Below are 53,492 nucleotides of genomic sequence, written 5' to 3'. Positions count from 1 at the left end.
CGGTGCTGGGCGCCGGACTGGCCACCGTGTCGGGACCGGTGGCGGGGGCCGCGTCCGGATCGGAGTCCGGATCCGTGTCCGGGGCCGGTGCCGGGGGAGGGCTGCGGGTGACGGACCCGGGGTCGTACATCTCGTTCACGGGCGGGGCGTTCTCCCTGGTCGGCGCGCCGGTGGTGGTCAGCCAGGACGATCACCCCGGAGTCGTACGGGTGGCGGGGGACCTGCGGGACGACCTCGCGCGGGTGACCGGCGTGCGTCCGGGTACGACGATCGGCCGCTTCCCGGTGCTGGTCGGCACGATCGGCCGCAGCCCGCTGATCGACGGCCTGATCCGGTCCGGCAAGCTCGACGTGACCGGCGTGCGCGGCCGGTGGGAGACCTCGCTCCAGACGGTCGTGGACCACCCGATGCCCGGGGTGGAGCGGGCGTTCGTCATCGCGGGCAGCGATCCGCGGGGCACGATCTTCGGCGCGTACGACGTCTCGTACGGCATCGGCGTCTCGCCCTGGCACTGGTGGGACGACGTGCCTCCGACGCGGCGCGAGGCGGTCTGGGTGAAGCCCGGCCGCTTCACCCAGGGGACCCCGGCGGTGAAGTACCGGGGCGTCTTCGTCAACGACGAGAACCCGGCGCTCGGCACCTGGGCCCCGGCCTACTTCGGCCCCGGAAAGGCACCGGGCTTCCCCAACGGCTTCACGGCCGACTTCTACGCGAAGGTCTTCGAGGTCCTGCTGCGCCTGAAGGGCAACTACCTCTGGCCGGCGGTGTGGGGCCGGGCCTTCGCCGAGGACGACCCGGAGAACCACCGCAGGGCCGCCCAGTACGGGATCGTCATGGGCACCTCCCACGAGGCGCCGATGATGCGCGGCATCGAGGAGTGGAACCGGCACGCGGGCTCGGGGTCCGACCCCTACGGGGGCACGGGCGAGTGGTCGTACCGCCGCAACCCGGAGGCCATCCGCGCGTACTGGCGGGCCGGCATCCAGCGGATGGTCGACGAGGGCTTCGAGGGCGTCGTGACCCTCGGCATGCGCGGCAACGGCGACACCAGCCTGCCCGACGGCGACGGCATCGAGCTGATGCAGGAGATCATCGCCGACCAGCGCCGCATCATCGAGGAGGTGACCGGGCGGCCGGCGGCCGAGACCCCCCAGGTGTGGACCCTCTACAAGGAGGTGCAGCGCTACTGGGACCGGGGCCTGCGCGCCCCCGACGACGTCACCGTGGTCCTCACGGACGACAACTGGGGCAACATCCGCAAGCACCCGGACGGCCCCCGCGCCGGCGGCTACGGGCTGTACTACCACTTCGACTACGTCGGCGCGGGCCGCAACTACAAGTGGGTCGACACCGCGAACCTCCGCAACGTCTGGGAGCAGCTCCACCAGGCGCACGCCTACGGCAACCACGGCCTGTGGGTGGTCAACGTCGGCGACCTGAAGGGCAACGAACTTCCGACGGAGTTCTTCCTGAACTACGCCTGGGACCCGGACCGCCTGCCCCTGGAGCGCCTCGGCGAGTGGGAGGAGCGCTACGCGGCGCAGAACTTCGGCGAGGCGCAGGCGGCGGAGATCGCGTCGCTGCTGGCGGAGTACGGCCGGCTCCAGGCCCGCCGGAAACCGGAGCTGCTGAACCGCCGGATCACCCTGTCCGGGGACCGGACCGTCTACGACGACCAGCAGACCCCGTACTACTTCGCGCACCGGGAGCTGGAGCGGGTCACCGAGGAGTGGCGGGAGCTGGGCCGCCGCGCCGAACGCGTCGAGCGCAGGCTGCCGGAGCGGCTGCGGGACGCGTGGTTCGAACTGGCCGGTTACGAGGTGACGGCGACCGCGAACCTGTACGAGCTGCGGCAGGCGGAGTTCACCAACCTGCTGTACGCGGCGCAGGGCCGGGCCGCGGCGAACGACCGCGCGGCGCAGGCGGAGGCGGGCCTCGACCGCGACTTCGCCCTCGCCGACCGCTTCAACTCGCGCGTCGCGAACGGGAAGTGGCGGGGCTTCCAGACCCAGCCGCACATCGACTACGGCGACGTCGACCGCTACGGCCCGAACGCGCCGTGGCAGCAGCCGGAGAAGGACAACGTGGCCATACCCGACGTGCTCTTCCCGGCGGTGCGGCGCATCGAGGTGCCCGAGGCGGCGGAACTGGGCGTGTCGGTGGACGGGGCGGAGGACAAGGGCGAGTGGTGGCCCGGCGGCGCGTCGGGGGAGGCCGTCCTGCCGCCGTTCAGCCCGTACCAGACCCGGCCCCGCCAGTACGTGGAGATCTTCAACCGGGGCCGTACGCCGTTCCCCTACGAGGTGTCGGTCTCGGCCCCGTGGCTGCGGGTGGACCGCCCGCGCGGCCGGGTGGAGAAGCAGGTCCGCCTGGAGGTGGAGGTGGACTGGTCCCGGGCACCCAAGGGGCGCGCGGAGGCGACCCTGACGGTGCGCGGCGCGGGCGCCTCGGTCGCGGTCCGCTGCGTGGCGGAGCGACCGTCGGGCGTGCGGGCGCGGGGCTTCGTGGAGGCGGGCGGTTACGTCGCGATCGACGCCGAGCACTATGACCGTGCGGTCGGCCGGTGGCGCCGCATCGACGGCATCGGCCGCACGGGCGCGGGCATGACCCCCTGGCCGGTGACGGCTCCCCGCCGGACCCCCGGGGGCTCCACCCCCCACCTGGAGTACGAGGTGACGCTGCTGTCCGCCCCCGGCGAGGTGACGGTCTGGGCCCACCTGTCGCCCCGCAACCCGGCCCTCCCCGGTGTCCAGGGCCTGCGCTACGGCATCTCCCTGGACGACGGCCCGATCCGGACGGTGGACATCACCGAGGGCGCGGACGACGGCGCGCTGAACACGGTGTGGGCCCGCCACACGTCGGACAACATCAACGCCACGGCGACACGCCACTCCGTGACGAAGCCAGGCGTCCACCGTCTCAGGTTCTGGATGGTCGACCCGACGGTGGTGGTCCAGCGACTGCTGATCGACACGGGCGGGCTTCCGGAGCTGTACCTGGGGCCGCTGGAGAGCCGGCGGCTGTAAACGGGCTGGACGGGATCAACTCGTGGCCGTGGGGGCCTGGCTGCTCATGTCGTCTGTCCGTAGAGCGGCAGGCCCTGGGTCGGGATCGTCCAGTCGGCGATCGTCACGTCCTCGCCGTAGACGAAGTCCTTCCGGGTGGCGTAGCGCGGGCCGGAAGGGGTGGGGTGGATGTCCGTGAAGACGGCGCCGGTGCCGGTGCGCGGGTCGAAGACCGCGTAGACGGGGATGCCCATCAGGGCGTAGTCGCGGACCTTCCCCACCCAGTCGTTGTCCGGGTTCGAGCGGGAGACGATCTCGATGGCGGCGAGGACGGTACGGGGGTCGATGGAGCCTTCGGCATCGAGGTCTTCCCAGGCGATCACCACGACGTCGGGGTGTCGCAGAATCGCCTCGGGCTCGTCCTCCACGTCCGGTGTGCCGGTATGGGCCAGCAGCTCGTCCGGCATCGCCTTCTCCAAGCGACGGCTGACGTGCGCGGCCGTGACCTCGTGCGGTCCACCCGGCGACAGCATGTCGTGAACGATCCCTTCCTTGGTGATCTCGAATTTCCCCGGGAGGGCGTCATCCATCGACTGAACGGCATCCCGCATGGCCCGGTACAGGTGGGAAGCGCGCTGCCGGGGGCCGTCCGGTGCGATGGTCATGGCGCCCGCTCCTCGTCTGTGCCCGGGGTCAAGGATCGTCGCTTTCATGCTAGGCGGCCTCCGGGAGAACGGTTCGGCAGTCGCGGCAGTGGCCGGGGTCCGGGGAGCGGAAGGCTCGGTCGCAGGTCTCGCATGTCTGGAGGGGGTGGCAGACCGGTGGGGGTGGCTCGGGGGTGCGGTAAGGGGGAAGTGGGGGGAGGCCCGTCGCCAGGCGGTGGGCCAGGAGGGCGGCCGGGCGGGTCAGGGGTTCCGGTGGCAGGCCGGTGGTCAGGGCGTCGCGTACGGCCGTGGGGGTGAGGTCCCGTTCCAGCCAGGCCGCGACCCCGGGTGCCAGGTGTTCGGCCTCGGTGGCGGAGAGGAGCAGGCGGGGGTCCCTGCGGCGCAGGCCGGCGAGGACGTCCGTGGCCGTCCGGAGGAGAGCGGGGGAGAGGCACGCGGGCTTCGGTACCGCTGGGAGGGCCGTACGGCGGGGCTGCTGCTGTCGCCGACGGGGCGCGGGTGGTTCCTCGGCCCGGCTGCCCGGCTGGTTGCAGGAGATCGTGCGGGTGACGATCCGGCCGCCGGGGACGCGGGTGCGTTCGCGGCGCAGGTAGCCGTGGGCCTCCAGCTCCCGCAGGGCCGCCGCGATGCGGATCGCGCCCTCCGGGAAGCGGGCGGCCAAGGTCTTGATGTCGACGCGGGCGCCGGGCGGCAGCGACTGGATGTGGCAGGCCAGGCCGATCGCGAGGAGCGACAACTCCGCGTGCTGGGCCAGGTGGTTGCCGATCACCGTGAAGCGGGTGGTGTGGCGGGTGTGGTCGTGAATGAGGCCGCCGGTGTGCCCCCGGTTCGGGTGCATGTTGGCGGTAACGCGGGACTCGGCGGGTGCGTGCGCGCTAGGGTCTTCAACATCCATCAGGAAGTTCATGCCTTCCTCGGTGGTCAGGCCCTCGCACTGGGATCGCTACTCCCGGCGAGGGCCGACTCATGTCGGCGGTGCTGTCGCGCTGAGCGTAGGACAGGCAACCTGCCCCAAATCCAGCCAAGTTGGCGATGTTCACCCAGGCGAGTGAGTTTGCGCCGTGGGCGGGAGGGGTGGGGCTTGGCGGGGTTCTTTCACCCCGGTGTTCCTTGGGTCATGACCGCCCGCGTCACCGGAGCACGGCCCGCCGGGTCCCGGTGCGCGAGGGTCACCTCGGCCCAGACCGTCTTGCGGGGGCGTCGCCCCACGGCCACGCCCCACCGGTCGGCCAGGGCCTCCACGAGGAGCAGTCCGCGCCCCGATTCCCCGTCCTCGCTCGGGGGCGCCAACCGGGGGAAACGGTCGTCGCGGGTGTCGGTGACCTCGATACGGAGCGTGTGGCCCACGACGTAGAGCAGCAGTTGGAAGTCCCGGCCGGGCACGCGACCGTGCGTGACGGCGTTGGCCGCCAGCTCGGCGACGATCTGTGTCACCTGCTCGACCGGCAGCCCCCACGACCGCAGATGCTGTTCGGCGAGCAGCCGGGCGAGCCGGGCACCGCGGGGTGTGGGGGACAGCCGGATGTCGAAGGTGGGGATGTGGCCGGTGGGGTGGTTTTCAGGGGCACCCATTTCTTGGTTCACATCACTGAGCGTGGCGAAGGCTGCTTCCGTAAGGGAGTGACATCGCCTGCACGTACAGTGACTGTCTCCCGTTTTGTCTCGGCTGTCTCGGCTGTCTCAGGCGTTGTACGAGTGCCAGTGCGCGCCGAAGGAGGAGTCATGGGCGAGGGTGTCGACGACGCGGGATGGGACGTCGAGCCGGGTGACGAGATCGAGCCGGTCGTCCAGGCGGTGGGCCGACTGCTCAAGGTCTGCCGGGAGTCGGCCGGCGTGAGCGTACCCGAGCTGGCGGAGGCCCTGGGCTACGGCGAGGACATGATCCGCAAGATCGAACGGGGGGTGCGTATCCCCAGGCCGGAGTTGCTGGACAGGGCGGACACCTACCTGAAGGCACAGGGGCATCTGCGGGCGTTCATGGAGGACATGAGGAAGGCGCGGTATCCGAAGAAGGTGCGTGCGCTGGCGGAGCTGGAGGGGAGGGCGGCGGAGATGCTCCTCTACAGCAACCACAACATCCATGGGCTGTTGCAGACGGAAGAGTACGCGCGAGCGCTGCTTCGCACTTGGCGCCCGGCTTACTCGACCGGTGAGTTGGAGCGCATGGTGGCTGCCCGTATGGCCCGCAAGTCCGTCTTCGACCGCTCGCCAGCACCCGAGCTGAGTTTCGTCCAGGAAGAGGTGACGCTGCGGCGCCCGGTCGGGGACAGAATGGTGCTGCGTCGACAGCTCGAACACATGCTGGAAGTGGCCCGGTTGCCGTTCGTGGAGCTTCAGGTGATGCCGACCAGCCGCGCGAACCACCCCGGTACGGCTGGGCTCATCGAAGTGCTGAAATTCGTGGACGGAACGGGAGTCGGCCGCACGGACGGTGACTTCTCGGGCCGCCCGGTCTCGAACCCGAGGCAGCTCCGCGTCCTCGACCTGCGCTATGGCATCATCCGGGCTCAGGCGCTCACACCAGAGGAGTCTCTGGACGTCATCGAGGAAGCGCTGGGAGAACTATGAGCATCCCGGAACTCAGCTGGTTCAAGAGCAGCTACAGCGACAGCAGCAATGGCCACGACTGCATCGAGGTGGCTCTCGCCTGGTTCAAGAGCAGCTATAGCAGCAGCAGTAACGGCAACGACTGCCTCGAAGTCGCCCCCACCCCCTCCACCATCCACATCCGCGACTCGAAGAACACCGACGGCCCCTGCCTCACCGTCGCCCCGTCCGCCTGGGCCGACTTCGTGACCTACGCTTCGCGCGGCTGAGCCGGCCAGGCGCGCACAGCGCCGCCCTATGACGTCACCGAAGACGAGCTGAAGGTGTCCACACCTGCCTCCCACCGCCGGCGAGCGCCCCAGGGGACGGACCTCGGGACCCGATACTGATCGGCATGACCCTTCGCGACCTGTTCACCGGGACCAGGCATCCCGACCCCGGCGTCCCGCCCCGGCCCGCCCACGAGGTCCGGGCCGCCCTGCTCGCCGTCGGCGGGCCGGACGTGCCGTACGTCGTGCGCGAAGGTGCGGGCGGCGGGGCCGACCTGGTGGCCGAGTGGCGCGTCCGGGAGCCCGCCTGGCACGGCTTCTTCGCGCGGGCCCGGGTGAACCGGTCCCTGGAGACACGGATGCGGCTGGTCCCGGAGAGGCACGAGGTGCGCGCGCTCGACCGGGAGTGGGAGGTCACCTGGGTCGGTGAGAGGCCCCGGCTGGTCCTGGCGGCGAAGCGGTCCCGCGGGCAGGTCGCGAGCGTGTCCCGGAGCTGGACGGTCGAGCGGGGGCCCGACGGGAGGATCCGGGCCACGGAGGACCACCGCTTCGACACCGCCGAGATGAAGGAGCCCTTGCGGGAGGCGGTCCTCGGCGCCGGGTGGAGCTGGCGCGGGGCACTGTTCAGGCTCTGAGCCGGTCGCGGTCCCGGGTCCGCAGGACCGCCAGGGCGTAGGCGACGCGGACGTCCAGGTGGCGGGGGGAGTGGCGGTAGGACCTGGTCAGGCCCCGGTAGTCCAGGACCGTGCCGGCGCCGGGGGAGCGCCAGCGGGTGCGCGCCGGGCTGCCGAAGGCGAAGTCGTCGGGGCTGCCGTCGAAGAAGGAGTACACCGTCGCGCACAGCACCCACAGAAGCCAGGCGGGCGCCGTGACCACGTACAGCAGCCAGGCGTACCAGGTGCCCGCCCTGCCCGTGACCTCGGCCTGCCGGGACGGGTCGGCGAGCCGCGCGGTCCAGCGGACCCGGCGGGGCCAGGGGAGGAGGCGGCCGGGGCGGCGGGTGACGCGGGCCAGGGGCGTGCCGTCGGCCGCGCGGACGTCGTGGGCGTCCGGGCCGGCGGGCGTGACGGAACAGAGGGGGCGGTCGTCCGCGGCGGTGTGGATCCAGAGCGGGCGTCCGGCCGTACGGGAGGCGTAGACCCGGGCCAGCGGTGCGTTCCCGGAGCGGTGGGAGACCGTCGAGACCAGCTCCATATCGGAAGCAGGCAGCGGCACCGGGTTGTTCGCCGAGATCAGGAAGGAGTACGGGGTGTCGTCCACGGTGACATCCTCGGCGCCGGTGATCGGGGCGCACGAACCGGCGACGCGCGGCATCCGCACCCCGGTTTGACCTACGTCACTCCCGGGGTAATCTCTTCGGCTCGATTGGCACAGCGGCCGTCACGTATGGCAGACTGTCCGAGTTGCTCGGTCGAGTGTTGATGCTGCGCGCCTCCCGCCGGGAGGACCGGAAGCGAGTCCCACAGTACTCGTCGTCCTAACTGCCCTCGGGCAGCACTGGGGCGGACGTACGGGAATCTTCCGGGAAGCGTGGGCGCGACACCGGCCAGGCGCCCGGTGGGCCCGAGGTCCCCGGCCCGCGGTTCCGGAAGGGCCGTGTCAATCCCGCAGGGATGTTCGGACAAGGGACATCTGTGTCAGCGGGAGCGCGACACGCCCGACCGCGTGGGTCGGACGAGCAAGGGTCACGCAGAAGGAACACCGGGTTCCAGAGCGTTAGAGAGACAGGACTACTGAGTAGCCATGGCGGGACAGAAGATCCGCATCCGGCTCAAGGCCTACGACCACGAGGTCATCGACTCCTCGGCGAAGAAGATCGTCGAGACGGTGACCCGCACTGGTGCGTCGGTCGCGGGCCCGGTGCCGCTGCCCACTGAGAAGAACGTGTACTGCGTCATCAAGTCGCCGCACAAGTACAAGGACTCGCGCGAGCACTTCGAGATGCGCACGCACAAGCGCCTGATCGACATCCTCGACCCGACCCCCAAGACCGTTGACTCTCTGATGCGACTCGACCTGCCGGCCGGTGTCGACATCGAGATCAAGCTCTGAGGCTGGTGGGCTGAGAATGGCTAAGCAGATCAAGGGCATCCTGGGCGAGAAGCTCGGCATGACGCAGGTGTGGGACGAGAACAACCGTGTTGTTCCGGTCACCGTCGTCAAGGCCGGCCCCAACGTCGTGACCCAGGTTCGTACCAACGACGTCGACGGCTACGAGTCGGTCCAGATCGCCTTCGGCGAGATCGACCCGCGCAAGGTGAACAAGCCCCTCAAGGGCCACTTCGCGAAGGCCGACGTCACCCCCCGTCGCCACCTCGTCGAGATCCGCACCGCGGACGCCTCCGAGTACACGCTGGGCCAGGAGATCACCGCCGAGGTGTTCGAGGCCGGCGTGAAGGTCGACGTCACCGGCAAGAGCAAGGGCAAGGGCTTCGCCGGTGTCATGAAGCGTCACAACTTCGGTGGCCTCGGCGCCGGTCACGGCACCCAGCGCAAGCACCGCTCGCCCGGTTCCATCGGTGGCTGCGCCACCCCGGGCCGTGTGTTCAAGGGCCTCCGCATGGCGGGTCGCATGGGCAACGAGCGGGTCACCACCCAGAACCTGACCGTCCACGCCGTTGACGCGGAGAAGGGTCTGCTGCTCATCAAGGGCGCGGTTCCCGGTCCGAACGGCGGCCTCGTCCTGGTCCGCACCGCGGCCAAGGGGGCCTGAGGTAACCGATGAGCACTGTTGACATCCTTTCGCCGGCGGGCGAGAAGGCCGGTTCCGTCGAGCTCCCCGCGGAGATCTTCGACGCCAAGGTCAGCGTCCCGCTGATCCACCAGGTCGTCGTCGCGCAGCTGGCCGCTGCCCGCCAGGGCACGCACAAGACCAAGACCCGCGGTGAAGTCCGTGGTGGTGGCAAGAAGCCGTACCGCCAGAAGGGCACCGGTCGCGCCCGCCAGGGTTCGACCCGCGCGCCGCAGTTCGCCGGTGGTGGCGTCGTGCACGGTCCCGTGCCGCGTGACTACTCGCAGCGGACCCCGAAGAAGATGAAGGCCGCCGCCCTGCGCGGTGCCCTCACCGACCGGGCGCGTCACAACCGCATCCACGTCGTCTCCGGCGTGGTCGAGGGCCAGATCTCCACGAAGGCCGCCAAGAGCCTGTTCGGCAAGATCAGCGAGCGCAAGAACCTGCTCCTGGTCGTCGACCGCTCCGACGAGGCCGCGTGGCTGTCCGCCCGCAACCTGCCCCAGGTCCACATCCTGGAGCCGGGCCAGCTGAACACGTACGACGTTCTCGTCTCGGACGACGTGGTCTTCACCCAGGCCGCTTTCGAGTCCTTCGTGTCTGGCCCCAAGGCCGCTGACACCGAAGGGAGCGAGGTCTGATGGCTATCCGTCACCCCGCCATTGCCTCGAAGGCCGCCAAGGCCGCCAAGGCCGCGCGCGTCGCCAAGGCGCGTCGCCACGCCACCGAGGGCAAGAACACCGTCGAGACCCCGCTGAGCAAGTCGTACACGGACCCCCGTGACGTCCTGCTGAAGCCGGTCGTCTCCGAGAAGAGCTACGCGCTCCTCGACGAGAACAAGTACACGTTCATCGTCGACCCGAACGCCAACAAGACCCAGATCAAGCAGGCCGTCCAGGCGGTCTTCGACGTCAAGGTCACCGGGGTCAACACGATCAACCGCCAGGGCAAGCGCAAGCGCACGAAGACCGGCTTCGGTCAGCGTGCCGGCAGCAAGCGCGCGATCGTGACCCTCGCCGAGGGCGACCGTATCGACATCTTCGGCGGTCCGACCGCCTAAGGGCGGTCCGGATCGTCCGATATCGGACGAGGACTGAGAAATGGGAATCCGCAAGTACAAGCCGACTACGCCGGGCCGTCGTGGCGCCAGCGTTGCCGACTTCGTCGAGGTCACGCGGTCCACGCCGGAGAAGTCGCTGGTCCGTCCCCTGCACAGCAAGGGCGGCCGTAACAACGCCGGTCGTGTGACCGTTCGCCACCAGGGTGGCGGACACAAGCGCGCCTACCGAGTGATCGACTTCCGTCGTCACGACAAGGACGGCGTGCCGGCGAAGGTCGCGCACATCGAGTACGACCCCAACCGCACCGCGCGCATCGCGCTGCTGCACTACGCGGACGGCGAGAAGCGCTACATCCTCGCCCCGCGCAACCTGCAGCAGGGCGACACCGTGGAGAACGGTCCCGGGGCCGACATCAAGCCGGGCAACAACCTGGCCCTCCGCAACATCCCGGTCGGTACCACGATCCACGCGATCGAGCTCCGTCCCGGTGGCGGTGCCAAGTTCGCCCGCTCCGCCGGTGCCTCCGTGCAGCTGCTCGCGAAGGAGGGCGCCTACGCCCACCTGCGCATGCCGTCCGGTGAGATCCGCCTGGTCGACGTCCGCTGCCGCGCCACCATCGGCGAGGTCGGCAACGCCGAGCAGTCGAACATCAACTGGGGCAAGGCCGGCCGCAAGCGGTGGCTGGGCGTCCGCCCGACCGTCCGTGGTGTGGTCATGAACCCGGTCGACCACCCGCACGGTGGTGGTGAGGGTCGTACCTCCGGTGGCCGCCACCCCGTGTCCCCGTGGGGCAAGAAGGAAGGCCGTACTCGTTCGCCCAAGAAGGCGTCGAACAAGTACATCGTCCGCCGCCGCAAGACGAACAAGAAGCGCTAAGGACGGGTTGAGATGCCTCGTAGCTTGAAGAAGGGGCCCTTCGTCGACGACCACCTGATCAAGAAGGTGGACGCCCAGAACGAAGCCGGCACCAAGAACGTCATCAAGACCTGGTCCCGTCGCTCGATGATCGTCCCGGCCATGCTCGGCCACACGATCGCGGTGCACAACGGCAAGACCCACATCCCGGTGTTCGTCACCGAGTCGATGGTCGGCCACAAGCTCGGCGAGTTCTCGCCGACCCGCACCTTCCGGGGCCACGTCAAGGAAGACCGGAAGTCGAAGCGCCGCTAGTAGCGGATCGCATTCAGACACGTAAGTAACTGAAGGGACAACCATGGAAGCCAGGGCCCAGGCGCGGTACATCCGCGTCACGCCCATGAAGGCCCGCCGCGTGGTGGACCTCATCCGTGGCATGGACGCCACGGAGGCCCAGGCCGTCCTGCGATTCGCTCCGCAGGCCGCCTCGGTGCCGGTGGGCAAGGTGCTCGACAGCGCCATCGCCAACGCCGCGCACAACTACGACCACACCGATGTCGACAGCCTCTTCATTTCCGAGGCCTACGTCGACGAGGGCCCGACCCTGAAGCGGTTCCGGCCGCGCGCCCAGGGCCGTGCCTACCGGATCCGCAAGCGGACCAGCCACATCACCGTGGTCGTCAGCAGCAAGGAAGGAACCCGGTAATGGGCCAGAAGGTAAACCCGCACGGGTTCCGGCTCGGTGTCACGACCGACTTCAAGTCGCGTTGGTACGCCGACAAGCTGTACAAGGACTACGTCAAGGAAGACGTCGCCATCCGTCGGATGATGACGTCCGGCATGGAGCGCGCCGGCATCTCCAAGGTCGAGATCGAGCGCACCCGTGACCGCGTCCGCGTGGACATCCACACCGCTCGCCCGGGCATCGTCATCGGCCGCCGCGGCGCCGAGGCCGACCGCATCCGCGGTGACCTGGAGAAGCTGACCGGCAAGCAGGTCCAGCTCAACATCCTCGAGGTCAAGAACCCGGAGACGGACGCTCAGCTGGTGGCCCAGGCCGTCGCCGAGCAGCTGTCCTCCCGCGTCTCCTTCCGTCGGGCCATGCGCAAGAGCATGCAGTCCGCCATGAAGGCCGGCGCCAAGGGCATCAAGATCCAGTGCGGTGGCCGCCTCGGCGGCGCCGAGATGTCCCGCTCGGAGTTCTACCGCGAGGGCCGTGTGCCCCTGCACACGCTCCGCGCGAACGTGGACTACGGCTTCTTCGAGGCCAAGACGACCTTCGGCCGCATCGGTGTGAAGGTCTGGATCTACAAGGGCGACGTCAAGAACATCGCCGAGGTCCGCGCCGAGAACGCTGCCGCCCGTGCGGGTAACCGCCCGGCCCGCGGTGGCGCCGACCGCCCGGCCCGTGGTGGCCGCGGTGGCGAGCGGCGCGGTCGCAAGCCGCAGCAGGCTGCCGGTGCCGAGGCCCCCAAGGCCGAGGCCCCCGCGGCTGCCGCTCCGGCTGAGAGCACCGGAACGGAGGCCTGACCGAAATGCTGATCCCCCGTAGGGTCAAGCACCGCAAGCAGCACCACCCGAAGCGCAACGGTATGTCCAAGGGTGGGACGCAGGTTGCGTTCGGCGAGTACGGCATCCAGGCGCTGACCCCGGCCTACGTCACGAACCGCCAGATCGAGGCGGCCCGTATCGCGATGACCCGCCACATCAAGCGTGGCGGCAAGGTCTGGATCAACATCTACCCGGACCGTCCCCTCACCAAGAAGCCGGCCGAGACCCGCATGGGTTCCGGTAAGGGTTCCCCGGAGTGGTGGATCGCGAACGTCAAGCCCGGACGTGTGATGTTCGAGCTGTCGTACCCCAACGAGAAGATCGCCCGTGAGGCGCTGACCCGTGCGGCCCACAAGCTGCCGATGAAGTGCCGGATCGTCAAGCGCGAGGCAGGTGAAGCGTGATGTCGGCCGGTACCAAGGCGTCCGAGCTGCGCGAGCTGGGCAACGAGGAGCTTCTGGGTAAGCTCCGCGAGGCCAAGGAAGAGCTGTTCAACCTCCGCTTCCAGGCGGCGACGGGTCAGCTCGAAAACCACGGTCGGCTGAAGGCCGTCCGTAAGGACATCGCGCGGATCTACACCCTGATGCGCGAGCGCGAGCTGGGCATCGAAACGGTGGAGAACGCATGAGCGAGAACAACGTGACTGAGCACAACACCGAGGCGCGCGGCTTCCGCAAGACGCGCGAGGGCCTCGTCGTCAGCGACAAGATGGACAAGACCGTCGTCGTCGCCGTCGAGGACCGCGTCAAGCACGCTCTGTACGGCAAGGTCATCCGCCGTACGAACAAGCTCAAGGCGCACGACGAGCAGAACGCCGCGGGTGTCGGCGACCGCGTCCTCCTCATGGAGACCCGGCCGCTGTCCGCGACGAAGCGCTGGCGCGTCGTCGAGATCCTCGAGAAGGCCAAGTAATTCCTGCGGGGCTAACCCCGCAGGTCAGTTCCGCCAGGCTCGGCAGGGGCCCATCCCGAGAGGGAAGGCCCCTGCCGGGAACCGGCAGACGATCAGGAGATAGACGTGATCCAGCAGGAGTCGCGACTGCGTGTCGCCGACAACACTGGTGCGAAGGAGATCCTTTGCATCCGTGTGCTCGGTGGCTCCGGTCGCCGCTACGCGGGCATCGGTGACGTCATCGTCGCCACCGTCAAGGACGCGATCCCCGGTGGCAACGTGAAGAAGGGTGACGTCGTCAAGGCGGTCATCGTTCGCACCGTCAAGGAGCGCCGCCGTCCGGACGGCTCGTACATCCGCTTCGACGAGAACGCCGCCGTCATTCTGAAGAACGACGGCGACCCTCGCGGCACCCGCATCTTCGGCCCGGTCGGCCGTGAGCTGCGCGAGAAGAAGTTCATGAAGATCATCTCGCTCGCGCCGGAGGTGCTGTAAGCATGAAGATCAAGAAGGGCGACCTGGTCCAGGTCATCACCGGCAAGGACAAGGGCAAGCAGGGCAAGGTCATTGCCGCTTACCCGCGCGAGGAGCGCGTCCTGGTCGAGGGTGTCAACCGGGTCAAGAAGCACACCAAGGCCGGTCCGACCGCCAGCGGTTCCCAGGCCGGCGGCATCGTGACCACCGAGGCGCCGATCCACGTCTCCAACGTCCAGCTGGTCGTGGAGCAGGACGGCAAGAAGGTCGTCACGCGTGTCGGCTACCGCTTCGACGAAGAGGGCAACAAGATCCGCGTTGCCAAGCGGACGGGTGAGGACATCTGATGGCTACCACCACCACTCCGCGTCTGAAGCAGAAGTACCGCGAGGAGATCGCGGGCAAGCTGCGTGACGAGTTCAAGTACGAGAACGTCATGCAGATCCCCGGCCTCGTCAAGATCGTGGTCAACATGGGTGTCGGCGACGCCGCCCGTGACTCGAAGCTGATCGAGGGCGCGATCCGCGACCTGACCACCATCACCGGTCAGAAGCCGGCCGTCACCAAGGCCCGCAAGTCCATCGCGCAGTTCAAGCTGCGCGAGGGCCAGCCGATCGGTGCCCACGTCACGCTCCGTGGCGACCGCATGTGGGAGTTCCTGGACCGCACCCTGTCGCTCGCGCTGCCGCGCATCCGCGACTTCCGCGGCCTGTCCCCCAAGCAGTTCGACGGCCGTGGCAACTACACCTTCGGTCTCACGGAGCAGGTCATGTTCCACGAGATCGACCAGGACAAGATCGACCGCGTCCGGGGTATGGACATCACCGTGGTGACCACGGCGACCAACGACGAAGAGGGCCGTGCCCTTCTCCGTCACCTCGGCTTCCCGTTCAAGGAGGCGTGAGCGAGATGGCGAAGAAGGCTCTCATCGCGAAGGCTGCTCGCAAGCCCAAGTTCGGTGTGCGTGGCTACACCCGCTGCCAGCGCTGCGGTCGTCCGCACTCCGTCTACCGCAAGTTCGGCCTGTGCCGCGTGTGCCTCCGTGAGATGGCTCACCGTGGCGAGCTGCCGGGCGTGACCAAGAGCTCCTGGTAATCCCTCATTTAGGGATTCTGGGACCTCTCGGTAAGCAACCGGGACGGCAGGGCCCGATACCCACATGCCGTAGGCTGGTGGGGTTGGGCTCTGCCGCCCTGAACGACTTACTACGCCGTAGGTCCCCGCGCCGCACCCGTCCCGTCTTCAGAAGTACGGGGAGAGGGATGGCGCATATAGGAAACCCCGGCGAGAAAGGCCACAGGCCAATTCATGACCATGACTGATCCGATCGCAGACATGCTGACGCGTCTGCGGAACGCGAACTCGGCGTACCACGACTCGGTGTCGATGCCGCACTCCAAGATCAAGTCTCACATCGCGGAGATCCTCCAGCAGGAGGGCTTCATCACGGGCTGGAAGGTCGAGGACGCCGAGGTCGGCAAGAACCTCGTCCTGGAGCTGAAGTTCGGCCCCAACCGTGAGCGCTCCATCGCGGGCATCAAGCGGATCTCCAAGCCCGGTCTCCGGGTTTACGCGAAGTCCACCAACCTGCCGAAGGTGCTCGGCGGCCTGGGCGTGGCGATCATCTCCACGTCGCACGGGCTCCTCACCGACAAGCAGGCCGGCAAGAAGGGCGTGGGTGGGGAAGTCCTCGCCTACGTCTGGTAGCAGAAGGGAACGGAGGAAACAGCTATGTCGCGCATCGGCAAGCTCCCCATCGCGGTTCCCGCCGGCGTGGACGTCACCATCGACGGCCGTACGGTTTCGGTCAAGGGCCCCAAGGGCTCGCTGACCCACACCGTTGCCGCGCCGATCGACATCGCTAAGGGCGAGGACGGCACCCTGCAGGTGCTCCGCCCGAACGACGAGCGTCAGAGCAAGGCCCTGCACGGCCTCTCCCGCACGCTGGTGGCGAACATGATCACCGGCGTGACCCAGGGTTACGTGAAGAAGCTCGAGATCAGCGGTGTCGGTTACCGAGTGACCGCCAAGGGTTCCAACCTGGAGTTCGCTCTCGGTTACAGCCACCCGATCGTGGTCGAGGCCCCCGAGGGCATCACCTTCAAGGTGGAGTCCCCGACCCGTTTCTCGGTCGAGGGCATCGACAAGCAGAAGGTCGGCGAGGTTGCGGCCAACATCCGCAAGCTGCGCAAGCCCGACCCGTACAAGGCCAAGGGTGTCAAGTACGAGGGCGAAGTCATCCGCCGCAAGGTCGGAAAGGCGGGTAAGTAAGCCATGGCATACGGGCAGAAGATCCTCAAGGGCGACGCCTACAAGCGCGCCGCGATCAAGCGCCGTCACATCCGGATCCGCAAGAAGGTGTCCGGTACGGCGGAGCGTCCCCGTCTGGTCGTGACCCGCTCCAACCGCCACATTGTGGCGCAGGTGATCGACGACCTGAAGGGTCACACCCTGGCGTCGGCGTCCACGCTGGACGCGTCGATCCGCGGTGCCGAGGGCGACAAGTCCGCGCAGGCCAAGCAGGTCGGCGCCCTGGTCGCCGAGCGTGCCAAGGCCGCCGGTGTCGAGGCCGTCGTGTTCGACCGTGGTGGCAACCAGTACGCCGGCCGCATCGCGGCCCTGGCGGACGCCGCCCGCGAGGCCGGGCTCAAGTTCTGAGCCGCTTGTAGCTAGCGGAAAGAGAGAGGTAATCCAATGGCTGGACCCCAGCGCCGCGGTAGCGGTGCCGGTGGCGGCGAGCGGCGGGACCGGAAGGGCCGTGACGGCGGCGCTGCTGCCGCCGAGAAGACCGCGTACGTTGAGCGCGTCGTCGCGATCAACCGCGTCGCCAAGGTTGTGAAGGGTGGTCGTCGCTTCAGCTTCACCGCGCTGGTCGTGGTGGGCGACGGTGACGGCACCGTGGGTGTCGGTTACGGCAAGGCCAAGGAGGTGCCGGCCGCCATCGCCAAGGGTGTGGAGGAGGCCAAGAAGCACTTCTTCAAGGTCCCCCGTATCCAGGGCACCATCCCGCACCCGATCCAGGGTGAGAAGGCCGCCGGCGTCGTGCTGCTCAAGCCCGCGTCGCCCGGTACCGGTGTGATCGCCGGTGGTCCGGTGCGCGCCGTGCTCGAGTGCGCCGGTATCCACGACGTGCTGTCGAAGTCGCTCGGCTCCGACAACGCCATCAACATCGTGCACGCGACCGTGGAGGCCCTGAAGGGCCTGCAGCGTCCCGAGGAGATCGCGGCCCGCCGTGGTCTGCCGCTCGAGGACGTCGCCCCCGCGGCTCTTCTCCGTGCGCGTGCCGGGGCGGGTGCGTAATCATGGCGCAGCTCAAGATCACGCAGGTCAAGTCCTACATCGGCAGCAAGCAGAACCACCGTGACACCCTGCGGTCGCTTGGTCTCAAGGGGATCAACACCGTGGTCGTCAAGGAGGACCGCCCCGAGTTCCGCGGCATGGTGCACACCGTCCGCCACCTCGTGACGGTCGAGGAGGTCGACTGATCATGGCGGAGAACAACCCGCTGAAGATCCACAACCTCCGTCCCGCCCCGGGCGCCAAGACCGCCAAGACCCGTGTCGGTCGTGGTGAGGCGTCGAAGGGTAAGACGGCCGGTCGTGGTACCAAGGGCACCAAGGCCCGCTACCAGGTTCCGGAGCGCTTCGAGGGCGGCCAGATGCCGCTGCACATGCGCCTCCCGAAGCTGAAGGGCTTCAAGAACCCGTTCAAGACCGAGTACCAGGTCGTGAACCTCGACAAGCTGGCCGCGCTCTACCCGGAGGGTGGCGAGGTCACCGTCGAGTCGCTGGTGGCCAAGGGCGCCGTTCGCAAGAACAGCCTCGTCAAGGTCCTCGGCCAGGGCGAGATCTCCGTGGCGCTGCAGGTGACGGTCGACGCCGTCTCCGGCTCCGCCAAGGAGAAGATCACCGCCGCCGGCGGCACGGTCACCGAGCTCGTCTGAGTCCCTCAGGCGGCGCGTCGATGACGTAGACGATCCCGACCGGGGATACCTCACAATGAGGTATCCCCGGTTGGTCGTTCCTAGGGGGGCAGTGTCGCCGGTATGGTGGCCTGCACTGTTCTTTTTCGTATTCGTCGAACCTCAGACCGTCACCCTTGACGCAGTTGCGCGGGGGTCGCAGGAGGCACCGTGCTCACCGCGTTCGCCCGGGCGTTCAGGACGCCCGACCTGCGCAAGAAGCTGCTCTTCACGCTGGGCATCATCGTGGTCTACCGGGTCGGTACCCACATCCCGATCCCCAACGTCAACTACAAGGCCGTCCAGCAGTGTGTGACCGAGGCACAGGGCAACCAGGGCCTGTTCGGCCTCGTGAACATGTTCAGTGGTGGTGCGCTGCTGCAGATCACGGTCTTCGCGCTCGGCATCATGCCGTACATCACCGCCAGCATCATCCTTCAGCTGCTGACCGTGGTGATCCCGCGACTGGAGGCCCTGAAGAAGGAGGGCCAGGCCGGCACGGCGAAGATCACGCAGTACACCCGGTACCTCACGGTGGCCCTGGCCATCCTGCAGGGCACCGGCCTGGTCGCCACCGCCCGCAGCGGCGCCCTGTTCAACGGCTGCTCGGTCGCCACGAGCATCGTCCCCGACCAGGGCATCTTCACGACCATCACGATGGTCATCACCATGACCGCCGGTACGGCCGTCGTCATGTGGCTCGGTGAGCTGATCACCGACCGCGGCATCGGCAACGGCATGTCGATCCTGATGTTCATCTCGATCGCCGCGACCTTCCCGTCCGCGCTGTGGGCCATCAAGAAGCAGGGCTCGCTGGCCGGCGGCTGGATCGAGTTCGGCACCGTCATCGCGGTCGGCCTGGTCATGGTCGGGCTCGTCGTCTTCGTCGAGCAGGCCCAGCGCCGCATCCCGGTGCAGTACGCGAAGCGGATGATCGGGCGCCGGTCCTACGGCGGTACGTCCACGTACATCCCGCTCAAGGTGAACCAGGCGGGTGTGATTCCCGTCATCTTCGCCTCTTCGCTGCTCTACATCCCGGCACTCGTGGCGCAGTTCGCCGGGGGCCAGTCGGGCTGGAAGACCTGGATCGAGCAGAACCTCACCAAGGGCGACCACCCGATTTACATCACTTCGTACTTCTTGCTCATCGTTTTCTTCGCGTTCTTCTACGTCGCTATCTCCTTCAACCCCGAGGAAGTAGCCGACAACATGAAGAAGTATGGTGGCTTCATCCCGGGCATCCGGGCTGGCCGACCGACCGCTGAGTACCTGAGCTACGTTCTCAACCGGATCACCTGGCCGGGTTCGCTGTATCTGGGTCTGATCGCTCTCGTACCGACAATGGCGTTGGTGGGCTTTGGAGCAAGCCAGAACTTCCCCTTCGGCGGGACCAGCATCCTCATCATCGTGGGTGTCGGCCTCGAGACGGTGAAGCAGATCGAGAGCCAGCTCCAGCAGCGCAATTACGAAGGGTTCCTCCGCTGATGCGTATCGTCCTCGTCGGGCCGCCGGGTGCCGGTAAGGGAACGCAGGCCGTCCGGCTCGCAGAGAAGCTGGCCATCCCGCACATCTCCACGGGCGACCTGTTCCGCGCCAACATCAGCCGGCAGACGGAGCTGGGCAAGCTCGCGAAGTCCTACATGGACGCCGGCAACCTCGTCCCCGACGAGGTGACCATCGCGATGGCCAAGGACCGCATGGAGCAGCCGGACGCGGAGAAGGGCTTCCTGCTGGACGGCTTCCCGCGCAACGTCTCGCAGGCCGAGGCGCTGGACCAGCTGCTGCGCACCGAGGGCATCACGCTGGACGCCGTGCTCGACCTGGAGGTCCCCGAGGACGAGGTCGTCAAGCGCATCGCCGGCCGGCGCATCTGCCGCAACGACTCCTCGCACGTCTTCCACGTCACCTACAGCCCGCCGAAGCAGGAGGGCGTCTGCGACGTGTGCGGCGGCGAGCTGTACCAGCGCGACGACGACTCCGAGGACACCGTCCGCAAGCGGCTGGAGGTCTACCACACGCAGACCGAGCCGATCATCGACTACTACAAGGCGCAGGGGCTGGTCGTGACGATCTCCTCCCTGGGCCCGGTCGAGGAGATCACGCAGCGGGCGCTGGAGGCCCTCAAGCGCGAGAAGGCCGAGAAGTAGATCCCGGCCCGTCCGGCCGCGGTGCCCTCCCCGGGCGCCGCGGCCGTACTGTTGTACAGGTACCCCAGTCGACGTGAGTGACGGAGAGCGCAGGCCCCCCATGGTGCAGATCAAGACCCCCGAGCAGATCGCGAAGATGCGGGCGGCGGGCCTGGTCGTAGCCGCCATCCACGCGGCCACGCGCGAGGCCGCGGTGCCCGGCGCGACCACCCGGGACCTGGACGAGGTGGCCCGCAAGGTCCTCGCGGAGCACGGCGCGAAGTCGAACTTCCTCGGTTACGGCGGCTTCCCGGCCACCATCTGCACCTCCGTGAACGACGTGGTCGTCCACGGCATCCCCTCCGACGACGTCGTCCTGAAGGACGGCGACATCATCTCCATCGACTGCGGCGCCATCGTCGACGGCTGGCACGGCGACGCGGCCTACACCGCCTTCGTCGGCTCCGGTCACGCCCCGGAGCTGGTCGAGCTGTCGCGGGTGACCGAGGAGTCGATGTGGGCCGGCATCGCGGCCATGAGGCAGGGCAACCGCCTGGTCGACATCTCCCGGGCGATCGAGACGTACATCCGCCGACAGCCCAAGCCGGGCGGCGGCCGGTACGGGATCATCGAGGACTACGGCGGCCACGGCATCGGCACCGAGATGCACATGGACCCGCACCTGCTGAACTACGTCGACCGGCGCCGCGGCAAGGGCCCCAAGCTGGTCCCCGGCTTCTGCCTGGCGATCGAGCCGATGGTCTCCCTCGGCACCCCGAGGACCGAGGTCCTCTCCGACGACTGGACGGTCATCACCACGGACGGCACCTGGTCCTCCCACTGGGAGCACTCGGTGGCCCTCACGGAGCAGGGTCCGCTGGTCCTGACGGCCGTCGACGGCGGCAAGGCCAAGCTCGCGGAGTACGGCGTCACCGCGGCGCCGGACCCGCTGGCGTAAGCGCCGGCGGCCTGTGCCGGCCCGCCGCCGCGCGCGGTGGCGGGTGCCGGTGTGCCCGTCCTTCCGGACCCCGTGGCGTAGGGATCACCCCCATGGGGCAGACTTTCTCGATTCGCCTTTCCGGGAGCGGCGACGTAGACTGACTCGTCGGCTCTTGTGCACCCTCATGCCTGAAAACGTGAGTCCGTCACAGAGCCGATCAAGGTAGTCGATTCGAAGGGCGAAGCGTGGCCAAGAAGCAAGGTGCCATCGAGATCGAGGGCACTGTCGTCGAGTCTCTGCCGAACGCCATGTTCAAGGTCGAGCTCCAGAACGGCCACCAGGTCCTGGCACACATCAGCGGCAAGATGCGTATGCACTACATCCGCATCCTCCCTGACGACCGGGTCGTGGTGGAGCTGTCTCCGTACGACCTGACGCGTGGCCGGATCGTCTACCGGTACAAGTAGATCTTGCCCGCGCCCCGGGCCCGCCCGGTGCGATGGCACTGACCCGGAGAACCTCACCCCATGAAGGTCAAGCCGAGCGTCAAGAAGATCTGCGACAAGTGCAGGGTGATCCGCCGTCACGGCCGGGTCATGGTCATCTGCGAGAACCCGCGCCACAAGCAGCGCCAGGGCTGACGCAGGACCGTATCCCTCTGCACCTCTATCGCAGAGTTTCGCGCGACGCGAGCTGAATATGTTCATACGCAGGACCCGAGCCATCCAGCTCGACACCCCCGGTTCGGAGGCCGGGGACCCGGTTCGTACCTGGTACGGCGGCCGGGAGCCGGTTCTGTGGAAGACCTCCGAAGAATCACCAGGAGCCATTGAATGGCACGCGTTTCCGGTGTCGACATCCCGCGCGAAAAGCGCGTGGAGATCGCGCTCACCTACGTGTTCGGCATCGGCCGGACCCTCTCGAAGGAGACGCTGGCTGCGACCGGCGTCGACCCGAACACCCGCGTCCGCGACCTGACGGAAGAGCAGCTCGTCGCGATCCGCGAGTACGTCGACAACAACATCAAGACCGAGGGTGACCTCCGTCGCGAGATCCAGGCCGACATCCGCCGCAAGGTCGAGATCGGTACCTACCAGGGTCTCCGTCACCGTCGCGGTCTGCCCGTCCGCGGTCAGCGCACCAGCACCAACGCCCGTACCCGCAAGGGCCCGCGTCGCGCCATCGCCGGCAAGAAGAAGCCGGGCAAGAAGTAGTCCGCAGCGGACGCCTGTCCACGGTCTTCGCTGTAGGACCGACCACCTCCCGTAGGAGTTAATAGATGCCCCCCAAGGGTCGTCAGGGCGCTGCCAAGAAGGTGCGCCGCAAGGAAAAGAAGAACGTCGCTCACGGCCACGCGCACATCAAGAGCACGTTCAACAACACGATCGTCTCGATCACGGACCCGTCCGGCAACGTGATCTCCTGGGCCTCCGCCGGCCACGTCGGCTTCAAGGGCTCCCGGAAGTCCACGCCGTTCGCCGCGCAGATGGCCGCCGAGTCGGCCGCCCGCCGCGCCCAGGAGCACGGCATGCGCAAGGTCGACGTGTTCGTGAAGGGCCCGGGTTCCGGTCGTGAGACCGCGATCCGTTCCCTCCAGGCCACGGGCCTCGAGGTCGGCTCCATCCAGGACGTCACCCCGACCCCGCACAACGGCTGCCGCCCGCCGAAGCGCCGCCGCGTCTGACGCACGGCTGCCTCGCGCAGGCTCGGGTCGCGGGCGGTACGGCTCCGTGGAGCCGTACCGCCCGTACCCTTGCAGTACCCGCGCTGCACAGGCGCGGTTTCCGTCGGACGTCAAATAGCGGGCGTCCACGAAAGAAGGATCTGATCCACACATGCTGATCGCTCAGCGTCCCTCGTTGACCGAAGAGGTCGTCGACGAGTTCCGCTCCCGGTTCGTGATCGAGCCGCTGGAGCCGGGCTTCGGCTACACCCTCGGCAACTCCCTGCGCCGTACGCTCCTCTCCTCGATCCCGGGTGCCGCCGTCACCTCGATCCGGATCGACGGTGTCCTGCACGAGTTCACCACCGTGCCGGGCGTCAAGGAGGACGTCACCGACCTGATCCTCAACATCAAGCAGCTGGTCGTCTCCTCGGAGCACGACGAGCCGGTCGTGATGTACCTGCGCAAGCAGGGCCCGGGTCTGGTCACCGCCGCCGACATCGCGCCCCCGGCCGGTGTCGAGGTGCACAACCCCGACCTCGTCCTCGCCACGCTCAACGGCAAGGGCAAGCTGGAGATGGAGCTGACCGTCGAGCGCGGTCGCGGCTACGTCTCCGCCGTGCAGAACAAGCAGGTGGGCCAGGAGATCGGCCGGATCCCGGTCGACTCGATCTACTCGCCGGTGCTCAAGGTCACGTACAAGGTCGAGGCCACGCGTGTCGAGCAGCGCACCGACTTCGACAAGCTGATCGTCGACGTCGAGACCAAGCAGGCGATGCGTCCGCGTGACGCCATGGCCTCCGCCGGCAAGACCCTGGTCGAGCTGTTCGGTCTCGCCCGCGAGCTGAACATCGACGCCGAGGGCATCGACATGGGTCCGTCCCCGACGGACGCCGCGCTGGCCGCCGACCTGGCGCTGCCGATCGAGGAGCTGGAGCTCACCGTTCGGTCGTACAACTGCCTCAAGCGCGAGGGCATCCACTCCGTGGGTGAGCTCGTGGCGCGTTCCGAGGCCGACCTGCTCGACATCCGCAACTTCGGTGCGAAGTCGATCGACGAGGTCAAGGCGAAGCTGGCCGGCATGGGCCTGGCCCTCAAGGACAGCCCGCCCGGATTCGACCCCACGGCCGCCGCGGACGCCTTCGGCGCCGACGACGACGCGGACGCGGGTTTCGTGGAGACCGAGCAGTACTGAGTCTCCGCCTCCGGGGTTCGCGTCGGCGGACCCCGGATCTCCGACAGGCGACCGCCTGCTCGGATACTGACCCCGGTACCTGATACGGCCGGGGCAGACACCTAGGAGAAGAACCATGCCGAAGCCCACCAAGGGTGCCCGTCTGGGCGGCAGTGCCGCGCACGAGAAGCTGCTCCTCGCGAACCTGGCGAAGAGCCTCTTCGAGCACGGCCGCATCACCACCACCGAGGCGAAGGCGCGCCGTCTGCGCCCGTACGCCGAGCGTCTGATCACCAAGGCGAAGAAGGGTGACCTTCACAACCGCCGTCAGGTGCTCCAGGTCATCACGGACAAGAGCATCGTCCACACGCTCTTCACCGAGATCGGCCCGCGCTACGAGAACCGTCCGGGTGGTTACACCCGCATCACCAAGATCGGTAACCGCCGTGGCGACAACGCGCCCATGGCCGTCATCGAGCTGGTCGAGGCGCTGACGGTGCAGCAGAACGCCGTGGGCGAGGCCGAGGCCGCGACCAAGCGCGCGGTCAAGGAGGCCGAGGAGGCCAAGGCCGAGGAGACCAAGGCCGAGGAGACCAAGGTCGAGGAGACCGAGGCCCCGGCCGAGGAGTCCAAGGACGCCTGAGGCTCTGCCTGAACGCGGGAAGCGGGTCCGCCCTGAGGGGCGGGCCCGCTCCTGTGTTTTGAGAGGATTTCCACGTGAGTGACGAAGTGCAGCCCGGTTACGTCCGTGTCCGTCTCGATCTGTCGTACGACGGCACCGCCTTCCACGGCTGGGCCAAGCAGGCCGGTGGCCGGCGGACCGTACAGGGGGAGATCGAGGACGCCCTGCGGACGGTCACGCGGTCGAAGGAGACGTACGAGCTGACCGTGGCCGGGCGGACCGACGCCGGCGTGCACGCCCGGGGCCAGGTGGCGCACGTCGACCTGCCCGGGGAGCTGTGGCGCGAGCACCACCAGAAGCTGCTCAAGCGGCTGGCCGGCCGGCTGCCGAAGGACGTGCGGGTGTGGGCGCTGCGCGAGGCGCCGAGCGGGTTCGACGCGCGGTTCTCGGCGGTGTGGCGGCGGTACGCCTACCGGGTCACCGACAACCCCGGGGGAGTGGATCCCCTGCTGCGGGGCCACGTGCTGTGGCACGACTGGCCGCTCGACGTGGACGCCATGAACGAGGCCGCCCGGGCGCTGCTCGGGGAGCACGACTTCGCCGCCTACTGCAAGAAGCGCGAGGGCGCGACCACGATCCGTACGCTCCAGGAGCTGAGCCTGGTCCGGGGCGAGGACGGGATCATCACCGCGACCGTGCGGGCGGACGCCTTCTGCCACAACATGGTGCGCTCGCTGATCGGCGCGCTGCTGTTCGTCGGCGACGGGCACCGGGGACCCGAGTGGCCGGGGAAGGTGCTGGCCGCGGGTGTGCGGGACTCCGCCGTGCACGTCGTGCGGCCGCACGGGCTGACGCTGGAGGAGGTCGGCTACCCGGCCGACGAGCTGCTGGCGGCCCGCAGCAAGGAGGCGCGGAACAAGCGGTCGCTTCCCGGACTTCCGGGATGCGAAACCTGTTAGCTCCGTTGCATTTCGCGTCACTTACCCCTCATGTCCGGACTTAACGGTCATAACCGTCCGTAATGACTCTTACGCGTTTCATACGTCTCGGATACAGTTGCGCGTCCCGGCCAGAAGTTCGATGGGGAACCGGGGTTGGCCGGGGGGTCGACGGGTCGCCTGGGCCCGGGGTTGGACAACGGAATGACTTCAGTGGGTCCCGTGCGGGCCGGGGGGCGACGCGCGGTACGGCAGAGCGGAGGGCGGCGACGGGCCGGGCGGGGCGGGAACGCCGCGCTGGGACTGCTGCCGCTCCCGCCGACGGACAAGGAGAAGTACTCCTACGCGCGCCGGCACCTGTGGATCCTGACGATCAGCTCGCTGGTCAGCTTCTGCTGCCTGGTGCTGAGCCAGTTCAAGCTGGCGGCGTCCACCCCGGTGCTGTGGGTCTACACACCGCTGCTCGCGTTCACGGTGATCTACTACCTGGTGTCGCTGCGGGTGAACGGCTTCACCCGGGACTTCGACATCGCCCACCACCGGCGGCTGGTGCAGAACTGGCGGCCCGAGGCGTATCCGACCGTGGACGTGTTCCTGCCGGTGTGCGGTGAGCCCATCGAGGTGCTGCACAACACCTGGCGGCACGTGCGGGCGATGGCCGACCGCTACCCCGGGGTCTGCGTGCCGTTCGTGCTCGACGACGGCGCGAGCCCGGAGCTGGCGGCGATGGCCCGGGACTTCGGCTTCCGCTACGGCACCCGGGAGAACCGGGGCTGGTTCAAGAAGGCCGGCAATCTGCACTTCGGCTTCGCCCAGTCCGACGGTGAGTACATCCTCATCCTGGACGCCGACTTCACCCCGCGCGCCGATCTGCTGGAGGAACTGCTGCCGTACCTGGACGACGATCCGCGGATCGGCATCGTCCAGTCCCCGCAGTACTTCCGGGTGCTCGACTCGCAGAACTGGATCGAGCGCGGCGCGGGCGCGGTGCAGGAGCTGTTCTACCGCTCCGTCCAGGTGTCCCGGCAGGGCAGTGACGGCGCCATCTGCGTCGGTTCCTGCGCGATCTACCGGCGGGCGGCGCTGGAGACCAACGGCGGCACCACGCTGATCGAGCACTCCGAGGACGTGCACACCGGGTTCGATCTGCGCGGACTCGGCTGGGACCTGAGGTACGTCCCGGTCGCGGTCTCCACCGGGGTCTGCCCGGACAGCGCGGGCGCCTTCTTCAACCAGCAGTACCGCTGGTGCTCGGGCTCGATGAGCCTGCTCGGCAGCCGCAAGTTCTGGCAGGCGAGGATCAGGCTCTCCAGCCGGCTGTGCTACATGTCCGGGTTCTTCTACTACATCCACACCGCGCTGTTCACCTTCGCGGCCCCGGTCATCCCCATCGTGCTGCTGCTGGTGATGCCGGACAAGCTGAAGGTGGAGCACCTGCTGCTGGTGCTGCCCAGCATCCTCTACACCACGATCGTCTTCCCGATGTGGCACAGGGCGCCGTACCGGCTGGAGGCCTGGGCGGCCCGGATGATGTACGGCTGGGCGCACGTCTTCGCCATCTGGGACATCCTGCGCAAGAACCGCATGGGCTGGCAGCCGACCGGCTCCTCCGGTGCCAAGAAGAACAAGACCCGGCGGTTCTGGATCGGCATGTGGGCGTGGAGCGGCGGCACGGCGCTGGTGTGGGTCACCGCCGCGGTGTACCGGACGTTCACCATGAACGCCCCCGACTTCGCCCTGATCCTGTCCTCCGGGCTGTTCTACGCGCTGGTCGTCGGCCGTGTGCTGGTGCAGCCGCGGTCGGGGGCGGAGGCCGTCTGATGCCACTGAAGGAACGATTCCGTATGGCTCGGGCGGCCCTCGCCTGTGCCGTGGCAGGCGTCCTCGCGCTCGGCGGCTGCTCGCTGTTCGGCGGCGACTCCGACGACTCGCCGCGCTCCGGCGGCACGGCGGCCCCGCACTCCTCGGCGGGCCCCCCGGACATCCCCTACGACGTCACCCCGCTGATCAAACCGGCGAAGAAGTACCTCGGGGTGGCCGTGGCGGGCGCGCCGACCTCCATGAAGAGCGTCCACGCGTACGCGGAGAAGACCGGCAAGCAGCCGAACCTGGTCGAGTACTACGCGGCCTGGGGGGACGGCTTCGACGCCACCGGCGTGCGCAACGCCTGGGCCGAGGGCGCCCTGACGCTGATGTCCTGGGAGCCCTTCGACACCCCGCTCGCCGACATCGCGGCGGGCAGGTCGGACGCGTACATCAAGGAGTACGCGACCGCGGTGCGCAGGCTGAACCTGCCCGTGGTGATGGACTTCGCCGACGAGTTCAACGGCCACTGGGAGAAGTGGGGCACGGACGACGTGACCCCGGCCCAGTACGTGGCCGCCTGGCGCCACATCCACCAGACCTTCGTCGACGCCGGCGCCACCAACGTCATCTGGGCGTGGGCGCCCAACATCGTCAACCCGGTCAAGAACGTGGACCTGCGGCAGTACTACCCGGGCGACGCCTACGTGGACTGGATCGGTCTGATCGGCTACTTCACGCTCGGCGACGACAACGCCTTCGACAGCGTCTTCGGGCCGACCCGCGACCGGATCCGCTCCTTCACCAAGAAGCCGATGCTGCTGCTGGAGACCGCGGCCATGCCCGGCGAGCGGCGGCGGGCCGACGTCCGCAACCTGTTCGCGGGCGTCGCGGCCGACGACGACATGCTCGGTTTCGTCTGGTTCAACTACAAAAAGCGCGCCGACTGGCGGCTGGAGGCGAGCCCGCTGGCGCTGACGGAGTTCAAGCGCCTGGCCGCCGACGACCGTTTCGGCTTCGACGTACGGAAGCCGTGATGACCTCTCGACCCGAGTACTACACCCCGCAGCCCTACGACCCGTACGCGGAGGAGGAGCAGCAGGGCGGCTGGTTCAACTCCGACGGCTACGTCCCGCGCCAGCCGCACGGTTACGACGTCGCCCAGGGCCACGCGGTCCCCCAGGGGTACGACACCCCGCAGGGCCACGACGTACCCCACGGGTACGACACTCCCCAGGGCTACGGCGCCCCGCAAGGGTATGAAGCCCCGCAGGGGTATGACGCTCCGCAGGGCTACGACGTCCCTCAGGGCTACGACGTCCCTCAGGGCTACGACGTCCCTCAGGGCTACGACGTCCCTCAGGGGTACGACGTCCCGCAGGGCTACCACGTCCCCCAGGGGTACGACACCTCACAGGGCTACGACGCCCCGCTGGCGGACGGCCACGACCCCGGGGTCCACGCGTACCGGCAGCCGGCGTACGCCCCGCAGCCGGGGGAGGAGGAGCCGGCCGCGCCGGACGCCCCCGCCTACCACGTGCCCGAGACGCCCGAGGTCGGCTGGGACATGGCCGCCAGCCGGCGGCGCGCCTGGGTCAGCCGGGCCGTGCTGCTGTGCGTGCTGGCCGTCCAGGCGGTGCTCTCGCTGCGCCTGGCCAACACCGCGTTCCAGGACGAGGCCCTCTACCTCGCGGCCGGCCACGCCGAGCTCCAGCACCTGCTGCACGGCACCCCGCTGCCCGTCGACTACGCGGCCTACTTCTCGGGCTCGCCGCAGCTGTACCCGGTGCTCGCCGCCGCCGTGGACGACGTCTTCGGACTGACCGGGGCGCGCCTGCTGAGCCTGGCGTTCATGCTGGGCACCACCGGGCTGCTGTACTCCTTCACCCGGCGGCTGTTCAACGAGCGGGCCGCGCTGGCCGGCGCCGCGCTGTTCGCCGTGGTGCAGTCCACGGTCGTCATGGGCTACTTCGCCACCTACGACGCCGCCGCGCTGTTCCTGCTGGCCCTGGCCACCTGGATCGTCGTCCGCACCGACCGGGCGCCGGTGGCCGCAGTGCTGCTCGCCGCGCCCGTCGCCGTCCTCGCCGTCGGCGTGAAGTACGCGGCCGGCCTGTACCTGCCGACCATCGTCGTGCTCGCGCTGCTCACCGGCTGGCCGCACCGGGGCCGCAAGGCGTTCGGGCGGATGCTGCTGCTCGCGCTCGGCATCGGCGCCCTGGTGGCGGTCGGCATGTACACCACCGACCTGATGGACGGTGTCCGGCAGACCACGACCGACCGGGACCACGGCTCCGACAGCCCCGCCTTCCTGTTCCAGCGGTCGGCGCAGTGGGGCGGGCTGATGTTCCTCACCGCCGTCGGCGGCGCGGTCTCCTACGTGCGGCGCAGCCGGATGAACGAGTCCCCGGCCGCCCTGCGGCTCGGCACCCCCGGCCGGCGCTGGCGGGCACTGCTCGGCCTGGTGCTGTGCGGCACCGCGCTGCTCGCGCCCGCCTACCAGATCCACCTGGGCACCGTGGTGTCGCTGTTCAAGCACATCGGGTTCGGCCTGCTCTTCGCCGCGCCGATGGCCGGGGTGGGCGTGACCCGGCTGATCGGCGCCCACTTCCGCTATCCCCAGCTCGGCATCATGCTGTGGACCGCGACGCTCTGCCTCGGCATCTCGCAGGCGGACTGGCGCTTCGGCGTCTGGCCCGACTCCTCGAAGATGGTCCAGGTCATCGGCTCCCACGTGGACCGGAAGGGGCACTACCTCGCCTCCACCCCCGAGGTGCCCGTCTACTACCTGCGCGACAAGACCACCCACCGGCAGTGGCAGGGCGTCTTCGCGCTGGAGTACACGGACCGGAAGGGCACGTACCACTCCGGTGACGAGGCCTACCGGGCGGCACTGCGCGACGGCGAGTTCGACCTGATCGTCCTGGACGGTCTCACCAATCCGCGGGTGGACGCCGTCGTCGCGGACGCGGTCAAGGGCAACCCGCACTACCGGCTCCTGGCCGACCTGCCCTTCCGCAACTCCAGCGGCACCGGCCACTACCGCATCTGGACCAGGACCTCCTGAAGCGGGCCCGAGCGAGAAGAGGGAAGTGATGGAGCAGGACGAGGCCCGGGTCACCGTGGTGATGCCGACGTACAACGAGGCGGCGAACCTGCCGGGCATGGCCGAGGCCGTGCTCGCGCTGCCGCTGGAGGGGTTGCGCCTGTTGGTCGTGGACGACTCCAGTCCGGACGGCACCGGACGGATCGCCGAGGAACTGGCCGAGGCGTACAACGGCGCCGGCCGGGCCCGGATGAGCGTGCTGCACCGCACCGAGAAGGACGGGCTGGGCCGGGCGTACACCGCCGGGATGTCCGCGGCGCTGGAGGAGGGCGCCGAGTACGTCGTCCAGATGGACGCCGACGGCAGCCATCCCGTGGAGGCGGTGCCCCGCATGCTCCGGGAGGCCCGCAGCTCGGGCGCCGGGCTGGTGGTCGGCAGCCGGTACGTCGAGGGCGGCTCGCTGGACGAGGAGTGGGGCGCCCACCGGGTGCTGCTGTCCCGGTTCGCCAACCGGTACGCGCGCGCCGTCCTCGGCACCGAGATCAAGGACATCACGGCCGGCTTCAACCTGTGGTCGGCGCGGACCCTCAGGGACGTGGGCCTGACGTCGGTCGACAGCGCCGGCTACAGCTTCCAGGTGGAGCTGAAGTACCGGGCCGTCCGGGCCGGGCACACGGCCGTGGAGATCCCCATCCGGTTCGCCGAGCGCGCCGAGGGCGAGTCCAAGATGACGCTGCGCACCCAGCTGGAGTCGGCGGTGCTGCCCCTGCGGCTGCGGCTGAAGCGGTACTAGCGGCCGGCGCGGGCTACCGGGCGGCGGCCTGGGCCTGGGCCTGGCCCCGGCGGTGGATCTGGTTCACGGTGAACTGGGCCAGGTCGTTGCCGGCGCCGAAGACGTCGGTGTCCTTCTTGGTGACGTCCTTGCCGGTGGTGAAGCCGGAGATCGTGAAGTAGGCGTAGCGGCCGTAGGCGTTGCGCGTGGAGCGGCAGAAGGCGCCGTCGCAGAACGGCTTCACGCCGCCCTTGCCGAACAGGGAGCGGACGATGGAGCGGTCGTCGGTCTGCGCCTTGGCCTTGGCGGCCCGCGCCGCGTTGTCGAAGACGGCGACGCCGACGGTGACCGCGATGTCACCATGGGTGTAGGTGGCGCGCATCAGGCGGGTGCAGCCGTTGGCGGTGAGGATGCCCGGCAGGGTGCCGCCGGCCACGGAGGCGCAGCCCGAGGTGTCGTCCGTGGCGCCCTTCTCGTACACGGTGTCGCCTACGGTGAGCTGCTTGCCGGGGAAGAGCGTGTCGGGGCCGAGCGGGGCGGTGTCCTTCTCGGCGCTGGAGATGAAGTCCCCGGGGTTCAGCGGCGGCGGGGCGCTGGTCGGCGCGAAGGACGGCGGCGCGGAGCCGGACCCGGAGGCGCGGGTGGGCAGGGTGCCGGGACGGGCCTCGGGATCACCGCCGTCCGCGGAGACCACGGCCACGGCGACCGCGGTGCCTATCGCGAGGGTGGCCAGCACCCCGCCGGCCGCGAACAGCAGCTTGCGGCGCTTGTTCCGTGTCTCGGAGGCCTCGGCGAGCGCGGCCCAGTCGGGCGTCCCGTCGTCGTCTCCGCTGTTCCACGGCTGCTGGGAATGCGGTTTCCAGGGATCCCACTGAGACTGGGGTCCCCCCTGCCCGTAACTCATGGGGCGCATCTTAGACGGGGGGCCGGGGACACGGGGGCCGTGCGGCGACCCGCCTCGTTTTGACCCGCCCGGGTGCCGCCCGGTAACCTACTTCTTCGTTGTGTATTGGCTTGCTCATTCTCACGGGACGGGCCCTTACACCGGTCCACCGGGCCGATGACCAGCGACCCCACACACGCGGTTTGCGTCGCCGCCGTGGGTCCAGGCTGTCGTGATCGTTTCGGTGACCTTGTTTAGGACCATTCACTCGAAGCGAAGGCTACGAACCGTGCGTACGTACAGCCCCAAGCCCGGCGATGTGACGCGCCAGTGGCACGTCATCGACGCTCAGGACGTTGTCCTGGGTCGTCTCGCCACCACTGCTGCGACCCTCCTCCGGGGCAAGCACAAGCCGATCTACGCGCCGCACGTCGACGCTGGTGACTTCGTCATCATCATCAACGCGGACAAGGTGCACCTGTCCGGCAACAAGCGGACCCAGAAGATGGCCTACCGCCACTCCGGCTACCCGGGTGGTCTGCGCTCCGTCCGCTACGACGAGCTGCTGGACAAGAACCCGGAGAAGGCCATCGAGAAGGCCGTCAAGGGCATGCTCCCCAAGAACTCCCTGGGCCGTCAGATGCTCTCGAAGCTGAAGGTCTACAAGGGTGACCAGCACCCGCACGCTGCCCAGCAGCCGGTGCCGTTCGAGATCACCCAGGTCGCGCAGTAAGTCCGGCCACCCCCTAAGACTGAACAGAATCTGAGGAGAATCGTGGCCGAGACCACTGCCGAGCAGCCGCTCGAAGAGCTTGACATCGACAGCTACACCACCGAGTCCGAGGTTCCCGTCGAGGGCGAGTACACCTCGGAGTCCCTGGCCTCCCGCTTCGGCGAGCCGCAGCCGGCCGCCGGCCTGGGCCGCCGCAAGAACGCCATCGCCCGCGTCCGGATCGTCCCGGGCACCGGCAAGTGGAAGATCAACGGTCGCACCCTCGAGGACTACTTCCCGAACAAGGTGCACCAGCAGGAAGTCAACGAGCCGTTCAAGGTCCTGGAGCTCGAGGGCCGTTACGACGTCATCGCCCGCATCGCCGGCGGCGGCGTCTCCGGCCAGGCCGGCGCGCTGCGTCTCGGTGTCGCCCGTGCGCTGAACGAGGCCGACGTCGACAACAACCGCGGCCCGCTGAAGAAGGCCGGCTTCCTGCGCCGCGACGACCGCGCGGTCGAGCGGAAGAAGGCCGGTCTGAAGAAGGCCCGCAAGGCTCCGCAGTACAGCAAGCGCTAAGCTTCGCTGCCTGCTCGTACGTGGTACGGGCTTCGGCCCCGCGTACTCCGAACGCCCCGGCGGCACGCCACATGTGCCTCCGGGGCGTTCGCTTATCCCAGCCAAGGGCGTATAACGGCACAAGACGCTCAAAGGCTTGTGTGATCGGATGCCGGGCGCCTGCCACCCCGACGCGGCGCGGTCCGCTTCCGACATCGACGCTTCCTCAGGAGGACAAGTGGGACGACTCTTCGGCACGGACGGCGTGCGCGGTGTCGCCAACGCGGATCTCACGGCCGAGATGGCGCTCGGCCTCTCCGTCGCCGCGGCGCACGTACTGGCCGAGGCGGGCACCTTCGAGGGCCACAAGCCGACGGCGGTGGTCGGACGGGACCCGCGCGCGTCCGGGGAGTTCCTGGAGGCGGCGGTGGTGGCCGGTCTGGCCAGCGCGGGCGTGGACGTCCTGCGGGTCGGCGTGCTGCCGACGCCCGCGGTGGCGCACCTGACCGGCGCGCTCGGCGCCGATCTCGGCGTGATGCTCTCCGCCAGCCACAACGCCATGCCGGACAACGGCATCAAGTTCTTCGCCCGCGGCGGCCACAAACTCGCCGACGATCTGGAGGACCGGATCGAGGCGGTCTACGACTCCCACCGGCACGGCGAGCCCTGGCAGCGGCCGACGGGGGCGGGCGTGGGCCGCGTACGGTCGTACGACGAGGGCTTCGAGCAGTACGTCGCCCACCTGCTGGCGGTGCTGCCCAACCGGCTCGACGGACTGAAGATCGTGCTGGACGAAGCGCACGGCGCGGCCTCGGGGGTCTCGCCGGAGGCGTTCGCCCGGGCCGGCGCCCAGGTCGTCACGATCGGCGCCGACCCCGACGGGCTCAACATCAACGAGGGCTGCGGCTCGACCCACCTGGACCTGCTCAAGGCCGCGGTCGTCGAGCACGGCGCGGACCTCGGCATCGCGCACGACGGAGACGCCGACCGCTGCCTGGCCGTGGACCACACCGGCGAGGAGGTCGACGGCGACCAGATCCTCGCGGTGCTCGCGCTGGCGCTGCGGGAACGCTCCGCGCTGCCGTCCGACACCGTGGTGGCCACCGTGATGTCCAACCTCGGCTTCAAGCTGGCGATGGAACGCGCGGGCATCCGGCTGGTGCAGACGGCCGTGGGCGACCGGTACGTCCTGGAGGAGATGAAGGAGCACGGCTACGCCCTCGGCGGCGAGCAGTCCGGGCACGTCATCATCCTCGACCACGCGACCACCGGCGACGGCACGCTGACCGGCCTGCTGCTGGCGGCACGGGTCGCGCAGACCGGCCGTGCGCTGCGGGAGCTGGCCTCCGTCATGGAGCGGCTGCCGCAGGTCCTGATCAACGTGCCGGACGTCGACAAGTCGCGGGTGCGCACGTCCGCGGACCTCGCCGCCGCGGTCACCGAGGCGGAGCGCGAACTCGGCGAGACCGGGCGGGTGTTGCTGCGTCCGTCGGGGACGGAGCCGCTGGTGCGGGTGATGGTCGAGGCCGCGGACATCGAGCAGGCCCGGGCCGTCGCCGGACGGCTGGCCGACGCGGTCAAGGCGGCGCTGGGCTAGGGCCTGACCGTCGGGGCGGGGGCACGGCCCGCGCCCCTCACGGGCGTTGCCGCCGGTACGTCCAGAAGTACTTCTGGGCGAGCAGCGTGACGGTCCCCGCCAGCACGATGCCCAGCAGGTTCAGCAGGAGCTGGACGGTCGAACCGCTGGTCTGTGACATGTCGCCGTAGGCCAGCGCCACCGCCGCGTTGGCCGCGGCCGGGACCGTGGTCACCGAGATGGCCACGCCCACCAGCGCCCCCGACTTCGCGGAGGTCAGCGAGAGGGTGCCGGCGACGCCGGCCAGGACCGCCACGATGAACGAGAAGGCGTCGGGGGCGTACACGAACGCGGTGTTGGGCCGCTCGCCCTCCAGGGCGGACCGGTGGAAGAGTCCGAGGACGTCCATGAGCACCGTGAACCCGACCGTCACCGCCATCGCCGCGGCGAAGCCCACCAGCAGGGCGGTCAGCGACCGCAGCGCCAGCCGCGGCCGGCGCCGTACCAGCGCCGTGCCGATGCCGGCCAGCGGGCCGAACTCCGGGCCCACCGCCATCGCGCCCACGATCAGCACCGCGTTGTCCAGGACGACACCGCAGGCGGCGATCATCGTGGCCAGGGTGATGAAGGCGAGGTAGGTGACCGTCAGGGTCGACTCCTCGTGGGTGGCCTCGGTCAGGCCCTCCCACAGCACCGCGTCCGCGCCCTCGCCGGGCGCGGCCTCCTCGGCCTCCTCGGCCCGCCGGGACAGCGCCAGGCCGATGTCGTCCACGGCGATGGAACCGGTGTCCTCCAGGCCCAGGCGCCGCAGCCCGGCGATGAGTTCGTCACCCGCCTCGCGGGCCACGTCGCACAGCACGAGGTCGCCGGCCGGGTCGCGGGCGGCGCCGGGCAGGACGACGAGGTGGGTGGTGCCGACCGTCCGCTCGATCAGGTCCACCACCTCCCGCGTCGTCCCGGCCGGGGAGATCAGACGCAGATGCAGCATGCGCCCATCCAACCGGACCGGCTACAGCTTGCGCAGCCGCAGCCGCTGCACCTTGTGGTCCGGGCCCTTGCGCAGGATGAGGCCGGCCCGGCCGCGGGTCGGCGCGATGTTCTCCACCAGGTTCGGCTTGTTGATGGTCCGCCAGAGCATGAGCGCGTACTCCAGGGCCTCCTCCTCGGAGACCTGGGTGTACTTGCGGAAGTACGACGACGGGTCCTGGAAGGCCGTCCGGCGCAGCTTGCGGAAGCGGTTCAGGTACCAGCGCTCGATGTCCTCGGCGCTCGCGTCGACGTACACGCTGAAGTCGAAGTAGTCGGCGAGACCGACGCGGGTACGGCCGTCCTTGCCGGGCAGGGCGGGCTGGAGGACGTTCAGGCCCTCCACGATGAGGATGTCGGGGCGGCGCACGACGAGCCGCTCGTCCGGCACGATGTCGTAGATGAGGTGGGAGTAGACCGGCGCGGTCACCTCGGCCTTGCCGGCCTTGATGTCGGCGACGAACCGGGTCAGGGCCCGGCGGTCGTAGGACTCGGGGAAACCCTTCCGCGACATCAGGCCGCGGGCCTCCAGCTCCCGGGTGGGCAGCAGGAAGCCGTCCGTCGTCACCAGCTCCACGCGGGGATGCTCGGGCCAGCGGGACAGCAGGGCCTGGAGCAGACGGGCGACGGTGGACTTGCCGACGGCCACGGAGCCGGCGACGCCTATCACGAACGGGGTGCCGGACTGGGAGCCCTTCTCCCCGAGGAAGGTGTTCAGCGCGCCGCGCAGGCCGTCCGTGGCGCCGACGTAGAGGTTGAGGAGCCGGGAGAGCGGGAGGTAGATGTCCCGCACCTCGTCCAGGTCGATGACGTCACCGAGCCCGCGGAGCTTCTCCACCTCCTCGGCGGTGAGCGGCAACGGCGTCTTGTCGCGCAGCGCGCTCCACTCGGCGCGGGTGAGATCGACGTAGGGAGTCGCCTCCGGCCTGTGCCGGTGGGCGCTCCGGGGCATCGAGGAGACCGGTGAGATCACAGTCCATTGTTAACGGAGTTTGAACGGGACGGCGGGGTGGGGTGCGTCACGTGGCCTTGCGGAGGGGGACCGGACGGCGTTCCTCCCGAGGAGCCCGGGGCGAACGCCGTCCGTGCCGCTACGCCTGCTCGACCAGATACCTGACGGAGTCCACGACGTACTCGCCGTACCGGAGCGCCGATCCGATGGCCTCCAGCCTCTGGTACCGCTGCGGTGACAGCGATCCGTCCGGTGCGCACATCATCGCTCTCAACAGCACCCGGAAGGCCAGGTCCGGGGTGCACCGGCGCGCGCAGTCGACGAGCGCCGCCCGCACTTCGGCACCCAGGAACCGCGTGCTCTCGATCTCGGTGACGACCGCGCCGAGGCAGGCCGTGCCGTCCTCGGCGTCCGCGCCCGTGAACGGACGCACCTCCGCACCCGCCGACAGCCGCGCGTCACACAGTTCGACGAGCGTCCGCGTCCACCCGGCTCCTCCCCCCAAGGGCCGCAAACCCGGCATGTACTGCGCTCCGGCGTACCAGAGCACCTCCAACGTCGGCGAGGGGAGGGCGCCGAGAACCCGCGCGTCCCGCTGCAGCGCCAGTGCCTCCTCGTCGCACGAGGCCGTGAGCTGTCTGACGACAACGTCGGCTGCGGTGTCCCCGTCGTGATGCCAATCCTGGTGGAAATAGCCCATCACCCGCGAGACACCGAAGTCGAACTCGGTGAAACGTGGCACCCTGACCCTCCTTCCGCTTCGGAGAGTCTGTTCGAATTCTGTGTGGTCGATGTGGCGGTCTCCTGATGTTGGCCTGCTTTCGTCTCCCGTCGGTTCGGGGCGTGAGTCGCTCTCAGGCTTCGTACGACGGTGGGAATTTCCGATTCCGGGCAGGCTTCGGCCGTTTCTGATCGGCTGTGGCGCTTAGGCTGCCGCTCATGTGCGGAATCGTGGGATACGTAGGGTCACAGTCGGCACTGGACGTCGTGATGGCCGGGCTGAAGCGGCTGGAGTACCGGGGGTACGACTCGGCGGGGGTCGCCGTGCTCGCGGACGGGGGGCTGGCCGCGGCGAAGAAGGCCGGGAAGCTGGTCAACCTGGAGAAGGAACTGGCCGAACGGCCGCTGCCGGCCGGCTCCACCGGCATCGGGCACACCCGCTGGGCCACCCACGGCGGTCCCACGGACGCCAACGCCCACCCGCACCTGGACAACGCCGGCCGGGTCGCCGTGGTGCACAACGGCATCATCGAGAACTTCGCGCTGCTGCGCGCCGAACTCGCCGAGCGCGGGCACGCGTTGACGTCCGAGACGGACACCGAGGTCGTCGCTCACCTGCTCGCCGAGGAGTTCTCCGTCACCGCCGACCTCGCCGAGGCCATGCGGCTGGTGTGCCGTCGGCTGGAGGGCGCGTTCACGCTGGTCGCCGTGCACGCCGACGATCCGGACGTGGTGGTCGGCGCCCGCCGCAACTCCCCGCTGGTGGTGGGCGTCGGCGACGGCGAGGCGTTCCTGGCCTCCGACGTCGCCGCGTTCATCGCCCACACCCGCTCCGCGATCGAGCTGGACCAGGACCAGGTGGTGGAGCTGCGCCGGGACGGCGTCACGGTGACCGGCTTCGACGGCCGCCCCGCCGACGTCCGCTCCTACCACGTCGACTGGGACGCCTCGGCCGCCGAGAAGGGCGGCTACGACTACTTCATGCTCAAGGAGATCGCCGAGCAGCCCAAGGCGGTCGCCGACACCCTGCTCGGCCGCATCGACCCGTCCGGCTCGCTGACCCTGGACGAGGTGCGGATCAGCCCCTCCGAACTGCGCGAGGTCGACAAGGTCGTCATCGTCGCCTGCGGCACGGCCTTCCACGCCGGCCTGATCGCCAAGTACGCCATCGAACACTGGACCCGCATCCCCTGCGAGGTCGAGCTGGCCAGCGAGTTCCGCTACCGGGACCCGATCCTGGACGGCCGCTCCCTGGTGATCGCCATCTCCCAGTCCGGCGAGACCATGGACACCCTGATGGCACTGCGGCACGCCCGCGAGCAGGGCTCCAAGGTGCTGGCGATCTGCAACACCAACGGCTCCACCATCCCCCGCGAGTCCGACGCCGTGCTGTACACGCACGCCGGCCCCGAGGTCGCCGTCGCCTCGACCAAGGCGTTCCTCACCCAGCTCGTCGCCTGCTACCTGGTCGCCCTGTACCTCGGCCAGGTGCGCGGCACCAAGTGGGGCGACGAGGTCCACGCGGTCATCAGGGACCTGTCCCGGATCTCGGACGAGGTGGAACGGGTCCTGGAGACCATGGAGCCGGTCCGCGCGCTGGCCCGCACCCTGGCGACGAAGAACACCGTCCTCTTCCTCGGCCGCCACGTCGGCTACCCGGTGGCCCTGGAGGGCGCGCTGAAGCTGAAGGAGCTGGCCTACATGCACGCCGAGGGCTTCGCCGCCGGCGAGCTGAAGCACGGGCCCATCGCGTTGATCGAGGAGGACCTGCCGGTCGTGGTGGTCGTGCCCTCGCCGCGCGGCCGGTCCCTCCTGCACGACAAGATCGTCTCCAACATCCAGGAGATCCGCGCCCGCGGCGCCCGCACCATCGTCATCGCGGAGGAGGGCGACGAGACGGTCGTCCCCTACGCCGACCACCTGATCCGCATCCCGGCCACGCCGACGCTCCTCCAGCCGCTGGTGGCCACCGTGCCGTTGCAGGTCTTCGCCTGCGAGCTGGCCACGGCCCGGGGCAACGAGGTCGACCAGCCCCGCAACCTCGCGAAGTCCGTCACGGTGGAGTGAGCCGGCCGGAACGGGACGGGGCGGACGGCCGATCGCCGTCCGCCCCGGACGCCCCGCTCGCCCCCGATGGGCGGGCGGTCACCAGTTGATGCAGGTCTTCGGCACCCAGCCGGTCTTCTTGTCGCCGCCGTAGAACCACAGGTTGCTCTTCTTGCCGCAGGCCGTGTACGAGCCGCCCTTGTAGGCCTTGCCGTCGTTGCAGAGCGCGCCCTTGCGGCCCTTGCCCCAGATGCCGACGGCCGTGGCGGACGTCTTCGGGGAGGTGCGGACGTTGACGGTCTGCTTGGCCTTGACGTTGACGATCGCCTTGCTGCAGTCCTTCGGCGGGGTCGCCGCGGAGGCGGTGCCGGCGCCGGCGACGGTCCCGGTGAGGGCCGCGCCGACGAGTGCGGCGGTGGTGAGCGCGCTGCCCAGGAACCTCGACTTCAAGATCTTGTCCTCCCGTTGGGTGCGGGCGCCGCGCTCGAACACGCGCGACGCCGGTCACCCGGAAGGCTACTGGGAATCCGCCCGGACGTGATCTTGAGGGCGTCGTACGCGGTGCTCAGTGGACGGACAGGCCGCCGTCCACGTGGACCGACTGGCCGGTGACATAGGCGGAGGCGCGGCTCGCCAGGAACACGGCCGCGCCCGCGAAGTCCTCGGCCAGGCCGTTGCGGCCGGTCATCGTGCGCGCGGCCAGGGCCGCCACCCGCTCCGGGTCGGCCGACAGCCGCGCGTTGAGCGGGGTCATCACGAAGCCCGGAACCAGGGTGTTGCTGGTGACCCCGTACGGCGACCACGCCTCGGCCTGCGAACGGGCCAGCGACTCCAGCGCGCCCTTCGACACGCCGTACGCGCCGCTCTGCACGAACGCCCGGTGCGCCTGCTGGGAGCTGACGTGGATGATCCGGCCGAAGCCCCGCTCGGCCATCCCCGGCCCGAACCGCTGCCCCAGCAGGAACGGCGCCTCCAGGTTCACCGCCATGGTGGCGTCCCACACGTCCTCGCCCAGCTCCCCCAGCGGCGGACGCAGGTTGATCCCGGCGGAGTTGACGAGGATGTCGGGCTCCCCGAACACGGCCGCCGCGTCCTCGGCGGCCCGGCGCACCCCGTCCCGGCTGCCCAGGTCGCCGCTCACCCACGCCGCCCGGCAGCCGTCCGCGGCCAACTCCGCGACCGTCTTCGCCAGTTCCTCCTCGCGCCGGGCCACGACCACCACCCGCGCCCCGGCCCGCGCCAGCGCCCCGGCGATGGCCCGCCCGATGCCCGAGCTGCCCCCGGTCACCAGCGCGACACGGCCGTCCAGCGAGAACAGGCCGGAGAGATAAGCGTTCGATGAGGTCATGCCCGCAGCGTAGGCGACGTGGTGTCGCCGGGACGCCGTCGGCCGGGGTCGTAGGGTGCTGGCCATGAGCATCATCGGGGTGGGCATCGACGTCGCCGAGATCGACCGGTTCCGGGCGTCCCTGGAGCGGACGCCGGGGCTGGCGGCCCGGTTGTTCGTGGAGCGCGAGCTGCTGCTGCCCAGCGGGGAACGGCGCGGCATCGCCTCGCTGGCGGCCCGGTTCGCCGCCAAGGAGGCCCTGGCCAAGGCGCTGGGGGCGCCGCCGGGACTGCACTGGACCGACGCCGAGGTGTACGTGGAGGACAGCGGGCAGCCGCGGCTGCGGGTGAAGGGCACGGTGGCCGCGCGCGCGGCGGACCTGGGCGTCCGGGCCTGGCATGTGTCGCTCAGCCACGACGCCGGTGTCGCCTCGGCCGTGGTGATCGCCGAGGGCTGACCGCGCCGGCGCGCGGGTGTGGACGGCGGGGATTCGGGGGCAGACTCGGTGCCATGCGTACTGCGTACAGCGTGGAGACGGTAAGGGCGGCCGAACGGGCCCTGATGGCGCGGCTCCCGGAGGGAGCGCTGATGCAGCGGGCCGCCGCCGGGCTGGCCGCCGCCTGCGCCGGACTGCTCGGGCGGGTGTCCGGCAGCCGGGTGGTGCTGCTGGTCGGCAGCGGGGACAACGGCGGGGACGCCCTGTACGCGGGGGCCCGGCTGGCCCGGCGCGGCGCCGGGGTGACCGCCGTCCTGCTGGCGCCCGAACGGGCCCATGCGGGAGGGCTCGCCGCGCTGCGCCGGGCGGGCGGCCGGACCGTCACGGCGGACGGGGCCGAGGCGGCGATCGCCCGGGCCCGCCTGGTCGTGGACGGGATCGTCGGCATCGGCGGCAAGGGCGGGCTGCGGCCGGACGCCGCCCGGCTCGCCGAGGCGGTGGCGCGGTCCGGGGCCGCGGTCGTCGCCGTGGACCTGCCCAGCGGCGTCGACGCGGACACCGGCGAGGTGCGGGGGGCCGCGCTGCGCGCCGACCTGACCGTCACCTTCGGCGCGTACAAGCCCGGACTGCTGGTGGATCCCGCGCGGGAGTACGCCGGGGTGGTCCGGTTCGTCGGCATCGGCATCGAACCGCCGCCCGCCGACGCCGTGCTCCAGGCCCTGCAACACGCCGACGTGGCACGGCTGTTGCCGACGCCGGAGGCGGAGAGCGACAAGTACCGGCGCGGGGTCGTCGGGATCGCGGCGGGCTCCGCGCGGTACCCGGGCGCCGCCGTGCTGGCCGTGTCCGGGGCACTGCGCGGCGGGGCCGGGGCCGTACGGTACGTCGGCCCGGCCGGGGACGCGGTCCTCGCGCGCTTCCCGGAGACCCTCGTCTCCGACGCCGGACCCGCCAGGGCCGGGCGGGTGCAGGCGTGGGTGACCGGGCCGGGCGCCGGGGACGACGCGGCGGCCGTGGCCGAGGTGCTGGCGACCGACGTGCCCGTGCTGCTCGACGCGGACGGGCTGCGGCTGGCCGACCGGGACGCGGTACGGCGGCGTACGGCGCCGACGCTGATGACCCCGCACGCGGGGGAGGCCGCCGCGCTGCTGGGGGTGCGGCGCGAGGAGGTCGAGGCCGGCCGGCTGGCCGCGGTGCGCGAACTGGCCGCGGCGTACCGGGCGACGGTCCTGCTCAAGGGCTCCACGACCCTGGTCGCCGGCCCCGGCGGCGGACCGGTACGGGTCAACCCCACCGGCACGCCCTGGCTGGCCACGGCCGGCAGCGGCGACGTGCTCTCCGGGCTCGCCGGCTCCCTGCTGGCGGCCGGACTGGACGCGCTGGACGCCGGAAGCGTGGCCGCCTACCTGCACGGGCTGGCGGGCCGTTTCGCCGCCGACGGCGCCCCGGCCGGGGCACACGACGTGGCGGCCCGCATCCCGCAGGCGTGGCGGAACGTACGGGACTGAGGCGCCGGGCTTCCGGACCCCGCCCGGGCGCGGTGGCCGGCTCCGGGGCGGGGCCCTTGCGGCCTGACGGCCCTTACGGAGGTGCCCGGGTGCTGCCGGCCGGCTCCGGGGCGCCGCCCTTGCGGGTTCGCCGGGGTGCCGGTGGTCGTCGGACCGTGCGGGGGTCTGGCGCGCTGTCCTTGCGGGTTCGCCGGGGTGCCGGTGGTCGTCGGACCGTGTGGGGGTCCGGGGCGCTGTCTTTGCGGGTTCGCCCGGGTGTCGGTGGTCGCTGACGCGTGCGGCTCCGGGGCGCCGCCCTTGCGGGTTCGCCGGGGTGCCGGTGGTCGTCGGACCGTGTGGGGGTCCGGGGCGCTGCCCTTGCGGGTTCGCCCGGGTGTCGGTGGTCGCTGACGCGTGCGGCTCCGGGGTGCTGCCCCTGCGGGTCCGTCCGGGTGCCGGAACGTGCGGGAGGCGGCCCGGTCAGGTGCCGGTGGCCGTCGCGCCGTGCGGGGCGGGGCGGTGCCCTCAAGGGGCCTGCGCGGGCGTCGGCGGGGGCCGGGCCGTGCGGGTCCGGGGCGCCGTCGTCGCGGTGCGTGCCGGTGGCGCCGGGGGCCGTCGGCGGGCTCTGAGAGACTGGGGCGCGATGACTGAGACAGCAGCTGAGCCGACCGCCGCCCTGCGCGCCCGCGCCGAGATCGATCTGGGCGCCCTGCGCGCCAACGTGCGCGCCCTGCGCGCCCGGGCGAAGAGCGCCGCCGTGATGGCCGTCGTCAAGTCCGACGGCTACGGACACGGCGCGGTGCCGTGCGCCCGTGCCGCCCTCGCGGCCGGCGCCACCTGGCTCGGCACGGCCACCGCCGAGGAGGCCCTCGCGCTGCGCGCCGCCGGGCTGTCCGGCCGCGTGCTGTGCTGGCTGTGGGCGCCGGGCGGCCCCTGGCGGCAGGCCGTCGAGGCCGACATCGACGTGTCGCTCAGCGGCATGTGGGCGCTGCGCGAGGTCACCGCCGCCGCCCGCGCGGCGGGCCGGCCCGCGCGCGTGCAGCTCAAGGCCGACACCGGGCTCGGCCGCAACGGCTGCCAGCCCGGCGCCGACTGGGCCGAACTGGTCGGCGCCGCCCTGCGCGCCGAGGCCGAGGGGCTGGTCCGCGTCACCGGACTGTGGTCCCACTTCGCGTGCGCCGACGAGCCGGGGCACCCCTCCATCGCCGCCCAGCTCACCCGCTTCCGGGAGATGGTGGCGTACGCCGAGGAGCGCGGCGTACGGCCCGAGGTGCGGCACATCGCCAACTCGCCGGCCACCCTCACCCTCCCCGAGACCCACTTCGACCTGGTCCGCACGGGCATCGCGATGTACGGCGTCTCGCCCAGCCCGGAGCTGGGCACCCCGGCGGACCTCGGGCTGCGCCCGGTGATGACGCTCAGCGCCTCGCTGGCCCTCGTCAAGCGCGTCCCGGGCGGCCACGGCGTCAGCTACGGCCACCACTACGTCACCCCCGGCGAGACCACCCTCGGCCTCGTGCCGGTCGGCTACGCGGACGGCATCCCGCGGCACGCCTCGGGCACCGGTCCGGTGCTGGTCGACGGCAAGTGGCGGACGGTCGCCGGACGGGTCGCCATGGACCAGTTCGTGGTGGACCTCGGCGGCGACGAGCCCCCGGTGGGCACCGAGGCGGTGCTCTTCGGACCGGGCGACCGGGGCGAGCCCACCGCCGAGGACTGGGCGCAGGCCTGCGGCACGATCGCGTACGAGATCGTCACCCGCATCGGCGCCCGGGTTCCCCGCGTCCACGTGAACGAGCGGGAAGCCGGGTAACCCGTCCCGGCGGCGGCCCCGGGCCTGCGGCCCACCGGCGTCACCCCGGTCCCGCCGGCGCCGGTCCGGACCGGCGCGCCACCCGGCCCCGCCGGTACCGTCCGTTTCACCCGTCCAGGCGAACCCCACCAGGCAAAGAGGAGCGGTACGTGAGCGAGAGCAGCGCGGAGGCCGTGGCGGACATCGTCGCCTCGGCCGCCGCCGACTCCGCCGCGCGGGCGGCCGGGAGCTGGCGCAGGGCGACCGGCATCGCCGGTGCCGCGCTGGGCGTCCTCGCCGCGGGCGCGGCGGCCGGTGTCGCCGTGGAGCGGATGACGGTGGGGCGCGGGATGCGCCGCAAGGCCCGGCTGGCGCTGGACGCGACGGGCCCGTACGGCACCCTGCGCGGCACCCCCGGCACGGCGTACGCCGACGACGGCACCGAGCTGTACTACGAGGTCGACGAGACGGAGCCCGACCGGGAACCGGAGGTCTCCCCGCGCCGCCGCCGGCTGTTCGGCCGCAAGGCGCCCGCCCCGGTCACCGTGGTCTTCTGCCACGGCTACTGCCTCAGCCAGGACTCCTGGCACTTCCAGCGGGCCGCCCTGCGCGGGGTGGTCAGGACCGTGCACTGGGACCAGCGCAGCCACGGCCGGTCCGCCCGGGGCGTGGCCCAGACCCGGGACGGGGAGCCCGTCACCATCGACCAGCTCGGCCGGGACCTGAAGGCCGTGCTCGACGCCGCCGTCCCCGACGGCCCGGTGGCGCTGGTCGGCCACTCCATGGGCGGGATGACGGTGATGGCGCTGGCCGCCCAGTACCCCGAGCTGATCCGGGACCGGGTGGTCGCCGCCGCCTTCGTGGGCTCGTCGTCCGGAAGGCTCGGCGAGGTCAACTTCGGGCTCCCGGTGGCCGGCGTCAACGCGGTGCGCCGGATCCTGCCGGGGGTGCTCCGGGCCCTCGGCCAGCAGGCGGAGCTGGTGGAGAAGGGGCGCCGGGCCACCGCCGACCTGTTCGCCGGGATCATCAAGCGGTACTCGTTCGCGGGCCGGGACGTCGACCCGGCGGTGGAACGGTTCGCCGAGCGGATGATCGAGTCGACCCCGATCGACGTCGTCGCCGAGTTCTACCCGGCGTTCGCCGACCACGACAAGACGGAGGCGCTCGCCTGCTTCCGGGACGTGCCGGTGCTGGTGCTGGCCGGCGTGCGGGACCTGGTCACGCCCAGCGAGCACAGCGAGGCCATGGCCGACCTGCTGCCGGACGCCGAGCTGGTGCTCGTGCCGGACGCCGGGCACCTGGTGATGCTGGAGCACCCGGAGGCGGTCACCGACCGGCTCGCCGACCTGCTCACCCGCGCGGGCGCCGTGCCCGCAGGGGCTACCGTAAGTGGCTATGGAACGACCAGCAGCACCAGCAGCGCACGAGGCCGCTGAGATCCGCCTGACGATCACCTCCCCCGAGCGGATGCGGGAGCTGGGCCGACGGCTGGCCGAGCTGCTGCGCGCGGGTGACCTGGTGATGCTCAGCGGGGAGCTCGGCGCGGGCAAGACGACCCTGACCCGCGGGCTCGGCGAGGGGCTCGGCGTGCGCGGCGCGGTGACCTCGCCGACCTTCGTGATCGCCCGGGTCCATCCGTCCCTCGGCGGCGGCCCGCCCCTCGTGCACGTCGACGCCTACCGCCTGGCCGGCGGCCTGGACGAGATGGAGGACCTGGACCTCGACGTCTCGCTGCCCGACTCGGTGATCGTCGTGGAGTGGGGCGAGGGCAAGGTCGAGGAACTGACCGAGGACCGCCTCCAGGTCACCATCCACCGCGCGGTCGGCGACACGACGGACGAGGTCCGGCACGTGACGCTGACCGGGCTGGGGGAGCGCTGGTCCGAGGCGGACCTGGCGACACTGACGGGCTGAGCACCCGCGCACCGGGGGCGGCCGGGAGGGGGACGCGCGGCCGGCCGGCGGCGCCGCACCGACGGACGACGTGGCCTCAGCGGATCACCACGACCGGCACCCCGATGGTGGCGAACCGCCACATCGCGTCGCCGTCCCCCCGGCCCTCCCGGATCCCGCCCGTCTTCACACTCGGCTCGGCCGGCAGCGCCGAGCCGCTGTGCACCGCCGCGCTGAACCCGATCACCACCCCGTCCACGCTGGTGAACCGCACCACGTGCTCGACGGGCAGCCCGTCCGTGCCGGTGGCCGTGTGGGAGCGGGAGGTGACCCAGTAGGTGCCCGGTGCCGGGTCCACGCTGCCCGGCCGCACCGTGAAGGTGCGCTGCACCCGGTCGCCGGGGGAGACCAGCCAGACCCGGTCGTCGTCCACCGAGTACACCACCCGTTCACCCGATCCGGAGCCGTCCGGCAGGGCGGTCGGGTGGTGCCGGTCCCGGGGCGCCTTCGCCTTCGCCGCGGCGGACGCGCTCGCCGCCGGCCCGTCGCGCAGCGCGGCCGGCACGGTCGCCTGGGCGCGGAACGCCAGGAAACCGACCGTTCCCAGGGCCGCCGCGGTGAGGCCGGCCACGATCGCCGAGCTGGTCCCTGCCACCTGCGCCCACCTCTGCTTCGAGTCCGTTTCGGGTTATATGTCGCATTCGTCCAGACCGTAGCAGTCGGTGGCCGTCCGTCCCCGGCGGCCGTGCGCGAGCCGCGGGCGCCGTAGGCTGTTCGCGTGCTCTTGCTCGCTCTGGATACCGCAACACCCGCCGTCACCGTCGCGCTGCACGACGGCACGGACGTCATCGCCTCGTCGAGCCAGGTGGACGCGCGCCGGCACGGAGAGCTGCTGCTGCCGGCCGTCGACCGGGTCCTCACCGAGGCCGGACTGAAGCTGGACGCCGTCACCGGCGTCGTCGTCGGCACCGGGCCCGGCCCCTACACCGGTCTGCGCGTCGGCCTGATGACCGCGGACACCTTCGGCCTGGCGCTCGGCGTCCCGGTGCACGGCGTGTGCACGCTGGACGGCCTCGCCTACGCCGCCGACATCGAGAAGGGCCCCTTCGTCGTGGCGACCGACGCCCGGCGCAAGGAGGTCTACTGGGCGACGTACGCCGACTCCCGCACCCGGCTGACCGACCCGGCCGTGGACCGCCCCGCCGACATCGCCGAGCGGGTCGCGGGCCTCCCCGCCGTCGGCGCGGGCGCGCTGCTCTACCCGGACACGTTCCCGAGCGCCCACGAGCCCGAGCACGTGTCCGCCGCCGCGCTCGCCTCGCTCGCGGCGGAGCGGCTGGCGGCGGGCGGGGAGCTGCCCGCGCCCCGGCCGCTGTACCTGCGCCGTCCGGACGCCCAGGTCCCCAAGAACTACAAGGTGGTCACCCCCAAGTGACACAGCCGGCCCCTCCCCGACTGCGCGAGATGCGCTGGTGGGACATCGACCCGGTCCTGGGACTGGAACGGGACCTGTTCCCCGAGGACGCCTGGTCCCGGGGGATGTTCTGGTCCGAGCTGGCCCACGCCCGGGGCCCCGAGGCCACCCGGTGCTATCTCGTCGCCGAGTCCGCCGACGGCCGGATCGTCGGGTACGGCGGCCTGGCCGCGGCCGGTGACGTGGCCGACGTCCAGACCATCGCCGTCGCCCGGGACCACCAGGGCACCGGCCTCGGCGGCCGCCTGCTGGCGGAACTGCTGCGCGCGGCGACCGCGTTCGAGTGCCCCGAGGTGATGCTCGAGTGCCGGGTCGACAACGTCCGCGCCCAGAAGCTCTACGAACGCTTCGGCTTCGTCCCCGTCGGCTTCCGGCGCGGCTACTACCAGCCCGGCAACGTGGACGCCCTGGTGATGCGCCTGACCACGGGATCCGACAGCGGCCCCGCCGCCGGATCCGCCCCCGTACAAGGAACCGAGAGCAATGACTGACTCACGCGACGAGCCTCTCGTACTCGGCATCGAGACCTCCTGCGACGAGACCGGTGTCGGCATCGTCCGCGGCACCACCCTGCTGGCGGACGCCGTCGCCTCCAGCGTCGACGAGCACGCCCGCTTCGGCGGTGTCGTGCCGGAGGTGGCCTCCCGCGCCCACCTGGAGGCGATGGTCCCCACCATCGACCGCGCGCTGAAGGAGGCGGGGGTCGGCGCCAAGGACCTGGACGGCATCGCGGTCACCGCGGGCCCCGGCCTCGCGGGCGCCCTGCTCGTCGGCGTCTCGGCCGCCAAGGCGTACGCCTACGCCCTCGGCAAGCCCCTGTACGGCGTCAACCACCTCGCCTCCCACATCTGCGTGGACCAGCTGGAGCACGGCCCGCTGCCCGAGCCGACGATGGCCCTGCTGGTCTCCGGCGGCCACTCCTCCCTGCTGCTGTCCACGGACATCACCTCCGACGTGCGCCCGATGGGCGCGACCATCGACGACGCGGCCGGCGAGGCCTTCGACAAGATCGCCCGGGTGCTGAACCTGGGCTTCCCCGGCGGCCCGGTCATCGACCGCTACGCCAAGGAGGGCGACCCGGAGGCGATCGCCTTCCCGCGCGGCCTGACCGGCCCCCGCGACCCGGCGTACGACTTCTCCTTCTCCGGTCTGAAGACCGCCGTGGCCCGCTGGATCGAGGCCAGGCGCGCGGCCGGCGAGGAGGTCCCGGTCCGCGACGTGGCCGCCTCCTTCCAGGAGGCCGTGGTCGACGTGCTGACCCGCAAGGCCGTCCGCGCCTGCAAGGACGAGGGCGTGGACCACCTCATGATCGGCGGCGGGGTCGCGGCCAACTCCCGGCTGCGCGCCCTCGCCCAGGAGCGCTGCGAGGCGGCCGGCATCCGGCTGCGCGTGCCGCGCCCCAAGCTGTGCACGGACAACGGCGCGATGGTGGCCGCGCTGGGCGCCGAGATGGTCGCCCGCAACCGGGCCGCCTCCGACTGGGACCTGTCGGCGGACTCCTCGCTGCCGGTGACCGACCCGCACGTTCCGGGGCGCGGCCACGACCACGACCACGTGCACGAGGTCAGCAAGGAGAACCTGTACTCGTGACCGTCGCCCTGATGTGGGAGGCGCGGGCGGCCGACGGGCGGGGCGCCGACCTGCTCGCCTGGGCCCGCGCCCAGCGCCTCGCCGAGGAGCCGCTGCGCCGGGAGACCTTCCGCGCGCCGCAGGACCGGGTCCTGGTCGTCACCTGGTGGGACGCGCCGTACGACGCCCCGCTCCCGGAGCTGCCCGAGCCGGACCCGGAGCTGGTGACCCGGACCGCGCACCGGTGGCGGTTCGAGTCGGTGGGGGCCGACTGAGGCCGCGCGCGGGACGACCGAGGTTGCGCGGGCACCCCCTTCCTGCGCTATGATCATCACACAGCGAACGGCCGGAACACCGGCCCGGAGCAAATGCGTTGGTGGTCCAAGGAAAGACGCCCCGCTTCCTGCGGGGAAATGCAGGTGCAAGGCCTGCCCGGCGCTCCACTCGAACACCCCGCCCCCGGGACACCGGAGGCGGGGTGTTCGCGTTGTGGCGCCCCTCGTCGAATGTTTCGATAGTCATTCCGAATGTTCCGAAGCTCCGTGCGGAGCACACTTCTTCGTCCCCGTGTCCCCGCGCGGATACGATCGCTCGCATGAAGCCTCCGAAGCCCGCAGAAACACAGACGGCGACCCTCGCCGAGATCGCCCGGGAGGCCGGGGTCTCCGCTCCGACTGTTTCGAAGGTCCTCAACGGCCGCGCGGACGTCGCCCCGGCGACCCGCGCCCGGGTCGAGGAGCTGCTGCGCGCCTACGGCTACCGGCGCCGACGTGCCGAGGCGTCCCGTTCGCCGCTGATCGACCTCGTCTTCCACGAGCTGGAGAGCGCCTGGGCGCTGGAGGTCATCCGGGGAGTGGAGAACGTGGCCAGGGACGCCGGGCTGAGCGTGGTGCTCTCCGAGTCGGCGGGCCGGCTCACCCCCGGCCGGACCTGGGCCGACCAGGTCGCCGCCCGCCGCCCGCACGGCGTGGTGCTGGTGCTGTCCGACCTCGACGAGTCCCAGCGGGCCCTGCTGACCAGCCGCTCCATCCCGTTCGTGGTGATGGACCCGGCCGGCGACCCGGGGCCGGACGTGCCCTCCATCGGCGCCACCAACTGGCAGGGCGGGCTCGCCGCCACCCGGCACCTGGTCGAACTCGGCCACACCCGGATCGGCGCGATCAGCGGCCCCTCCCGGATGATGTGCAGCCGGGCCCGGATCGACGGCTACCGGGCGGCCCTGGAGACGGCCGGGCTGCCCGCGGACCCCTCGCTGGTCCTCGCCGGCGACTTCCACCACGACGCCGGCTACCGGCTGGGCCTGGAGCTGCTGCGCCGCCCGGACCGGCCCACCGCCGTCTTCGCGGGCAACGACCTCCAGGCCCTCGGTCTGTACGAGGCCGCCCGCGAACTGGGGCTGCGCGTCCCGGAGGACCTCAGCGTGGTCGGCTTCGACGATCTGCCGGTGGCCCGCTGGGTGGGCCCGCCGCTGACGACCGTACGGCAGCCGCTGACCGAGATGGCCGAGGCCGCGGCCCGGCTGGTGCTGGAGCTGGGGCGGGCCGAGGACGAGCGGACGACGACCCGGGTGGAGCTGGCGACGAGCCTGGTCGTGCGCTCCAGCACGGCCCCTCCCGCGGCTGCCGGGGGCTGACGCCTCGACGGGCGGGGCGCGCGCCGGCGGTGACGCCGAGGCGAACCGCCGCTGCCGACGGTGCCATCGGATGAGAATTTCACAAGAAAACCGGCTCGCGCCGAAACGGCCGACTATCCGTTCATCATTCGGACTTATGTTCCTGTCGTGACGCGACACGAGGAGCAAGGCGACACGGGCAGACGCGTGGGCCGGCGGCCCAAAGCGCTCAAGATCGCCGGCCTGACCCTGACGGGTGCCCTGGTGCTGGCCGCCGCGACGGCGGGCTGGGCGTACTGGCACCTGAACGGCAACATCACCAGCGTCGACATCGACAGCGCGCTCGGCGACGACCGGCCCGCCCGCGCGGTGCTCACCCCCGCCCCGACCGCCTCCGCCGACGCCTCCCCGGTGGACACCGGCTCGCTGAACATCCTGGTCCTCGGCTCGGACTCGCGCAGCGGCGCGGCCAACCGGGAACTGGGCGGCGGGGACAGCGAGGGCGCCCGGTCCGACACGGCGATGGTCGTGCACCTCGACGCGGGCCGGACGGCGGCGACCGTGGTCAGCATCCCGCGCGACACGCTCGTCACCCGCCCGTCCTGCCCGCTGGACTCGGGCGGCACCTCGGCACCGGCGTACGGCGCGATGTTCAACAGCGCCTACGCGGTGGGCGGTCCGGTCTGCGCGGTGAAGACCGTGGAGACCCTCACCGGCGTGCGCATGGACCACTTCCTCGAAATCGACTTCTCCGGCTTCGCCCGGCTGGTCGACGCGCTCGGCGGGGTGGACGTCACCACCGGCCAGGACATCGACGACGACCAGAGCCACCTCCACCTGAAGGCCGGCACCCACCACCTCGACGGCACGCGGGCGCTGGCCCTCGCCCGCACCCGGCACGGCATCGGCGACGGCAGCGACCTGGGCCGCATAGGACTCCAGCAGACGCTGGTGAAGGCCCTGCTGGAGCAGGTCTCCGGTGCCGGGCTGCTGACCGACCCGGCCCGGCTCTACCAGGTCGCCGACGCCGTCACCGCCGGCCTCACCACCGACACCGGCCTGGACTCCCTGGGCGAGCTGATGAGCCTCGGCCGCAGCCTCGGGGACCTGACCGCCGACCGGGTGAGGACCGTGACGATGCCGGTCGTCACGGCCCCCTCCGACCCCAACCGGGTGATCCCCGAGGAACCCCGGGCGGGCGAACTCTGGGCGTCCCTGCGCTGAGGTCCGGGGCGCGGAAAAATCTCCGCGACTTTTTTCCGGCCGCCTGTCGATCCGGGCGTCTCCCGTTCGACGTACAGGTGAGCGGCGGGGAACGGCCCCGCCGCCCGACCCAGGGAGACACCATGCCCCGCTACCTGTCGATCGTGCGCCTCGACGAGTCCGCCGCGCCCGCCGAGGGCCCCGGCCCGGAGCTGATGCGGCGGATGGGCGAGCTGATCGAGGAGATGACCAAGGCCGGAGTCCTGCTCGACACCGCCGGGCTGACCCCCGCCGCGCAGGCCGTCCGGGTGGACTGGGACGGCGAGCGGGCCTCCGTCACCGACGGCCCGTTCACCGAGGCCAAGGAGGTCGTCGGCGGCTACGCGTTCATGCAGTGCAAGGACCGCGCCGAGGCCGTGGAGTGGACCCGCCGCTTCCTCGGCATCCACGGACCGGACTGGACCCTCTCCTGTGAGCTGCGGGAGATCGCCGAGGGCTGAGCCGCTTGGCCCGGGGGCCCGCACGGTGTTGCATGTGGGCTGTGCGACCACAGCCCACGGCAGCCGAGCCGACCCCCGCCCACGCCATCGAGACCGTCTTCCGGCTGGAGTCGCCGCGCGTGATCGCCGGTGTCGCGCGCATCGTGCGGGACGTCGGCATCGCGGAGGAACTGGCGCAGGACGCGCTGGTCGCCGCGCTGGAGCAGTGGCCCCGGGACGGGGTGCCCGACAACCCCGGCGCCTGGCTGACGGCCACCGCCCGGCACCGGGCCGTCGACCTGGTCCGGCGCCGCGAGACCTACGCCCGCAAACTCGCCGAGGTCGGCCGGGACCTGGAGACCACGGCGCCGCCCGAGGAGCCCGCCGACCCGGACGGCATCGACGACGACCTGCTCCGGCTGGTCTTCACCGCCTGCCACCCGGTGCTGTCCCCGCAGGCCCGCACCGCGCTCACGCTGCGCCTGCTGGGCGGCCTGACCACGGCCGAGATCGCCCGCGCCTTCCTGGTGCCGGAGGCGACGGTCGCCCAGCGCATCGTCCGCGCCAAACGCACCCTCGCGGCCGGGAACGTGGCCTTCGAGGTGCCCTGCGGACCCGACCGCGCGGCCCGCCTCGGCTCCGTCCTGGACGTCATC

The 53,492-nt window shown here is 70.8% G+C and carries 67 protein-coding genes (2 of these 67 only partly in view); 56 read left to right on the top strand and 11 right to left on the bottom strand.

Features of this window, described 5'->3' with window-relative positions:
- Positions 1-3,026, top strand: the 3' portion of a protein-coding gene (locus ACZ63H_RS00905) for a glycosyl hydrolase 115 family protein (RefSeq protein ID WP_469860826.1). It extends 43 nt beyond the left edge of the window; 3,026 of the gene's 3,069 nt are visible here — the last part of the coding sequence; its start codon lies off the left edge, out of view; its stop codon occupies positions 3,024-3,026.
- 44 nt (positions 3,027-3,070) lie between these two features.
- Here ACZ63H_RS00905 and ACZ63H_RS00900 read toward each other — a convergent pair whose 3' ends face one another.
- The 3 genes from ACZ63H_RS00900 to ACZ63H_RS00890 all read right to left on the bottom strand — a co-directional run bounded on the left by ACZ63H_RS00900 (position 3,071) and on the right by ACZ63H_RS00890 (position 5,242).
- Complete coding sequence (locus ACZ63H_RS00900; protein WP_469860825.1) at positions 3,071-3,670, bottom strand: Uma2 family endonuclease; 600 nt, start codon at positions 3,668-3,670, stop codon at positions 3,071-3,073.
- A 49-nt stretch (positions 3,671-3,719) separates the two neighbouring features.
- Positions 3,720-4,565 carry a helix-turn-helix domain-containing protein gene (locus tag ACZ63H_RS00895; protein ID WP_469860823.1) on the bottom strand — a complete coding sequence of 282 codons (846 nt, stop codon included), beginning with the start codon at positions 4,563-4,565 and terminating at the stop codon, positions 3,720-3,722.
- A 200-nt stretch (positions 4,566-4,765) separates the two neighbouring features.
- Positions 4,766-5,242, bottom strand: coding sequence for an ATP-binding protein (locus ACZ63H_RS00890; protein WP_469860821.1), 477 nt, complete (start codon positions 5,240-5,242; stop codon positions 4,766-4,768).
- Positions 5,243-5,392: 150 nt separating this feature from the next.
- Between ACZ63H_RS00890 and ACZ63H_RS00885 the strand changes: the two genes are divergently transcribed.
- The 3 genes from ACZ63H_RS00885 (at position 5,393) to ACZ63H_RS00875 (ending at position 7,121) form a co-directional block, all read left to right on the top strand.
- Positions 5,393-6,238 carry a helix-turn-helix domain-containing protein gene (locus ACZ63H_RS00885; RefSeq protein WP_469860819.1) on the top strand — a complete coding sequence of 282 codons (846 nt, stop codon included), beginning with the start codon at positions 5,393-5,395 and terminating at the stop codon, positions 6,236-6,238.
- Positions 6,235-6,486 carry a DUF397 domain-containing protein gene (locus ACZ63H_RS00880; protein ID WP_469860817.1) on the top strand — a complete coding sequence of 84 codons (252 nt, stop codon included), beginning with the start codon at positions 6,235-6,237 and terminating at the stop codon, positions 6,484-6,486. The genes ACZ63H_RS00885 and ACZ63H_RS00880 overlap by 4 nt, the downstream gene beginning before the upstream one ends.
- A 125-nt stretch (positions 6,487-6,611) precedes the next feature.
- Complete coding sequence (locus tag ACZ63H_RS00875) at positions 6,612-7,121, top strand: hypothetical protein (protein ID WP_469860815.1); 510 nt, start codon at positions 6,612-6,614, stop codon at positions 7,119-7,121.
- On the opposite strand, the gene ACZ63H_RS00870 is transcribed toward ACZ63H_RS00875, so the two are convergent.
- Positions 7,111-7,746: a hypothetical protein gene (locus tag ACZ63H_RS00870; RefSeq protein ID WP_469860813.1), complete on the bottom strand. Its 636-nt coding sequence runs from the start codon at positions 7,744-7,746 to the stop codon at positions 7,111-7,113. The genes ACZ63H_RS00875 and ACZ63H_RS00870 overlap by 11 nt on opposite strands.
- Positions 7,747-8,229: 483 nt before the next feature.
- Between ACZ63H_RS00870 and rpsJ the strand changes: the two genes are divergently transcribed.
- The 35 genes from rpsJ to ACZ63H_RS00695 all read left to right on the top strand — a co-directional run bounded on the left by rpsJ (position 8,230) and on the right by ACZ63H_RS00695 (position 31,115).
- Positions 8,230-8,538, top strand: a complete 309-nt coding sequence (gene rpsJ / locus ACZ63H_RS00865) for a 30S ribosomal protein S10 (RefSeq protein ID WP_003948644.1) — start codon at positions 8,230-8,232, stop codon at positions 8,536-8,538.
- Positions 8,539-8,554: 16 nt separating this feature from the next.
- Positions 8,555-9,199, top strand: a complete 645-nt coding sequence (rplC, locus tag ACZ63H_RS00860; RefSeq protein WP_103781446.1) for a 50S ribosomal protein L3 — start codon at positions 8,555-8,557, stop codon at positions 9,197-9,199.
- An 8-nt stretch (positions 9,200-9,207) separates the two neighbouring features.
- On the top strand, positions 9,208-9,858 hold the full coding sequence (rplD, locus tag ACZ63H_RS00855; protein WP_467932539.1) for a 50S ribosomal protein L4: 651 nt from the start codon (positions 9,208-9,210) through the stop codon (positions 9,856-9,858).
- Positions 9,858-10,277: a 50S ribosomal protein L23 gene (gene rplW, locus ACZ63H_RS00850; RefSeq protein WP_030601206.1), complete on the top strand. Its 420-nt coding sequence runs from the start codon at positions 9,858-9,860 to the stop codon at positions 10,275-10,277. The genes rplD and rplW overlap by 1 nt, the downstream gene beginning before the upstream one ends.
- 40 nt (positions 10,278-10,317) lie before the next feature.
- Entirely contained in the window at positions 10,318-11,154 is an 837-nt protein-coding gene (gene rplB / locus ACZ63H_RS00845) for a 50S ribosomal protein L2 (RefSeq protein WP_318201884.1), read from the top strand.
- A gap of 12 nt (positions 11,155-11,166) precedes the next feature.
- The gene (rpsS, locus tag ACZ63H_RS00840) at positions 11,167-11,448 is read left to right on the top strand and encodes a 30S ribosomal protein S19 (protein WP_004984529.1); all 282 of its coding nucleotides are present in this window, start codon (positions 11,167-11,169) and stop codon (positions 11,446-11,448) included.
- A 43-nt stretch (positions 11,449-11,491) separates the two neighbouring features.
- A complete protein-coding gene (rplV, locus tag ACZ63H_RS00835; RefSeq protein ID WP_006130776.1) occupies positions 11,492-11,839 on the top strand; it encodes a 50S ribosomal protein L22 in 348 nt (115 codons plus the stop codon).
- Entirely contained in the window at positions 11,839-12,663 is an 825-nt protein-coding gene (gene rpsC / locus ACZ63H_RS00830; protein WP_010036723.1) for a 30S ribosomal protein S3, read from the top strand. The genes rplV and rpsC overlap by 1 nt, the downstream gene beginning before the upstream one ends.
- Before the next feature lie 5 nt (positions 12,664-12,668).
- Entirely contained in the window at positions 12,669-13,088 is a 420-nt protein-coding gene (gene rplP / locus ACZ63H_RS00825) for a 50S ribosomal protein L16 (RefSeq protein ID WP_009190136.1), read from the top strand.
- Positions 13,088-13,312 carry a 50S ribosomal protein L29 gene (gene rpmC / locus ACZ63H_RS00820; RefSeq protein ID WP_018564811.1) on the top strand — a complete coding sequence of 75 codons (225 nt, stop codon included), beginning with the start codon at positions 13,088-13,090 and terminating at the stop codon, positions 13,310-13,312. The genes rplP and rpmC overlap by 1 nt, the downstream gene beginning before the upstream one ends.
- On the top strand, positions 13,309-13,596 hold the full coding sequence (rpsQ, locus tag ACZ63H_RS00815) for a 30S ribosomal protein S17 (RefSeq protein ID WP_436955525.1): 288 nt from the start codon (positions 13,309-13,311) through the stop codon (positions 13,594-13,596). Before rpmC ends, rpsQ begins: the two co-directional genes overlap by 4 nt.
- A 105-nt stretch (positions 13,597-13,701) precedes the next feature.
- Positions 13,702-14,070 carry a 50S ribosomal protein L14 gene (gene rplN, locus ACZ63H_RS00810; protein ID WP_003998823.1) on the top strand — a complete coding sequence of 123 codons (369 nt, stop codon included), beginning with the start codon at positions 13,702-13,704 and terminating at the stop codon, positions 14,068-14,070.
- A 2-nt stretch (positions 14,071-14,072) separates the two neighbouring features.
- Positions 14,073-14,396 carry a 50S ribosomal protein L24 gene (rplX, locus tag ACZ63H_RS00805; RefSeq protein WP_467932536.1) on the top strand — a complete coding sequence of 108 codons (324 nt, stop codon included), beginning with the start codon at positions 14,073-14,075 and terminating at the stop codon, positions 14,394-14,396.
- Positions 14,396-14,953, top strand: coding sequence for a 50S ribosomal protein L5 (gene rplE / locus ACZ63H_RS00800; protein WP_309095770.1), 558 nt, complete (start codon positions 14,396-14,398; stop codon positions 14,951-14,953). Before rplX ends, rplE begins: the two co-directional genes overlap by 1 nt.
- A 5-nt stretch (positions 14,954-14,958) precedes the next feature.
- Positions 14,959-15,144, top strand: coding sequence for a type Z 30S ribosomal protein S14 (locus tag ACZ63H_RS00795; protein WP_003948630.1), 186 nt, complete (start codon positions 14,959-14,961; stop codon positions 15,142-15,144).
- 213 nt (positions 15,145-15,357) lie between these two features.
- Positions 15,358-15,756 carry a 30S ribosomal protein S8 gene (gene rpsH / locus ACZ63H_RS00790; RefSeq protein WP_014674378.1) on the top strand — a complete coding sequence of 133 codons (399 nt, stop codon included), beginning with the start codon at positions 15,358-15,360 and terminating at the stop codon, positions 15,754-15,756.
- A gap of 24 nt (positions 15,757-15,780) precedes the next feature.
- Entirely contained in the window at positions 15,781-16,320 is a 540-nt protein-coding gene (gene rplF / locus ACZ63H_RS00785; RefSeq protein WP_030641195.1) for a 50S ribosomal protein L6, read from the top strand.
- A 3-nt stretch (positions 16,321-16,323) separates the two neighbouring features.
- A complete protein-coding gene (gene rplR, locus ACZ63H_RS00780; RefSeq protein ID WP_344349894.1) occupies positions 16,324-16,707 on the top strand; it encodes a 50S ribosomal protein L18 in 384 nt (127 codons plus the stop codon).
- 36 nt (positions 16,708-16,743) lie between these two features.
- Entirely contained in the window at positions 16,744-17,349 is a 606-nt protein-coding gene (rpsE, locus tag ACZ63H_RS00775) for a 30S ribosomal protein S5 (RefSeq protein WP_019753099.1), read from the top strand.
- Between the two features lie 2 nt (positions 17,350-17,351).
- Positions 17,352-17,534, top strand: a complete 183-nt coding sequence (rpmD, locus tag ACZ63H_RS00770; protein WP_003998814.1) for a 50S ribosomal protein L30 — start codon at positions 17,352-17,354, stop codon at positions 17,532-17,534.
- 2 nt (positions 17,535-17,536) lie between these two features.
- A complete protein-coding gene (gene rplO / locus ACZ63H_RS00765; protein WP_030601181.1) occupies positions 17,537-17,992 on the top strand; it encodes a 50S ribosomal protein L15 in 456 nt (151 codons plus the stop codon).
- 189 nt (positions 17,993-18,181) lie between these two features.
- Entirely contained in the window at positions 18,182-19,495 is a 1,314-nt protein-coding gene (gene secY / locus ACZ63H_RS00760; RefSeq protein ID WP_318201880.1) for a preprotein translocase subunit SecY, read from the top strand.
- On the top strand, positions 19,495-20,157 hold the full coding sequence (locus tag ACZ63H_RS00755) for an adenylate kinase (RefSeq protein WP_469860805.1): 663 nt from the start codon (positions 19,495-19,497) through the stop codon (positions 20,155-20,157). The genes secY and ACZ63H_RS00755 overlap by 1 nt, the downstream gene beginning before the upstream one ends.
- A 100-nt stretch (positions 20,158-20,257) precedes the next feature.
- Positions 20,258-21,094, top strand: coding sequence for a type I methionyl aminopeptidase (gene map, locus ACZ63H_RS00750; protein WP_469860967.1), 837 nt, complete (start codon positions 20,258-20,260; stop codon positions 21,092-21,094).
- Positions 21,095-21,321: 227 nt separating this feature from the next.
- Positions 21,322-21,543: a translation initiation factor IF-1 gene (infA, locus tag ACZ63H_RS00745; RefSeq protein WP_003948620.1), complete on the top strand. Its 222-nt coding sequence runs from the start codon at positions 21,322-21,324 to the stop codon at positions 21,541-21,543.
- 60 nt (positions 21,544-21,603) lie between these two features.
- Positions 21,604-21,717, top strand: a complete 114-nt coding sequence (rpmJ, locus tag ACZ63H_RS00740) for a 50S ribosomal protein L36 (protein WP_003998809.1) — start codon at positions 21,604-21,606, stop codon at positions 21,715-21,717.
- A gap of 192 nt (positions 21,718-21,909) precedes the next feature.
- On the top strand, positions 21,910-22,290 hold the full coding sequence (gene rpsM / locus ACZ63H_RS00735) for a 30S ribosomal protein S13 (protein ID WP_067240336.1): 381 nt from the start codon (positions 21,910-21,912) through the stop codon (positions 22,288-22,290).
- Positions 22,291-22,355: 65 nt separating this feature from the next.
- Positions 22,356-22,760, top strand: a complete 405-nt coding sequence (rpsK, locus tag ACZ63H_RS00730) for a 30S ribosomal protein S11 (protein ID WP_003956432.1) — start codon at positions 22,356-22,358, stop codon at positions 22,758-22,760.
- A 151-nt stretch (positions 22,761-22,911) separates the two neighbouring features.
- A complete protein-coding gene (locus tag ACZ63H_RS00725) occupies positions 22,912-23,934 on the top strand; it encodes a DNA-directed RNA polymerase subunit alpha (RefSeq protein WP_003966937.1) in 1,023 nt (340 codons plus the stop codon).
- A 115-nt stretch (positions 23,935-24,049) separates the two neighbouring features.
- Positions 24,050-24,556 (top strand): 50S ribosomal protein L17, encoded by a 507-nt coding sequence (gene rplQ / locus ACZ63H_RS00720; RefSeq protein ID WP_469860803.1) that lies wholly within the window; start codon positions 24,050-24,052, stop codon positions 24,554-24,556.
- Between the two features lie 74 nt (positions 24,557-24,630).
- Complete coding sequence (gene truA, locus ACZ63H_RS00715) at positions 24,631-25,494, top strand: tRNA pseudouridine(38-40) synthase TruA (RefSeq protein ID WP_469860801.1); 864 nt, start codon at positions 24,631-24,633, stop codon at positions 25,492-25,494.
- A 381-nt stretch (positions 25,495-25,875) separates the two neighbouring features.
- Positions 25,876-27,294, top strand: a complete 1,419-nt coding sequence (locus ACZ63H_RS00710) for a glycosyltransferase family 2 protein (RefSeq protein ID WP_469860965.1) — start codon at positions 25,876-25,878, stop codon at positions 27,292-27,294.
- Positions 27,294-28,313 carry a glycoside hydrolase family 26 protein gene (locus ACZ63H_RS00705; protein ID WP_469860799.1) on the top strand — a complete coding sequence of 340 codons (1,020 nt, stop codon included), beginning with the start codon at positions 27,294-27,296 and terminating at the stop codon, positions 28,311-28,313. The genes ACZ63H_RS00710 and ACZ63H_RS00705 overlap by 1 nt, the downstream gene beginning before the upstream one ends.
- On the top strand, positions 28,313-30,343 hold the full coding sequence (locus ACZ63H_RS00700; protein ID WP_469860797.1) for a glycosyltransferase family 39 protein: 2,031 nt from the start codon (positions 28,313-28,315) through the stop codon (positions 30,341-30,343). The genes ACZ63H_RS00705 and ACZ63H_RS00700 overlap by 1 nt, the downstream gene beginning before the upstream one ends.
- A 28-nt stretch (positions 30,344-30,371) precedes the next feature.
- Entirely contained in the window at positions 30,372-31,115 is a 744-nt protein-coding gene (locus ACZ63H_RS00695) for a polyprenol monophosphomannose synthase (protein WP_469860795.1), read from the top strand.
- A 13-nt stretch (positions 31,116-31,128) separates the two neighbouring features.
- On the opposite strand, the gene ACZ63H_RS00690 is transcribed toward ACZ63H_RS00695, so the two are convergent.
- Positions 31,129-31,998, bottom strand: coding sequence for a hypothetical protein (locus ACZ63H_RS00690; RefSeq protein WP_469860793.1), 870 nt, complete (start codon positions 31,996-31,998; stop codon positions 31,129-31,131).
- Positions 31,999-32,266: 268 nt separating this feature from the next.
- Between ACZ63H_RS00690 and rplM the strand changes: the two genes are divergently transcribed.
- From rplM to glmM, 3 genes are all read left to right on the top strand, one after another.
- The gene (gene rplM, locus ACZ63H_RS00685; RefSeq protein ID WP_014674395.1) at positions 32,267-32,710 is read left to right on the top strand and encodes a 50S ribosomal protein L13; all 444 of its coding nucleotides are present in this window, start codon (positions 32,267-32,269) and stop codon (positions 32,708-32,710) included.
- 42 nt (positions 32,711-32,752) lie between these two features.
- Entirely contained in the window at positions 32,753-33,265 is a 513-nt protein-coding gene (gene rpsI, locus ACZ63H_RS00680; protein ID WP_003998795.1) for a 30S ribosomal protein S9, read from the top strand.
- A 217-nt stretch (positions 33,266-33,482) separates the two neighbouring features.
- Positions 33,483-34,841, top strand: coding sequence for a phosphoglucosamine mutase (glmM, locus tag ACZ63H_RS00675; RefSeq protein WP_469860791.1), 1,359 nt, complete (start codon positions 33,483-33,485; stop codon positions 34,839-34,841).
- 37 nt (positions 34,842-34,878) lie between these two features.
- Here the strand turns inward: glmM and ACZ63H_RS00670 are convergent, their stop codons facing one another.
- The 3 genes from ACZ63H_RS00670 to ACZ63H_RS00660 form a co-directional block, all read right to left on the bottom strand.
- Positions 34,879-35,808, bottom strand: coding sequence for a DUF389 domain-containing protein (locus tag ACZ63H_RS00670; RefSeq protein WP_469860789.1), 930 nt, complete (start codon positions 35,806-35,808; stop codon positions 34,879-34,881).
- 21 nt (positions 35,809-35,829) lie between these two features.
- Positions 35,830-36,798 carry a type I pantothenate kinase gene (gene coaA / locus ACZ63H_RS00665; RefSeq protein ID WP_469860963.1) on the bottom strand — a complete coding sequence of 323 codons (969 nt, stop codon included), beginning with the start codon at positions 36,796-36,798 and terminating at the stop codon, positions 35,830-35,832.
- Positions 36,799-36,937: 139 nt separating this feature from the next.
- Positions 36,938-37,540 (bottom strand): hypothetical protein, encoded by a 603-nt coding sequence (locus ACZ63H_RS00660; RefSeq protein ID WP_469860787.1) that lies wholly within the window; start codon positions 37,538-37,540, stop codon positions 36,938-36,940.
- Positions 37,541-37,737: 197 nt separating this feature from the next.
- On the opposite strand from ACZ63H_RS00660, the gene glmS reads away from it, so the two are divergent.
- Positions 37,738-39,585 (top strand): glutamine--fructose-6-phosphate transaminase (isomerizing), encoded by a 1,848-nt coding sequence (glmS, locus tag ACZ63H_RS00655; RefSeq protein WP_469860786.1) that lies wholly within the window; start codon positions 37,738-37,740, stop codon positions 39,583-39,585.
- Between the two features lie 78 nt (positions 39,586-39,663).
- Here the strand turns inward: glmS and ACZ63H_RS00650 are convergent, their stop codons facing one another.
- Entirely contained in the window at positions 39,664-40,014 is a 351-nt protein-coding gene (locus tag ACZ63H_RS00650) for a hypothetical protein (RefSeq protein ID WP_467932513.1), read from the bottom strand.
- A 115-nt stretch (positions 40,015-40,129) separates the two neighbouring features.
- Positions 40,130-40,912, bottom strand: coding sequence for an SDR family NAD(P)-dependent oxidoreductase (locus tag ACZ63H_RS00645; protein WP_469860784.1), 783 nt, complete (start codon positions 40,910-40,912; stop codon positions 40,130-40,132).
- Positions 40,913-40,976: 64 nt separating this feature from the next.
- On the opposite strand from ACZ63H_RS00645, the gene ACZ63H_RS00640 reads away from it, so the two are divergent.
- The 5 genes from ACZ63H_RS00640 to tsaE all read left to right on the top strand — a co-directional run bounded on the left by ACZ63H_RS00640 (position 40,977) and on the right by tsaE (position 46,520).
- Positions 40,977-41,348, top strand: a complete 372-nt coding sequence (locus tag ACZ63H_RS00640; protein ID WP_358688044.1) for a holo-ACP synthase — start codon at positions 40,977-40,979, stop codon at positions 41,346-41,348.
- 53 nt (positions 41,349-41,401) lie between these two features.
- The gene (locus tag ACZ63H_RS00635; protein ID WP_469860782.1) at positions 41,402-42,835 is read left to right on the top strand and encodes an NAD(P)H-hydrate dehydratase; all 1,434 of its coding nucleotides are present in this window, start codon (positions 41,402-41,404) and stop codon (positions 42,833-42,835) included.
- A 622-nt stretch (positions 42,836-43,457) separates the two neighbouring features.
- Positions 43,458-44,627 (top strand): alanine racemase, encoded by a 1,170-nt coding sequence (alr, locus tag ACZ63H_RS00630; protein WP_469860780.1) that lies wholly within the window; start codon positions 43,458-43,460, stop codon positions 44,625-44,627.
- A gap of 149 nt (positions 44,628-44,776) precedes the next feature.
- On the top strand, positions 44,777-46,042 hold the full coding sequence (locus tag ACZ63H_RS00625; protein ID WP_469860778.1) for an alpha/beta fold hydrolase: 1,266 nt from the start codon (positions 44,777-44,779) through the stop codon (positions 46,040-46,042).
- Positions 46,002-46,520: a tRNA (adenosine(37)-N6)-threonylcarbamoyltransferase complex ATPase subunit type 1 TsaE gene (gene tsaE, locus ACZ63H_RS00620; RefSeq protein ID WP_469860776.1), complete on the top strand. Its 519-nt coding sequence runs from the start codon at positions 46,002-46,004 to the stop codon at positions 46,518-46,520. The genes ACZ63H_RS00625 and tsaE overlap by 41 nt, the downstream gene beginning before the upstream one ends.
- A 76-nt stretch (positions 46,521-46,596) precedes the next feature.
- Here the strand turns inward: tsaE and ACZ63H_RS00615 are convergent, their stop codons facing one another.
- Positions 46,597-47,154 (bottom strand): hypothetical protein, encoded by a 558-nt coding sequence (locus tag ACZ63H_RS00615; RefSeq protein ID WP_469860774.1) that lies wholly within the window; start codon positions 47,152-47,154, stop codon positions 46,597-46,599.
- A gap of 123 nt (positions 47,155-47,277) precedes the next feature.
- Between ACZ63H_RS00615 and tsaB the strand changes: the two genes are divergently transcribed.
- The 8 genes from tsaB to ACZ63H_RS00575 all read left to right on the top strand — a co-directional run.
- Positions 47,278-47,934 carry a tRNA (adenosine(37)-N6)-threonylcarbamoyltransferase complex dimerization subunit type 1 TsaB gene (gene tsaB, locus ACZ63H_RS00610; RefSeq protein WP_469860772.1) on the top strand — a complete coding sequence of 219 codons (657 nt, stop codon included), beginning with the start codon at positions 47,278-47,280 and terminating at the stop codon, positions 47,932-47,934.
- Positions 47,935-47,963: 29 nt separating this feature from the next.
- Positions 47,964-48,464 (top strand): ribosomal protein S18-alanine N-acetyltransferase, encoded by a 501-nt coding sequence (rimI, locus tag ACZ63H_RS00605; RefSeq protein ID WP_469860961.1) that lies wholly within the window; start codon positions 47,964-47,966, stop codon positions 48,462-48,464.
- Positions 48,457-49,563, top strand: a complete 1,107-nt coding sequence (gene tsaD / locus ACZ63H_RS00600; RefSeq protein ID WP_467932502.1) for a tRNA (adenosine(37)-N6)-threonylcarbamoyltransferase complex transferase subunit TsaD — start codon at positions 48,457-48,459, stop codon at positions 49,561-49,563. Before rimI ends, tsaD begins: the two co-directional genes overlap by 8 nt.
- Complete coding sequence (locus ACZ63H_RS00595) at positions 49,560-49,817, top strand: hypothetical protein (protein WP_469860770.1); 258 nt, start codon at positions 49,560-49,562, stop codon at positions 49,815-49,817. The genes tsaD and ACZ63H_RS00595 overlap by 4 nt, the downstream gene beginning before the upstream one ends.
- 320 nt (positions 49,818-50,137) lie before the next feature.
- Positions 50,138-51,175: a LacI family DNA-binding transcriptional regulator gene (locus tag ACZ63H_RS00590; RefSeq protein ID WP_469860768.1), complete on the top strand. Its 1,038-nt coding sequence runs from the start codon at positions 50,138-50,140 to the stop codon at positions 51,173-51,175.
- A gap of 147 nt (positions 51,176-51,322) precedes the next feature.
- Positions 51,323-52,378, top strand: a complete 1,056-nt coding sequence (locus tag ACZ63H_RS00585; RefSeq protein WP_469860766.1) for an LCP family protein — start codon at positions 51,323-51,325, stop codon at positions 52,376-52,378.
- A gap of 122 nt (positions 52,379-52,500) precedes the next feature.
- Positions 52,501-52,857, top strand: a complete 357-nt coding sequence (locus ACZ63H_RS00580) for a YciI family protein (protein WP_469860764.1) — start codon at positions 52,501-52,503, stop codon at positions 52,855-52,857.
- A gap of 32 nt (positions 52,858-52,889) precedes the next feature.
- A protein-coding gene (locus tag ACZ63H_RS00575) for an RNA polymerase sigma factor (protein ID WP_469860762.1) crosses the window boundary here: on the top strand, positions 52,890-53,492 show its beginning. It continues 678 nt past the right edge of the window; the window shows 603 of its 1,281 coding nt (coding positions 1-603); it begins with the start codon at positions 52,890-52,892; the stop codon falls past the right edge of the window.

The organism is Streptomyces sp. NPDC104831 (assembly GCF_055583025.1).
The sequence above is the reverse complement of the archived record's forward strand: the minus strand, read 5'-3'. Positions and strand labels throughout refer to the sequence as shown.

Bases quoted from the DNA above. Each gene is read 5' to 3' on its own strand.
- rpsQ (WP_436955525.1), top strand. From the start codon at position 13,309: ATGAGCGAGAACAACGTGACTGAGCACAACACCGAGGCGCGCGGCTTC.
- rplR (WP_344349894.1), top strand. From the start codon at position 16,324: ATGGCATACGGGCAGAAGATCCTCAAGGGCGACGCCTACAAGCGCGCC.
- rpsC (WP_010036723.1), top strand. From the start codon at position 11,839: ATGGGCCAGAAGGTAAACCCGCACGGGTTCCGGCTCGGTGTCACGACC.
- tsaD (WP_467932502.1), top strand. From the start codon at position 48,457: ATGACTGACTCACGCGACGAGCCTCTCGTACTCGGCATCGAGACCTCC.
- ACZ63H_RS00755 (WP_469860805.1), top strand. From the start codon at position 19,495: ATGCGTATCGTCCTCGTCGGGCCGCCGGGTGCCGGTAAGGGAACGCAG.
- rplO (WP_030601181.1), top strand. From the start codon at position 17,537: ATGGCGGAGAACAACCCGCTGAAGATCCACAACCTCCGTCCCGCCCCG.
- ACZ63H_RS00885 (WP_469860819.1), top strand. From the start codon at position 5,393: ATGGGCGAGGGTGTCGACGACGCGGGATGGGACGTCGAGCCGGGTGAC.
- rplD (WP_467932539.1), top strand. From the start codon at position 9,208: ATGAGCACTGTTGACATCCTTTCGCCGGCGGGCGAGAAGGCCGGTTCC.
- glmS (WP_469860786.1), top strand. From the start codon at position 37,738: ATGTGCGGAATCGTGGGATACGTAGGGTCACAGTCGGCACTGGACGTC.
- rpsJ (WP_003948644.1), top strand. From the start codon at position 8,230: ATGGCGGGACAGAAGATCCGCATCCGGCTCAAGGCCTACGACCACGAG.
- rplW (WP_030601206.1), top strand. From the start codon at position 9,858: ATGGCTATCCGTCACCCCGCCATTGCCTCGAAGGCCGCCAAGGCCGCC.
- ACZ63H_RS00895 (WP_469860823.1), bottom strand. From the start codon at position 4,565: ATGGATGTTGAAGACCCTAGCGCGCACGCACCCGCCGAGTCCCGCGTT.
- ACZ63H_RS00690 (WP_469860793.1), bottom strand. From the start codon at position 31,998: ATGAGTTACGGGCAGGGGGGACCCCAGTCTCAGTGGGATCCCTGGAAA.
- rplQ (WP_469860803.1), top strand. From the start codon at position 24,050: ATGCCGAAGCCCACCAAGGGTGCCCGTCTGGGCGGCAGTGCCGCGCAC.
- ACZ63H_RS00900 (WP_469860825.1), bottom strand. From the start codon at position 3,670: ATGACCATCGCACCGGACGGCCCCCGGCAGCGCGCTTCCCACCTGTAC.
- rplC (WP_103781446.1), top strand. From the start codon at position 8,555: ATGGCTAAGCAGATCAAGGGCATCCTGGGCGAGAAGCTCGGCATGACG.
- rpsK (WP_003956432.1), top strand. From the start codon at position 22,356: ATGCCCCCCAAGGGTCGTCAGGGCGCTGCCAAGAAGGTGCGCCGCAAG.
- rpmC (WP_018564811.1), top strand. From the start codon at position 13,088: ATGTCGGCCGGTACCAAGGCGTCCGAGCTGCGCGAGCTGGGCAACGAG.
- rplF (WP_030641195.1), top strand. From the start codon at position 15,781: ATGTCGCGCATCGGCAAGCTCCCCATCGCGGTTCCCGCCGGCGTGGAC.
- rimI (WP_469860961.1), top strand. From the start codon at position 47,964: ATGCGCTGGTGGGACATCGACCCGGTCCTGGGACTGGAACGGGACCTG.
- rpsE (WP_019753099.1), top strand. From the start codon at position 16,744: ATGGCTGGACCCCAGCGCCGCGGTAGCGGTGCCGGTGGCGGCGAGCGG.
- rplP (WP_009190136.1), top strand. From the start codon at position 12,669: ATGCTGATCCCCCGTAGGGTCAAGCACCGCAAGCAGCACCACCCGAAG.
- rplV (WP_006130776.1), top strand. From the start codon at position 11,492: ATGGAAGCCAGGGCCCAGGCGCGGTACATCCGCGTCACGCCCATGAAG.
- ACZ63H_RS00795 (WP_003948630.1), top strand. From the start codon at position 14,959: ATGGCGAAGAAGGCTCTCATCGCGAAGGCTGCTCGCAAGCCCAAGTTC.
- map (WP_469860967.1), top strand. From the start codon at position 20,258: ATGGTGCAGATCAAGACCCCCGAGCAGATCGCGAAGATGCGGGCGGCG.
- rplB (WP_318201884.1), top strand. From the start codon at position 10,318: ATGGGAATCCGCAAGTACAAGCCGACTACGCCGGGCCGTCGTGGCGCC.
- rpsH (WP_014674378.1), top strand. From the start codon at position 15,358: ATGACCATGACTGATCCGATCGCAGACATGCTGACGCGTCTGCGGAAC.
- alr (WP_469860780.1), top strand. From the start codon at position 43,458: ATGACTGAGACAGCAGCTGAGCCGACCGCCGCCCTGCGCGCCCGCGCC.
- ACZ63H_RS00705 (WP_469860799.1), top strand. From the start codon at position 27,294: ATGCCACTGAAGGAACGATTCCGTATGGCTCGGGCGGCCCTCGCCTGT.
- ACZ63H_RS00590 (WP_469860768.1), top strand. From the start codon at position 50,138: ATGAAGCCTCCGAAGCCCGCAGAAACACAGACGGCGACCCTCGCCGAG.
- ACZ63H_RS00640 (WP_358688044.1), top strand. From the start codon at position 40,977: ATGAGCATCATCGGGGTGGGCATCGACGTCGCCGAGATCGACCGGTTC.
- ACZ63H_RS00670 (WP_469860789.1), bottom strand. From the start codon at position 35,808: ATGCTGCATCTGCGTCTGATCTCCCCGGCCGGGACGACGCGGGAGGTG.
- tsaE (WP_469860776.1), top strand. From the start codon at position 46,002: ATGGAACGACCAGCAGCACCAGCAGCGCACGAGGCCGCTGAGATCCGC.
- rpsM (WP_067240336.1), top strand. From the start codon at position 21,910: ATGGCACGCGTTTCCGGTGTCGACATCCCGCGCGAAAAGCGCGTGGAG.
- ACZ63H_RS00880 (WP_469860817.1), top strand. From the start codon at position 6,235: ATGAGCATCCCGGAACTCAGCTGGTTCAAGAGCAGCTACAGCGACAGC.
- ACZ63H_RS00580 (WP_469860764.1), top strand. From the start codon at position 52,501: ATGCCCCGCTACCTGTCGATCGTGCGCCTCGACGAGTCCGCCGCGCCC.
- ACZ63H_RS00695 (WP_469860795.1), top strand. From the start codon at position 30,372: ATGGAGCAGGACGAGGCCCGGGTCACCGTGGTGATGCCGACGTACAAC.
- rpmD (WP_003998814.1), top strand. From the start codon at position 17,352: ATGGCGCAGCTCAAGATCACGCAGGTCAAGTCCTACATCGGCAGCAAG.
- ACZ63H_RS00635 (WP_469860782.1), top strand. From the start codon at position 41,402: ATGCGTACTGCGTACAGCGTGGAGACGGTAAGGGCGGCCGAACGGGCC.
- ACZ63H_RS00890 (WP_469860821.1), bottom strand. From the start codon at position 5,242: ATGGGTGCCCCTGAAAACCACCCCACCGGCCACATCCCCACCTTCGAC.
- ACZ63H_RS00645 (WP_469860784.1), bottom strand. From the start codon at position 40,912: ATGACCTCATCGAACGCTTATCTCTCCGGCCTGTTCTCGCTGGACGGC.
- rplE (WP_309095770.1), top strand. From the start codon at position 14,396: ATGGCTACCACCACCACTCCGCGTCTGAAGCAGAAGTACCGCGAGGAG.
- rpsS (WP_004984529.1), top strand. From the start codon at position 11,167: ATGCCTCGTAGCTTGAAGAAGGGGCCCTTCGTCGACGACCACCTGATC.
- ACZ63H_RS00875 (WP_469860815.1), top strand. From the start codon at position 6,612: ATGACCCTTCGCGACCTGTTCACCGGGACCAGGCATCCCGACCCCGGC.
- rpmJ (WP_003998809.1), top strand. From the start codon at position 21,604: ATGAAGGTCAAGCCGAGCGTCAAGAAGATCTGCGACAAGTGCAGGGTG.
- rplX (WP_467932536.1), top strand. From the start codon at position 14,073: ATGAAGATCAAGAAGGGCGACCTGGTCCAGGTCATCACCGGCAAGGAC.
- ACZ63H_RS00725 (WP_003966937.1), top strand. From the start codon at position 22,912: ATGCTGATCGCTCAGCGTCCCTCGTTGACCGAAGAGGTCGTCGACGAG.
- ACZ63H_RS00700 (WP_469860797.1), top strand. From the start codon at position 28,313: ATGACCTCTCGACCCGAGTACTACACCCCGCAGCCCTACGACCCGTAC.
- coaA (WP_469860963.1), bottom strand. From the start codon at position 36,798: ATGCCCCGGAGCGCCCACCGGCACAGGCCGGAGGCGACTCCCTACGTC.